Origin of the sequence: Vibrio sp. dhg (assembly GCF_003443775.1) — a bacterium.
Taxonomy (GTDB): domain Bacteria; phylum Pseudomonadota; class Gammaproteobacteria; order Enterobacterales; family Vibrionaceae; genus Vibrio; species Vibrio natriegens.
Genome location: NZ_CP028943.1, coordinates 1,960,578 through 2,018,248 on the forward strand (window position 1 = coordinate 1,960,578; position 57,671 = coordinate 2,018,248).

Consider the following 57,671-nt stretch of genomic DNA (forward strand, 5'->3'; position numbering starts at 1 on the left):
ACGACCAATCTATACACCTTTGAAGCTCAAAACCGCAGTCTGGCTTTTGAACAGGATAATGATGATTCTTTAAATCTTGACGCTGGTCTTCAACCCAAACATCTTATCGTTCCTCAAGATAAAGACTGGGATTACCTCATGGGCCAAACGTACACCATTCTTGGCTTGAGTGTTGCGACTGTCGGTTTGATGACCTTCCTTCCAGAAAGTATCACTAAGTGGGATGAAGAAGACCGTGATATGAGTAAGCTGGGTCAGAAATGGAAAGACAATGTCTCTGATGGTCCGGTTTGGGACCGAGATGAGCATGTTCTCAACTATATTATGCACCCTTATTTTGGTGGTGTTTACTATACTGCGGCCCGCCACTCTGGTTATAACGAATTTGAGTCGTTCTTGTACTCCGCTACAATGTCAGCGTTCTTCTGGGAGTATGGTGTGGAAGCTTTTGCTGAAGTGCCTTCTTGGCAAGATCTTTTCATTACGCCGTTTTTTGGTGCTGTCGTTGGCGAGATGATGGTAACCGCTGAGCAAGATATCCTGGCAAATGGTGGTGAAGTATTGGGTTCGGAAACGGTGGGTGATATATCACTATTCTTCCTAAACCCAGTCGGTCATGTCCACTACTGGGTCACCGACGCATGGGGTGGCAGTGCCGAACTTCAATTTAGTTCATCCCCTTGGTTTGGTAATCAGGATGTAGCCAAGTTTGCGATGAACGCAGGTGCCAGTTACGACAGCCAGTTCTATGGCATGGAATTAAAAGTCACGTTCTAATCTGACGTAAACCGATAAAGCAGCCGACTGGCTGCTTTTTTGTGGTTCAAACACAGTTTTAAATATTCGCTTCAAGAATTAGCCCAAAAAATTGACCTTCATCAAACATATCCCTCACCTAACACCTACACTGAATAAAAGGATTTATTCCAATAACTTAAGCGCTACGTAATCCCGTGCCGCGTCCAAACCTTTTTCCAGGAGGGGACCATATGAACACTGTGTTTATCGTTAATTTTGCTGGTCAGGCATCACCTGCGACCATCAAGGAACTTGCTGCCATCACCCATGAAAATGGAGGTAAATGGTTAATCAGTAAAGTTAACTTTATTGAAGACCAAGTGGCGGGGGTGATTAAAATTGAATTACCAAAAGAAAAAGCCGATATCGTTAAAGACGCATTTTCCGCATGTCAGACATTAGTGGTTAAATTCGTCGATTCCGAACCTTACTCGCATAGTGCCGACACGATCTTCCAGCTCAGACTCGACGCCAACGACAGAGCTGGCATCGTAAACGAGATAACCCATATTCTTGATGATCAAGGCATCTCGATTTTAGATATGGACTGTCAACGTGTCTTTATTGCTGGAGGTGGCGGCGTCAGCTCAAGCCTGTTCAGTGCAAAAATCGCGATTAAACTGCCAAGCGAAATGGAAATTGAAGATGTAGCGAATGAGCTAGAAGCGCTGAGTGAGGATACTCGGGTTATCATAGAAGACTAGGGTCTGTTGACCTGCCCCGCCTCCTATAAAAAAGAGCAGCCTCAGCTGCTCTTTTGCATTGATATAGTACAGAAAGCCAGAACGCTTATTTCACTGACCATTGAGATAGTGAACGTTTAAAATCTGAATAATCAAACTCGTTCAGCTTTTGAATCTCGCCGTTTGAACGCTCACAGTAAACAGAAGGCATACGCAAACCGTTAAACCAGTTTAGTTTCACCATGGTGTAGCCTGCACTATCTAAAATGTGTAGACGTTGGCCAATTTCTAGCGGCTGTTCAAAGTTCGCCACACAGAATTGGTCACCCGCAAGGCATGAGCATGAACCGATCACGTATTCGTGCTCGCCATTCTCAGACGCTTCTAGAATTGAAGCCGGCTCGTTGTAAATCAGCGTATCTAAACGGTGTGCTTCAGTTGCAGAGTCAACAATCGCAGTTTTCTTAACGTTCTCTACGATATCAACCACAGTCACAACCAGATCCGTGGTCTTAGTAATGATCGCTTCACCAGGCTCTAAGTACATTTGTACGCCGTGTTTCTCAGAGAAGGCTTTCAGAGCAAGACCTAGCTTTTCAATATCGTAACCAGGCCACGTAAAGAACACGCCGCCGCCCATGCTTACCCAATCAAGCTTGTTTAGGTACTCACCAAACTGTTCTGAAATCGCATCCAGTAATCCAATAAACGCATCTACGTCTTTGTTCTCACAGTTCATGTGGAACATCACGCCATCAATACCGTCAAATACTTCTGAATTGATGTGATCCGCTTGTACACCAAGGCGAGAGAATTGACGTGCAGGGTTCGCTAAGTCTTGACCTGCATAGCTCACGCCTGGATTCAAGCGCAGACCAATTGACGCTTTACCTTCAACGATATGACGGTAAGCAGCAAGCTGAGATTGCGAGTTAAAGATCATCTTGTCACAGATGTCAGCAACCTCACGTACGTCGTCTTCACTGTAACCCACACTGTATGCGTGCGTTTCACCGCCAAACGTTTCATGACCAAGCTTCACTTCAAACGGGCCAGAACTTGTTGTTCCGTCTAAGTAAGGCTTGATGATGTCGAAAACACCCCAAGTTGAGAAACACTTCAGTGCAAGAACCAGCTTCACACCTGAGATTTCTTTCAGCTGTTTAGCTTTCTCTAGGTTTTCTACCAGCTTGTCTTCATTGATCATGAAGTACGGGGTTTTTAGTTCGTTGTGTTGCATTGTAATACCTTGAGTCCCCTCGCCTAAACGAAGGCACTATAAAATCGAACAAAGCCGACGCATTCGCATCGGCTTAGATTTAAGTTAATTCCAGGTTTGCTACGAGCTTAAATAGTTACTTTTTAAGTTCGTGGATAACTGGAAGTCCCTGACCTGCTTCAAGCTCTTGAACATGCCAATCCAGACCGATAGAAGGCATGGTTTCCAGGAACGGATCTGGGTTTAGCTGTTCCATATTGAACACACCTTTATCCGCCCACTCGCCACGGAAGAATTGCAGTGCCGCAGTGATCGCTGGTACACCTGTGGTGTAAGAGATCGCCTGGTGCTCTACGTCTTCGTATGCCACTTCGTGGTCAGCATTGTTGTAGATGAAGACGCTGCGCTCTTTACCGTCTTTCTTACCTTGAACCCAAGTACCGATACACGTTAGACCGGTGTAGCCTGGTGCAAGAGAAGTTGGATCTGGTAGTAGCGCTTTCAATACGTGCAGAGGCTGTACTACTGTACCATCGTGCAGCGTTAGTGGGTCTGGGCTCAATAGGCCGATATCACGCATTACATTGAAGTAGTTTAGGTAACGGTCACCGAAACCCATCCAGAATTCAATGCGTTTTGCAGGGATGAATTCCTTCATTGAACGAACTTCATCGTGCGCCATTGAGTACACTTTGTGTGAGCCACAGTTAGGGAATTCAAACTCAAGCATACGAGAGTGACAAGGTACTTGTTTCCACTCGCCATTTTCCCAGTAGAAAGAGTCGCCTTGGATCTCTAGCATGTTGGTTTCTGGGTCGAAGTTTGTCGCAAACTTCTTACCGTGGTCACCAGCGTTTACGTCCATTACGTCGATAGTATCGATTTCATCGAACAGATGCTTAACTGCGTACGCTGCAAATACCGATACTACGCCTGGATCGAAACCAGCACCTAGGATACCAGTGATGCCCGCTTCTTCGAACTTCTCACGGTAACCCCACTGCCAATCATAAGCCTGAGGTACTTGCTGACCTTCAGAACACAGGTCAACTGCTACTGATGTATCCAGGTATGACACTTTCGCTTGGTAACATGCTTCCATGATTGGCATGTTTACCCATGGAGGACCAGCGTTGATCACAAGATCAGGCTTAACTTCTTTAATAAGAGCAACAAGAGAATCTACGTCGTCAGCATTAACTGCTCTAGCTTCTAATTTCTTAGTTGAATCTTTCAGGTTATTTTTCTTCTGAATAGATTCGATGATTTTCTCACACTTACCTACGGTACGTGATGCGATTGTGATATCACCCAGAACGTCGTTGTTTTGTGCTGCTTTGTGTGCAACTACCCAGCCAACGCCGCCTGCACCAATCTGTAGAATTGCCATAGTTTTCCGTTACCTTTGTTAAACTAGCTCAACTGCTAGCATATGGATTTTTGAGAGCAAAGATTCAAAGTCCGCCGTCGTTAGACACGGGTTCAAAATCGTAAATTTAAGAGCGGTTTTACCGTCAACAATGGTTTCACCCAGTACTGCGGTTCCGCGAGTCAGCGCCTCTAAACGCAACGCTTTATTTAGTTCATCAAGATCTGCGGATTCATGTGTCGCACGGAACAGAACCGTAGATAGTGATGGTTCCGCCAACAACTCAAAGTTGTCGTTATCGCGGATCATATCTGCTACTTCTAGCGTTTGATCAAGCAGATGGTCGTACATGTCGCCCAGAGCTTTTGGCCCCACGCTTTGCATTGTCATAAATACTTTTAAAGCATCAAAACGCTTAGTTGTTGCGATAGACTTATCTACCAAGTTTGGTAGTTCGTCGTGTTCGCGGTTCAAGTAATCTGCATGATGAAGCAGGAACTTGAAGTTTGACTTGTCATTAACAAGAAGCGCACCACAACTGATTGTTTGGTAGAACAACTTGTGGAAGTCAACGCTGATAGACTGCGCACGCTCAACACCTTTTAGGCGAGCTTTTTGGCTGCTAAGAATCAAAGCACCACCATATGCGCCGTCGACATGCATCCACAGTTCATGTTTTTCAGCCATGTCTGCAATGAAGTCTAGATCATCAATCGCGCCGTGATCGGTTGTACCAGCTGTACCCACGATCGCAAATGGGATTAAACCTTCCGCTTTTGCCTGAGTCAGCACGTCATCCAGTTTGTTCACATCCATCGTACCGTCTGGATTGGCATCAACAGTCATGACTGCTTTTTCGCCAAGTCCCATCCAAGACGCTGATTTTTGAACCGTGAAGTGTGATTTCTTCGAACACACAATTCTCAGTTTGTCGGCGTACTCTGGAAGACCTAGCTTCTGAATAGAGTGACCACTTAGTTTGTCTGCGATCCAGTCTCGCGCCAGCATCAAGCCCATTTGGTTACTTTGAGTGCCGCCGCTAGTGAAAATACCGTCAGCTTGCTCGCCTAGCTCGTATTTGTCGCAAAGCCAGTTCACCACTTTTTGCTCAACGTAAGTCGCAGAAGATGCTTGATCCCAAGAGTCCATAGACTGGTTCAGAGCTGCAATCATCGCTTCAGCCGCAATCGCAGGCATGAGCGGTGGCGTGTGTAAATGCGCAATACAATCAGGGTGCTGTGTAAAGATCGCATTCTTGGCAACAAGCTCTGCAGCGTCGTCAATCACTGATTTAAGAGGCGCATTTTTGTTGTCTAGGTCGACAGCATTGATCGCTTCTTCTAACGCTTTAGGGTCCATACCTGAATATGGCGCACTCACTTGTTCGAATACAGACTTCATAGCTGCAGTCGTGTGGTTCATCACTGATGCAAACTCAGTACTACCTAATTCACCAGTGTGAACGAAGTGCTTTTTCCACTCTTCCTGTGGTGAAGCTTCAACATGGCTACCGCCAGCAGCAATGATGGCTTCTTCAAGCACACGCAGAGCAAAGTCGATTTGCTCAAATGAAATAATCAGTGGTGGAAGGAAACGAATTACAGAGCCTTCACGGCCACCCTTCTCTACCATCAAGCCACGCTCTAGTGCCGCACGTTGAATCGCAAGCGTCAGCTGACCATCAGCCACAGGCTCACCGAACTTGTTCAATTCGCCATTAGGGTTCTTAATTTCAACGCCCAGCATCAAACCTTTGCCGCGAACTTCTGCGATACAGTTAACGCGCTTCTGAATGCCTTCCAGACCAAAACGAAGGTATTGGCCAGCAATGTTTGCATGCTCGACAAGGTTGTCACGTTGAATAATCTCTAGCGCTTTCGCACCACTAACCATTGCAAGCTGGTTACCGCGGAACGTACCCGTGTGCTCGCCCGGATTCCAGGTATCGTGCTGCTTGTTGATAACAAGAAGCGACATCGGCATACCACCACCGATCGCTTTCGACAAACACAACACGTCTGGAACGATGCCGGCTTCTTCGAAAGCAAAGTTGTAGCCAGATTTACCAACACCACATTGAATTTCGTCGAAGATCAACAGAATGCCGTGTTCATCACAGATACGGCGAAGCTCACGCAGCCAGAATGCTGGCGCAGGGATAACACCACCCTCACCTTGTACTGGTTCAACGATGATTGCCGCCGGCTTCATAATGCCTGCTTCGTCATCATTTAGAAGACGCTCGATGTAACGAATACTCGCTTTCGCACCTTCATCGCCACCAAGTCCAAACGGGCAACGTAAGTTGTATGGGAAAGGCATAAAATGTACGTCTGACATCAGACCTGTACGACGAGCCTTAGTACCTAAGTTACCCATCATGCCCATCGTACCGTTAGTCATACCATGGTAAGCACCACGGAATGCGAACATAGTGTTACGGCCAGTCGTCTGTTTCGCCAGTTTGATCGCCGCTTCAACTGCATCGGCACCAGATGGTCCACAGAACTGAATCACACAGTTATCACCCAGTTCTTGAGGAAGAAAAGACTTCACAGACTGAATGAAATGCGTTTTCGCCGAGGTAGCAATATCAAGCGTCTGATAAGGTAGGCCAGAATCTAGCTGATCTTTCAATGCTTGATTGATTTCTGGGTGGTTATAACCCAGTGCCAAAGTACCAGCACCCGCAAGGCAATCCAAAAAGATTTGACCTCGAGTATCTTCTACTAAACAGCCATAAGCCTGTTTAATAGCAATCGGCAAGCGACGAGGATAAGAGCGAACCGCTGATTCGTGCTCAGCCTGATCAAGTAATACTTGGTCTGGAGTTAAGTCGTACGTTCCCTCAACAACTGGAACCTGTGATGAAAAAATGTTTGCGATATTGTTATCGACTTCAAAGGCAGTGGTCATACTAGGTAATCCCTTGAATTATATTAGTTCTTCATCCTGTTTTAATTATCATTAGAAAAAAGTTACAGGAGAAATAAGTAAACCTCCGCATTTGTCATGGCTGAGATGACAAACACAGATAATCCTGTCACGACATTCGTGACTTCTATATGCGCTGGGACGTAATCAAGGTTCCGTAATGCACCCGTTTTGTAAAACAGGACATTTCGGCAGTATGAAGCTGATTAGTGTGTGTTTATTCAAAGGTTGCAATGTTGGGTTTCCCATTAATATGCTGCACTTACAGCATTAGTATCCCGTCTATCAACAAAAGGCTTTGCCGATACCTACCCTACGTAGTGTCACAATCAGCTTGAATGTTCACTACGCGTATCCCCCAGAGAACCAAAGGCGTAAATTACGCTCCGAGATTGCGCGCGAATTTATCACAAAATAAAATCTCATGGCAATGATTTTTCATCATTGATTTATTGATCTCGGACGCAATTGTATTTTGCCAATGGCGGCAGAACTTGTAACCTTAGCCTATATAAGGTAATCGCGACGCACAACAGAGACACATAACAAGCTGAAAATACGAACAAATTAGACCGCGAATAACACTGAACGATGTGATCAGAAAATACGGTTGAGACGTGAAATATGAGAGAGTTCCTAGAAACTGCTATTTTTCTAGGGAGAAAAACGAAAAAAACCCAGCATAAGAATGCTGGGTTTTCGTATTTTGGAGCGACACACGAGGTTCGAACTCGTGACCTCAACCTTGGCAAGGTTGCGCTCTACCAACTGAGCTAGTGTCGCATGAGATGGTGCCCCGGGCCGGACTTGAACCGGCACAGCGCGAACGCCGAGGGATTTTAAATCCCTTGTGTCTACCAATTCCACCACCAGGGCACACAAATATACTTTGTGATGCCTTTACAGAAAAGTAAAACACCATCTGATACCGCTTAACGCCATATCTTTAAATTTTTGGAGCGACACACGAGGTTCGAACTCGTGACCTCAACCTTGGCAAGGTTGCGCTCTACCAACTGAGCTAGTGTCGCATTTATTCTCGAAAGCCATTTGCTCTCAACAGAATAATGGAGGCGCCTCCCGGAGTCGAACCGAGGTCCACGGATTTGCAATCCGCTGCATAGCCACTCTGCCAAGGCGCCTCATTGCAAGAAAAGATAACCTTTTCTAACCACCCTTTTGAGCCTTGCTCTCTTGGGTACGGGATGCATTCTACGGATTCGAGCGATCGAGTCAACACTATTTTTATTTTTTTAAATCGTTTGACTAGAATTTGTGCGAAAGACGGTAGATTGCTTAGTTTTAATACAAAAACTTGCTCAAATACACTTGTTTATCGTGAAACTTTGGCTACTCCCCTACCAGAGATACCAGAGAATCAGCTCACATCAACCGTTCATAATCAGGTTATTCGTTGTATCGGATAAGCAACACTAAGAAAAACAGGATCTAAATCACATTTATTTTTTGTACGCCAATAGCTACTAATTTCTAACGGGCACAAAAAAGCAGGCATTGGGTGCCTGCTTAGTATAAATACTTTTTTATTAATGATGCTTCTCATCGAGCAAATCGTCTTTTGCTGCTGCGAGATATTGGATCATAGACCAATACGTCAGGACGGTAGCGATGTAAAGCGCCGCAAAGCCAACCCAAACCATCCATTCATCATAACGCCAAATCAACACCCACAACGCAAACATCTGTGCGAGAGTTTTAACTTTACCGACCCAAGAAACCGCGACACTGGCACGTTTACCAATTTCAGCCATCCACTCTCGTAGGGCAGAAATGATGATCTCACGAGCAATCATGGTAACAGCGGGAATTGTCACCCATATGGTGTGGTAGTGTTCTGTAATCAAAATCAACGCCGTCGCAACCAGCACTTTATCAGCTACCGGATCGATAAACGCGCCAAAACGAGATGTTTGGCCAAGCTTACGAGCCAACATACCATCTAGCCAATCGGTAAAGCCTGCTACCCAAAACACCATTGCCGAAGCAAAAGGCGCCCATGAATAAGGCAGATAAAAAACAACCACAAAAACTGGAATTAAGAACAGTCTAAGAAGAGACAGAATGTTCGGGATATTCAATCGCATTTTATTATTCTCTTACACATTGCGTGCTAATGTTGCGGGATTTTCCTTATTGTTTCAATGCTTGGAAAATAATTTCTGCTAAAGAGTGACTAATCCCCGGTACTTTGGCGATTTCTTCGACACTTGCACGTTTAAGTTCCTGTAATCCGCCCATGTATTTCAGCAAAGCCTGGCGTCGCTTCGGTCCAACACCTTCAATCCCTTCTAGCGCACTCGTGCGTCGTGTTTTGCCACGTTTAGCCCGATGTCCTGCAATTGCATGATTATGGCTTTCGTCTCGAATATGCTGAATAAGGTGAAGCGCCGGGGCGTCACTTGGCAGATTAAACTCATGGCCATCTACCGTGATTAACGTTTCCAGCCCGGGCTTACGCGTTACCCCTTTCGCAATACCGATTAAAATTGGTCGTTTTGGCCAATCTCCCCAGTGTTGTGAAATGATTTCATGGGCACGGTTTAGCTGACCTTTACCACCATCGATGAAAATGATGTCTGGGATCTTCTCCACATCCAGTTGCTTTGAATATCGGCGATCCAATACCTGCCCCATCGCGGCATAATCATCACCACCAGTAATACCCGTAATGTTGTAACGGCGATATTCTTGTTTAACCGGACCTTCATTGTTGAAAACCACACACGACGCGATTGTGCTCTCTCCCATCGTATGAGAGATATCAAAACATTCCATGCGCGTTATCGACTCCATATCCAGCACTTCACGTAGGGCGTGAAAGCGCTGATTGATGGTCATCTTATGATTAATTTTAGTGGTAATTGCCGTTAGTGCATTGGTATTCGACAGTTTGAGGTAGCGCCCTCTGACACCAGTGGGTGATGTATGAAAGCGAACCTTACGTCCTGCAACTTCGGAGAGTGCTTTTTGAATCGGCTCAATATCCTCTGCCAGCTCCTGATTGAGAATAATCCGGGCGGGAATAGTACGCGCTTCGTTGTGACTCAAATAATACTGAGTTAAGAAGCTATCAAACACTTCTTGCTGACTGGTATTTTGCGGAATTTTAGGGAAGTGACTTCGACTACCCAAAACCTTCCCCTGACGAATCATCAGAATATGGATACACGCAATTCCGCTTTCCTGTGCAAAGCCAAGTACATCCATATCGTCCATACTGTCTTCGGAAACGTACTGTTGTTCCTGAACACGGCGGATTGCCTGAATCTGATCACGAAACTTTGCCGCATCTTCAAAGCGTAGCTGCTGGCTAGCATGCTCCATTTTCTCAATTAGCATCTTAAGTACTTGCTGGTCTTTGCCTTGCAGGAATAGGCGAACAAAACCCACCAGCTCCGCATATTCGTCGTCTGATATGATTGAGCTGACACACGGCCCTGCGCAGCGCCCAATTTGATACATCAGACATGGACGGGTACGGTTTGAATAGACAGTATCTTCGCACTGGCGAACGGGAAATATCTTTTGCAGTAGATGTAACGTTTCGCGCACTGCACCGGAATCCGGATACGGGCCAAAGTACTCGCCTTTGCGCTTTTTAGCACCTCGATGCATCGATAAGCGCGGATGTTTATGCCCGCTGATAAAGATGTAAGGATAGGATTTATCATCACGCAACAGTACATTGTATTTAGGTAAATACTGCTTGATGTAATTGTGTTCAAGGATCAGCGCTTCGGTCTCGGTATGAGTGACCGTAACGTCGATTTTGGCAATATTGCGAACGAGTGCGCGTGTCTTTTCACTGTCGACTTTTTTACGAAAGTAACTCGAAAGGCGCTTTTGGAGGTCTTTGGCTTTTCCGACGTAAATAACAACAGCCTCGGCGTTGTACATTCTGTACACGCCGGGCTGATGAGTTACTGTCTTGAGAAAGGAAGCCGAATCAAAAGGAGGATTCACACTAAAGCGTCTCAGTGTCCAGCATTCCGTGACGAATCGCTAAGTGTGTTAACTCAACGTCGCCATTAATGTCCAATTTGCTAAACAGTCTATAGCGGTAACTGTTAACTGTTTTTGGACTCAAGTTAAGTTGTTCAGAAATATCCGTGACTTTCTGACCCTTGGTAATCATCAACATGATTTGCAATTCACGTTCAGATAAATCTTTAAACGGGTTTTCAGAGGCAGGTGAGAATTGACTCAATGCCATCTGCTGCGCGATCTCTGGAGAGATGTAACGCTGCCCACTATTTACCACACGAATCGCGTTAACCATCTCGTCTGGGCCTGCACCTTTGGTTAAATAACCAGAAGCACCCGCCTGCATTACTTTGGTTGGAAACGGATTTTCTGTATGAACGGTAAGTACGATGATTTTTACATCAGGATTCACGCGAAGAATCTTTTTAGTCGCTTCTAAGCCACCGATTCCTGGCATGTTCATGTCCATTAAAACGACGTCAGCATGATTACTGCGACACCATTTTACTGCCTCTTCACCGCTGTCAGCTTCTCCTGCTACGTTCATTCCACGGACGTCTTCAATAATACGTCGTATCCCTGTGCGAACCAGCTCGTGATCATCTACAAGGAAAACATTTATCAAACTTGTATCTCCACACTTTCTATTGGTTCTGCACCCACATGATGTTCTATGTGGATATCAGTATGACGCCTAATACTAACGTATTTGACGAAAAATTGCTTTCTATGAATATGTGCTCAAACGCAAACTTTAGCAAGAACTTATTCATAAACCACTCTGTTATTTCAGAGCGTACTGCGCAGAACCGAAATATAATTGAAGATAATTAACAACATTAATCGTAATAAATCAAGCAACTAGATTTTATATTGCCCAACGCAACTCAATATCAGGGCCAAATGGTCAATCTATAAACGAGATACCATGCTCTCAGGTCAGAGCTCAAGTGCCATCATACAGGAATGTCATCGTTTGAATTCACCGCTATTCTTAGCAACAGAACATTTTTAGCATACAGGCTCGATGCCTGAACTGATTCGGCGACAAAACCAGCAACGGCCATCACTACGCGTTTCCTTCTTATCTCTTAGTGCTAGAATATCCGGCTTAAATTATCGATAAGGTTTTTCTCACTTGAACATCCAGCAAGGCTTCCTACTCACTCGTCAGGCGCGAGATATCCAAGGTCAGACTCAGATAGAGCTATGGGTATCAACCGAAGCTGGACCAACTCAGTTGCTGATTCATGGCGAAAAGCCAGTGTTCTTTATTGCTCAATCAGACCTAGAGCAAGCCAGAGAGCTCACCCAATCAAACAAAATTCACGTCGAATTTCGTTTGTTAGAGATTAAAACGTTCGAGCTTACCCCTCTTGTGGCTTGTTATACACGACTTACCCGAGACGCCATGTCGTTACAAGGTCACTTTTCACATCACGACATTATCACGTACGAAGGCGACATTCGGCTTGCTGACCGCTATTTGATGGAGCGCTTCATCAGAGGTGGCATCGAATTTACAGGTAACCAGCAAACTTACAACGGATACCAACGCATTCAACATGCAAAATGCCGTTCTGGCGACTATGAGCCGAAGCTGCAAGTTGTCTCTTTAGATATCGAGTGTTCGGAAAAAGGCATTCTCTACTCTATTGGTCTGGACAGTCCAATGGACTCGCGCGTCATTATGATAGGCGATCCTGAACCTGCAGATACCCCAATCGAGTGGGTACAAAACGAGAAAGCCTTACTGGATGCTTTAGTCGCTTGGTTTAAGCAGTTTGACCCTGATGTGGTGGTCGGCTGGAATGTCATTGACTTCGATTTCCGCTTACTACACAAAAGAGCGGAATGGCACAACATGAAGCTCAAGTTAGGCAGAGCGGATCAAGCGAGTTTCTTCCGCAGTTCCTCACAAAGCCAACAGGGGTTCATTTCTATTCCCGGCCGCGTGGTGATGGACGGTATCGACACGCTAAAAACCGCGACATACCACTTTCGCTCCTGGTCTCTGGAATCCGTTTCTCAGGAATTACTCGGTGAAGGCAAAGAGATTCACAACGTGCATGATCGTATGGATGAGATCAATCGCATGTATCGCTCTGATAAGCCTTCGTTAGCAAAGTATAATCTTCAGGATTGTGTTCTGGTAAATAAGATCTTCGATCACACTCACCTGCTCGCTTTCGCGATTGAACGATCACGATTAACAGGCGTAGAGCTGGATCGAGTCGGTGGCTCGGTCGCTGCATTTACTAATCTCTATCTGCCGCAAATTCACCGCGCGGGTTATGTAGCGCCAAATTTACACCCAGAAAACTGGATAGCCAGCCCTGGCGGGTACGTAATGGATTCAATTCCGAACCTTTACGACTCCGTTTTAGTGCTGGATTTTAAAAGCCTGTACCCGTCCATCATTCGTTCCTTCTTGATAGATCCTATGGGGCTTGTTGAAGGGCTACAACTTGAGATCGGCAAACAAGACAATCAAGCGGTACCCGGATTTCGTGGTGGCCAATTCCATCGCACAAAACACTTTTTGCCCGAGATGATTGAAAAGCTCTGGGCAGCACGTGATGTTGCTAAGAAGAACAACGAAAAAGCCTTTTCTCAGGCGATTAAGATCATCATGAACTCGTTTTATGGCGTATTAGGCTCCTCCGGTTGCCGATTTTTTGATACCCGACTGGCATCCAGTATCACCATGCGCGGGCACGAGATCATGAAGCAGACCAAAGTGCTGATTGAAGAACAAGGTTATCAGGTCATTTATGGGGATACGGACTCCACCTTTGTGTCGTTAAACCGCACCTACAGCCAGACAGAGGCTGATAAAGTCGGCAATCAATTAGTCGACCACATTAACAACTGGTGGCAGGATCATCTTCGTTCAGAATACAACCTCACTTCAATGTTAGAAATCGAATACGAGACCCACTATCGTAAATTTTTGATGCCTACCATCCGCGGGGCGGAAACTGGCTCGAAGAAGCGATACGCAGGATTAATTGGTGAAGGTGCAAATGAGCGGATTATTTTCAAAGGACTAGAAAGCGCACGCACAGACTGGACACCGCTGGCGCAAAGATTCCAAAACACACTTTATGGCATGATCTTCCATGGTGAAGATCCAAGTGACTATGTGCGCGAAGTGGTTGAGAAAACCAATAACGGCGAATTCGATGACCAATTGATTTATCAGAAGCGACTGCGCCGTAAACTGCACGAATACCAAAAGAACATTCCGCCCCAAGTGCGTGCCGCTCGAATGGCAGACGAAATCAATGCCAAACTTGGTCGACCATTACAGTACCAAAACCGAGGTCGAATTGAGTATGTGATTACCGTTAATGGGCCAGAGCCACATGAATACCGCAGTAGCTTAATTGACTATCAACACTATATCGATAAGCAGTTGAAGCCCGTCGCTGATGCCATTCTACCTTTTATCGGCACTGATTTTGAGACGCTGTCCGCGCCGCAGATGGGCTTATTTTAACAATCGGCTTTAGCTAACCGATGCGAAACTCTGTTTTTTGATACTGCTTGACCAGCCAGTCTCCAAAACTATCCAAAAGGCCTATCACCGAGCGTTTAGGGATAGCCCGCCCTGCAAGCAATATGCCCAGACGTTCGATCTCCAAGTGCATTTCTGGATGGTAGGTCAAAAATACCTGACCACACTCCACAGGGTCGTCAAACCAGCGTTTATCGCGATACATAATCAGAGAATACGACGCCCGCAACAACTTTTTGGCTATTACCGTTTGAGCTTGAGTTTGCTCTTCGACACTTTTTGCCTGCGCAATTTTCGCACGATACACGGAGAGCCACTCTTCCACATCCATGTTCCAATGTTTAGCAATCTCCCAGCTTGGAACATAATCGCCAAAGCAGTCCGCTAAATCATCACCATAAATACAGACACAGCAATGTTTAAGCATAAAGCCCCAGGTGAAAATACTGTCGAGGTTCACCACATCACTAACCAGTGCGGTTCGGACTGAAACGCCGTTTACTTGCGGGTAGCCTTGCTGTGCACGCCACTTGATCGTGTTCAATAACGTGGCTCGGTTAGACTCAAATGCCGCTTTAGTTACAACCACTAAATCGAGGTTCGACTTACCAGCCACCGCCGTTTTACGCGCAACACTGCCATAGACATACACACTATGTAAGTTTTGCCCTAGCCCACTTTTAAGGCACGTAAGAACTTCTCTGATCAGAGGTTCGAATTCGGTTTGAAAAGGTTGTTTTGAGTCGATAACAGGAAGAGACATTGAAAGTAACGCGATCTAAAGCTTAAGATTCAAGAACATTATGATCTACCAGCACTGAATTTGGATCAAGCTTAATAACGCGTTTATTCATGAGAGATGAAGCCAATTTCAGCGATGAATTTTGATGCCAGCAAGACAACTTAACGCTATAATCATCAAGTTTTGCGTAATAAGTATCAATAGGAAAATACAATGCCAAAGGCAAGTGAAATCAAGAAAGGCTTCGCAATCGAGTCTAATGGTAAAACTCTTCTAGTTAAAGACATCGAAGTGACGACTCCAGGCGGTCGTGGCGGCGCGAAAATCTACAAGATGCGTTGTACAGATCTAACAACAGGTGCACGTGTAGACGAGCGTTACAAGTCTGATGATGTTGTTGAAACGGTAGAAATGAACAAGCGTGCCGTTGTGTACTCATACGCAGATGGCGATGAACACATCTTTATGGATAACGAAGACTACTCACAATACACATTTAAAGAAAGTGACGTAGCTGATGAGATGCTATTCATTAACGAAGACACACAAGGTATTCACGTTATCTTGGTAGACGGTTCAGCGGTTGGCCTTGAACTGCCATCTTCTGTTGAGCTAGTAATTGAAGAAACTGACCCTTCAATCAAAGGTGCGTCAGCTTCTGCACGTACTAAACCTGCCCGCTTTGCCTCTGGCCTTACTGTTCAAGTTCCAGAATACATCGCAACGGGTGACCGAGTAGTGATTAACACTGCAGAACGCAAATACATGAGCCGAGCATAAGCATGTCTGATTTGATTTCTTACGACGACGTTATCGACGCTGCGTACGACATTTTTCTTGAAATGGCTCCAGATAACCTTGAGCCAGCTGATGTCATTCTGTTTACTGCACAGTTTGAAGATCGTGGTGCCGCAGAACTTGTCGAAACCGGTGAAGACTGGGTTGAACATGTAGGCTTCGAGATCGACAAAGAAGTGTATGCAGAAGTGCGTATCGGCCTAGTAAACGAGGAAAATGACGTACTTGATGACGTATTTGCTCGTATGCTAATCAGCCGAGACCCAGACCATAAGTTCTGTCATATGCTTTGGAAGCGCGACTAACGCTTCCCCTATCATGAATAAAAACACCAGCTTTATGCTGGTGTTTTTTTATCTAACTTCTTATCTACCAGAGAAGCTTCCATCTCTCGATGTTCAGATAAGAAAAAGGCTTGCCAATGGGCAAGCCTTTCTGATTTTTTAATAATGCTTAACGGTGTTTGTTACGTACGCCTTGCTCACCCGCACTTTTCTTTGTCTTACGACGAGCAGGATTATTGCTGCGGCCTTTCGGCGTATTTACACGTTCTTCGTGGCGCTTAACTGCACGACGAATTTTTTGGCTACGTGCACGTTCACGCTTACGTGAAGTGTTATCTTTGTTCAGATCAAGCATGGTTTCTTTCTCTGGACGAAGTTCTACTAGCTCACGCAGGTAGTTTACTTCTTTCAGATCCAGTTCCATCCAACCGCCGCGTGGCAGTTTCTTGTCCAGGAAGATATCACCGTAACGAACACGTTTCAGGCGGCTTACCGTACAATCTTGAGATTCCCATAGACGACGGACTTCTCGGTTACGACCTTCGTTGATTACTACATAGAAGGTATGGTTCATGCCTTCACCACCAGCGTAAACAACGTCTTCAAAGCGAGCCATACCATCTTCCAGCTCTACGCCTTTTACTAGATTACGAACTTTTTGTTCAGTTACTTCACCGAACACACGTACTAGATATTCACGCTCAACCTGGCGACTTGGGTGCATTAGGCGGTTTGCCAATTCACCATCCGTAGTGAAAAGCAACAGACCTGATGTGTTCGCGTCCAGACGACCTACCGAAATCCAACGCGAGCCACGAATCTTTGGCAGGCGATCAAAAACAGTACGGCGACCTTCCGGATCATGACGAGTACACAGTTCACCTTCAGGCTTGTAGTACGCTAGTACACGACAGATCACTTCTTCTTGTATCTTCGCAGATACAATGTGACCATCGATACGAACCACGCTGTTCTCATCTTCAAGTCTTTCACCAAGCTTAGCAACATTACCGTTCACGCTTACGCGACCAGATTTAATTAACGATTCAATCTCACGACGAGAACCGTGACCAGCACGTGCTAATACTTTTTGTAACTTTTCGCTCATTTATCTACCTATGTGTCGTCTTCACAGACGTCTAGACCAGGATTGGTCTGTATTATGCAATTACCCATCTTCACGGGATTTTTTCAGTCGGCCATTATACGTAACTTTCTGGTTTAATGTAAGAGAAATCCTCTCTATTCTCCGCCTTCTGCTTGTAACCTGATTGAACTCCGATATACAACTTTTTTCCTACTGGCCATCAATATTCTGGCGAAGAACCGTACTAATTTAGAACTCTCTCGCCCGCTGCGTTCCAACTTCAGCTGATAAAATTATCACGGTTGTTACCACAACAACTTACTGACTTGCCCGCTAAGATAATCAGATAAAAAGGACAATGAAATGTCAAACACAGCGCTTACTCTCAATTGGATATTTGGCACCAGCGACGATGACAATATGACTGGCACCAAAGGCACCGACACAACCGATATATTCTTCGGTTTTGGCGGTAAAGATAATTTCGTCGGATTCGACGGGAACGATTATGTTTTCGGTGGCTGGGGTGAAGACAGCTTGTTCGGCGGGCGGGGAAATGACTCGCTGTATGGCGGATTCGGAGACGACATCATTTTCGATTATTCAGGTAATAATTTCATTAGTGGCGGTTGGGGCAATGACACCATTGTTATCGGTGATGGTGAGTCCGTATTAAGTGGTGGCTTTGGCGCAGATTCATTCGTGTTCACCAACAGAATGGCGATTGGTGTTCCTGATCAACCCGTTTCTTCTAATGACATCGAAGTGAAAGCAGAAGTACTGGATTTCAGTATTTTCTCGGATAAGTTAGTTTTCGATTTTGGACGAGATACCAACGGGGATGGGATTCGCGATACGTTTCTTGACTCAGCAGAAGATCTTGACCTTTCATACAATGAGTGTGGCTGGGCGGTATTCTCCAGTGATGAGTACAATGTTGAAGTGACACTTAATGGCGTCACATCGAGTTACATCGATTATGCGGATCACAAAGGCATCGATCTTTTCGAGTTCGCTTAAAGAATTTACTTCGTTTTCGAATCGATACGTCAGATACAAAAAAGGAGGCATCTCAGCCTCCTTTTTTGTATCAAGCTAACACCACACTTATTCAAATGGCGCAGGGTCACCCGAACCAAGACGAACCACGACAGGGTCACCTTCACTAAAGTCGATAACCGTTGACGGTTGTTCACCCAAATAACCGCCGTTAAGTATTACGTCAACCGCATGTTCTAACTTGTCACGGATATCTTCTGGATCAGATTCAGCTACGTCACTGTTAGGTAAAATCAACGACGTAGACATCAATGGCTCACCCAATGCTTCCAAAAGATCAAGCGCGATTTGGTTATCAGGAACACGGATACCTATAGTTTTACGCTTTGCATTCATTAAACGACGAGGCACTTCTTTTGTACCTTTGAAGATGAATGTGTAAGGCCCCGGTGTATTGTTTTTCAGTAATCGAAATGCGCCGTTGTCTACGCGTGCGTACAGCGAAATCTCGGATAAATCTCTACATAACAACGTGAAGTTGTGCTTATCGTCCAAGCGACGAATTTGACAGATACGTTCTAACGCCTGTTTGTTTTCCAGTTGACAGCCAAGTGCGTAACCCGAATCGGTTGGGTAAACCACGACACCGCCGTTACGAATGATTGCTACTGCTTGATTAATCAAGCGAGCCTGTGGGTTTTCTGGATGAACGTAAAAAAACTGGCTCATTGTAATTCCTCATTATCGAGCCTCTCGGCTCTATATCCTTATGGAGCGTGGACTTCGTTGCGATCCAACGAAGGGTCAATGCCCCAATCTTTCCAAACTGGTTCTACGCCTGACGGCAACCAGAGGTTTCGACCCAACTCCATCCAAGGAGACGGATAGTGAAAGTCGCTACCTTGGGACGCTAATAGTTTGTATTGTATAGCATAATCCGCCAGATTGCGTCTTTCTTGTTGTGCTTGTTGTGGCTGAGCGACTTCCATCGCGTCACCATTTGCTTCCGCGAATGCCGCAAGAAGACGCTTAATCCACTTTGCTGTCAACTGATATCGACCCGGATGGGCTAACACCGCGTGGCCACCAGCAGCGTGAATGGCATCTATCGCATCTTTCATCGAACACCAATTCGGTGGCACATAACCAGGGTTGTTACGCGTAAGGAACTTTTTGAACACCATTTGCATATTTTTAGCGAAGCCATTGTCCACCAACCATTTCGCGAAATGGGCACGTGTAATTGGCGCGTCACCAGCAATCTGCTGTACCTCTTCCAGAACGCCTTCACGAGTTGCTTTTTGCAGACGCGATGCAATCAACTCTGAACGAGTGATTCGATGCTGTTTTTGTTGTTCAATAAGCGTCTTCAACGCTGGATTATCAGGGTCAATATTCAAACCCACGATATGGATATCTTTATTTTGCCAAACGGTTGAGATTTCGATGCCGTTAATAATTTTGATCGGCAACTGATTCTCTTCTACATACTGTTTCGCTGGCACTAAACCGTCAACGGTATCATGGTCTGTAATCGCCAAAACTTCGATATCAAAACTCAGTGCCCTATCCACTAAATCTTTCGGTTCCAGTCGGCCATCAGAGGCTGTGGTATGGCTATGTAAATCAATTCTCATATTTTTTATCGTTTTAATGCTGTTTTGGGGTTGACTTTTTATCTCCGCACTAGTTAACTAGTACACAAATACAGAACACATTATTCAAGGCTCACTATGTTACAAGAATTGAAGCAAAACCAAAAAGCGAAAGTTACACTTTGTCTAAATAAGACAAGCTCGGCAGACGTTGCTTGGTGGCGCACTTGGACAAGTTCTTGGTGGGCAAACGTGTACTTCTAGTTTAGAAATTCAAACGTTAAAAAGCCCGCTGCCAAAGCGGGCTTTTTGTTTTTTCGCCCTTTTTACGTTTAACTGCTTAAACATTGACCGGATCTCGTAAACTCTTAATTGGGCCAACGCCTAGTTTATGCCACTATGTTCGGCAGGAAGATTAAAATAGCTATAAGGAGGTCTTGTGAACAAGGCCATTGAAATCAAGAATCTTGGACAACTGGAAGTGCTAACGGCTTCTGTTCCTTACACTCAAGACCCAACCCGCTTGTTTCACACCCTGTGTGAAAATAAGACGGATAGCTTACTTCTGGAATCTGCGGAAATTGATTCGAAACAGGACCTGAAGTCACTTTTGATCGTTGACTCTGCGGTTCGCATTGTTTGTTTTGACCATACCGTTACCATGCAGGCATTAACGGACAATGGTAAAAACTTGCTTGCTCATATCAATAAGAACGTACGTAGTGACGTCACTTCTCAATTTGATGGTGAGACTCTCACACTTGAATTTTCCCAGCCATGCGACACTCTGGATGAAGACTCTCGCTTACGTGAAGCTTCTTCATTCGATGCACTGCGCTTAGTTCAACACAGTTTTGATCTAGAAGATAAAGATAAGCACGCGATTTTCCTCGGTGGTTTATTCGCTTACGACTTAGTGGCAAGTTTCGAACCTTTGGGTCATGCAGATGCGACCAATCAATGCCCTGATTACGTTTTTTACGTTGCCGAGACACTACTCGTCGTTGACCATCAAACTGAGTCTTGCCATTTGCAAGCAACGCTATTTGTCGATAACTCGCAACAAGCGACTTTAGAAGCTCGCATTGCAGAGATCGGCGAACAGTGTAGCGCGCCTAAGCATCTACCTAGTGCGGCTAAACTTACTGATGTGACAGCTCAACCAAGCATCTCAGATGAAGACTTCTGCCAGATTGTCAGTGATTTAAAAGAGTACGTAGTGAAAGGGGATATTTTCCAGGTTGTTCCTTCACGCCGTTTCACGCTTCCTTGCCCTTCCCCACTAGCGGCATACAAAGAGCTGAAGAAGAGTAACCCGAGCCCATACATGTTCTACATGCAAGATGAGTTATTCACTCTATTTGGCGCTTCGCCAGAAAGTGCTTTGAAGTACGAAACCGACACCAATCAGGTTGAGATATACCCAATCGCAGGCACTCGCCGCCGTGGTAAGCGCCCGAATGGAGAAATCGATTTCGATCTCGACAGCCGTATCGAACTTGAACTGCGTACCGACATGAAAGAAAACGCAGAGCACATGATGCTAGTTGATCTGGCACGTAACGACGTCGCACGTATCTCTGAGGCAGGTACTCGCTATGTAGCTGACTTACTCAAGGTAGACCGTTACAGCCATGTGATGCATTTAGTTTCACGCGTCGTCGGTCAATTACGCGAAGATTTAGACGCCCTGCATGCTTATCAGGCAAGCATGAATATGGGCACACTGACAGGCGCGCCAAAAATTCGTGCTATGCAGTTAATTCGTGACGTGGAAGGTGTTCGTCGCGGAAGCTATGGCGGTGCAGTTGGTTACCTAACCGGAGAAGGCACGCTAGATACTTGTATCGTGATTCGCTCTGCCTATGTTGAAAACGGTATTGCCCAAGTACAAGCAGGCGCAGGGGTAGTTTTCGATTCAGATCCACAAGCGGAAGCGGACGAAACCCGCGGTAAGGCACAAGCCGTTATTTCTGCTATTCAAGCAGCACATGAGGAGTAGCAGAGCATGGCTAACATAGTATTTATCGATAACTTTGACTCTTTTACCTATAACTTGGTTGATCAATTTCGTTCGCTTGGTCATTCCGTCACCATTTACCGTAATAACATTGCTGCCGAGACCATAGAACACGCGGTCAATGAGCTAGAAAACCCAGTTGTTCTGCTCTCTCCAGGTCCGGGCGCTCCTTCTGAAGCGGGCTCAATGCCAGACTTAATTCAACGCATGAAAGGCAAAGTGCCAATGATAGGCATCTGTCTTGGCCATCAGGCCATCGTTGAAGCCTATGGCGGCACGGTTGCGGGCGCAGGTGAGATCATTCACGGCAAAGTGTCGATGATGGAGCATGACAATCACGCCACTTACGCCAATTTGCCATCACCACTGGCCATTGCCCGTTATCACTCATTGGTCGCAACCTCTGTTCCAGAAACGCTGACCATTACCGCTGAAGTGGATGGATTAACCATGTCAGTAGTACACGAGCAAGATAAAGTTTGCGGATTCCAGTTCCACCCGGAATCAATCATGACCACGTATGGAGCAACCCTATTAGCCAATGCTATCGAATGGGCGCTTGAGAAAAACAACGCATAAAGAAATAGGGAGAGGAATTATGGAAGCGATTATCAACAAACTTTATGACCAACAGGCTTTGACTCAAGAAGAAAGTCAGCAACTGTTCGACACCATTATTCGTGGTGAACTCGACCCAATTTTGATGGCATCAGCGCTAACGGCACTCAAGATTAAAGGCGAAACTCCAGACGAGATTTCCGGCGCAGCAAAAGCCCTGCTCGCCAACGCAAAGCCGTTCCCGCGTCCTGAGTATGACTTTGCCGATATTGTCGGTACTGGTGGCGATGGTCACGATACCATCAACATTTCCACCACGGCAGCATTTGTCGCAGCGGCTTGCGGCTTGAAAGTCGCCAAACACGGCAACCGCAGTGTATCCAGTAAGTCTGGCTCTTCTGATCTACTGGACTCTTTTGGCATCAACCTTGCCATGAGCCCAGAAGACACGCGTAAAGCGATGGACGAAATTGGTGTTGCATTTCTGTTTGCCCCCCAATACCACGGTGGCGTACGCCATGCGATGCCAGTGCGCCAAACGATGAAAACACGCACTATCTTCAATATTCTTGGTCCACTGATTAACCCTGCTCACCCTAACATTGAATTAATGGGTGTTTACAGCGAAGAACTAGTTCGTCCTATTGCAGAAACCATGCTACAAATGGGTATGAAGCGCGCCGCAGTCGTGCATGGCAGCGGGCTCGATGAAGTGGCCATTCATGGACCAACCACGGTGGCAGAGATCAAAGACGGTCAAATTGTTGAATACACACTGACTCCGCAAGACTTCGGTTTAGAAACACACCCGCTAGAAGCGATTAAAGGTGGCGCTCCAGAAGAGAATAAAGCAATCATCACCAATATTCTCACAGGAAAAGGAACCGACGCTCAGCTCGGTGCTGTCGCGGCGAACGTTGCATTGCTCATGCGTCTGTTCGGTCACGAAGATTTAAAAGCCAATGCGCAGCAAGCCATTGAGGCAATGAATTCAGGCAAAGCTTATCAGTTAGTTCAGCAACTTGCCGCACACGCTTAAGGAAATAATCAAGATGACGGATTTCAACACTCAAAAAGCTGACAACCTTTCTGAGCACGTGTCAAAAAAAGAAGCGGAAATGGCGGAAGTTCTCGCTAAGATCGTTCGCGACAAATATCAGTGGGTCGCAGAGCGCAAAGCTTCTCAGCATTTGAGTACATTTCAATCCGATTTAGAACTTTCAGATCGTAGCTTCTACGATGCGCTCAGCGGCGATAAGACGGTTTTTATTACTGAGTGTAAAAAAGCGTCTCCGTCTAAAGGGCTCATCAGAGACGACTTCGACCTGGATTACATCGCATCAGTTTACAACAATCATGCAGATGCCATTTCTGTCTTAACCGACGAGAAGTACTTTCAGGGCAACTTCGACTTTATTCCACAAGTCCGCAGTCAGGTCACTCAGCCCGTACTTTGTAAAGATTTCATGGTAGACGCTTACCAAGTTTACCTAGCGCGTCACTACGGGGCTGACGCCATCTTATTGATGCTGTCTGTTCTTAACGATGAAGAATACAAAGCATTAGCTGAAGTCGCACACAGCCTAAATATGGGTATTCTCACAGAAGTCAGCAACGAAGAAGAGCTGCATCGTGCGGTTGATTTGGGTGCGCTTGTTATCGGTATCAACAACCGTAACCTACGCGACTTAAGTACTGACCTTAACCGTACTAAAGAGTTAGCACCGTTGATTCGAAAACTCGCGCCAAAAGCAACCGTGATTTCAGAGTCAGGCATTTACACACACCAACAGGTTCGAGATTTAGCGGCTTACGCAGACGGGTTCCTGATTGGCAGTTCGCTTATGTCCGAAGACAATCTGGAGCTCGCAGTTCGTAAAGTCACATTGGGTGAAAATAAGGTTTGTGGTTTGACCCACCCTGACGATGCAGCAAAAGCTTATAAAGCGGGAGCGGTATTTGGCGGACTGATTTTTGTTGAACAGTCTAAACGAGCGGTGGATTTAGAAACGGCTCGACTCACCATGAGTGGCGCGCCACTTAAATATGTAGGCGTGTTCCAAAATCATGAGATTGATTTTGTAGCCGCAATTGTGACATCGCTTGGTTTAAAAGCGGTTCAGCTGCACGGCGCTGAAGATCAAACCTACGTCAACCAGTTAAAAGCTGAACTTCCTGCTGGCGTTGAAATTTGGAAAGCGTATGGCGTCAAAGAGAGCGCGCCAACTTTGCTTGCGGAAAACGTTGATCGCCATTTATTGGATGCGCAGGTCGGGAATCAATCTGGTGGTACCGGACAAGTTTTCGACTGGTCTCTTATCGGCGACCCAAGTCAAATCATGTTAGCAGGTGGACTGTCGCCTGAGAATGCTCAACAAGCGGCGTCATTAGGTTGCTTGGGATTAGATTTAAACTCTGGCGTAGAAAGCGCGCCAGGTAAAAAAGATGCACAGAAGTTGCAGGCCGCGTTTAACGCAATTCGCAACTACTAAAATTATTCGTAGCAAAAAAATTACGAGAAGGACTATCACGATGGCAAAACTGAATGCCTACTTTGGCGAATATGGCGGTCAGTACGTTCCGCAAATCCTCGTTCCTGCATTGGAGCAACTTGAGCAAGCGTTTATTGACGCACAGGAAGATCCAGAGTTCCGTAGCGAATTTATGACACTTCTTCAGGAATATGCAGGTCGCCCTACGGCGCTAACGCTTACTCGCAACTTAACTAAAGGTACAAAAACCAAATTGTACCTAAAGCGTGAAGACTTACTCCACGGCGGCGCACACAAAACTAACCAGGTGCTAGGTCAGGCTCTACTGGCTAAGCGCATGGGCAAAACAGAAATCATCGCTGAAACTGGTGCGGGTCAACACGGTGTCGCAACAGCACTAGCATGTGCGCTACTTGGTCTGAAATGTCGCGTTTATATGGGTGCTAAAGACGTTGAGCGTCAAAGCCCGAACGTGTTCCGCATGAAACTCATGGGCGCTGAAGTCATTCCGGTACATTCTGGTTCGGCAACACTTAAAGATGCGTGTAATGAAGCACTGCGTGACTGGTCAGCAACGTACGAAGACGCGCACTACTTACTAGGTACGGCAGCGGGCCCTCACCCGTTCCCAACTATCGTTCGCGAGTTCCAGCGTATGATTGGTGAAGAAACCAAGAACCAGATTCTGGCTCGTGAAGGACGTCTTCCAGATGCAGTGATCGCTTGTGTTGGTGGTGGCTCTAACGCCATTGGTATGTTTGCTGATTTCATCGAAGAAGAAAGTGTTCGCCTTATTGGTGTAGAACCTGCAGGTAAAGGTATCGATACCGACCAACACGGTGCGCCGCTGAAACACGGTAAGACAGGCATTTATTTCGGTATGAAAGCGCCAATCATGCAAGATGAAAACGGACAGATCGAAGAGTCCTACTCCGTTTCTGCTGGTCTTGATTTTCCATCTGTCGGGCCTCAGCACGCTTACTTGAATTCCATTGGCCGCGCGGAATACGCCAATGTAACCGATGATGAAGCCTTGGATGCTTTCCAGGAAATTGCGCGTAGTGAAGGTATCATTGCGGCACTCGAATCGTCTCACGCACTTGCACACGCGTTGCGTATGGCTCGCGAAAATCCAGAAAAAGAGCAGCTTTTAGTCGTCAACTTATCCGGTCGTGGTGACAAAGACATCTTCACCGTAAACGCCATCCTAGAAGAAAAAGGAGTGATCTAATGAGTCGTTATGAGAAGATGTTTGCTCGCCTGAATGAAAAGAACCAAGGCGCGTTTGTACCGTTCGTAACGGTAGGTGATCCAAATGCAGAACAATCATACAAAATTATGGAAACCCTTGTTGAATCGGGTGCTGACGCACTTGAGCTGGGCATTCCGTTTTCTGACCCACTAGCAGATGGCCCGACAATTCAGGGAGCAAATAAACGTGCTCTGGAGTCTGGCGCAACACCAAGTATCTGCTTTGAGCAAATCGGCAAGATTCGCGCCCAATACCCAGATCTACCAATCGGGCTATTGATGTATGCGAACTTGGTTTACTCTCGCGGTATTGAAAACTTTTACGAACACTGTGCCAAAGCCGGTATCGACTCTGTTCTGATTGCCGACGTACCAACCAATGAAAGCGCAGAGTTCGTCGCAGCAGCTGAGAAGTTCGGCATTCATCCGATTTTTATTGCGCCACCAACGGCCAGCGATGAAACCCTCGAACAAGTGGCAGAGCTAAGTGGCGGTTATACCTACCTGCTTTCTCGAGCGGGTGTGACAGGGACAGAAACGAAGGCAAATATGCCTGTTGGACAGTTGTTAGAGAGACTGAACCAATTCGATGCTCCTCCAGCGTTACTTGGCTTCGGTATTTCTGAGCCAGAACAAGTGAAACAGGCAATAGAGGCCGGTGCCGCTGGCGCCATCTCTGGTTCAGCCGTGGTTAAAATCATTGAGACGCACGCAGAGCAGCCACAGATTATGCTGGACAAGCTTGGTGAGTTTGTTTCGGCCATGAAGGCCGCTACTCAAAAATAAGCCCTCTTCTTGATGTAAATAAACGCCCGCTAACAACTATAAGTGGGCGTTTTTTGTTTGGCGGATAAACGAATCGATTCTCTATTTAAGCCACTTACTTTTCATATCAACCGTTTCTCAAACCAACCACTTCCTAAACAAATGATGTCCACTCAAATAGAGACCCATCACAAATTCAGATTATTACCCTCTCCCGAGACAAGCGCCCTAAGTGCATCGAATTATAAAATGTTAAAATAGCTCAGTTAACAGTGCTGCATTAAGGTACCGACATGGAAGAGTTAAAAAAGTTGTTGCTTCAATGCCCCGTACTATCTGGATTACCTGAAGAGGGCATCAATGACGCGGTACAAATTGCAAGAACCCGGCATTTCGACGAAAAAGCGCTTATCTGTAACAAAGGAGACAAGCATTCATCTCTGATGGTGATTGCTAAAGGAGCAGTAAGAGTCAACTCGATAAGTACAAAAGGCAAAGAAGTCACGTTAATGATTTTTGATGCGGGCGGCTGGTTCGGAGACAATGTTTTCTCACCCGGTATGCCGCGCATATTCGGAGCTACGGCTCATTCAGACGTGACACTCCTGGAGCTACAAGGGGATAAATTCCGTCAATTGCTGGCTAAGTACCCGCAAAGTTACCCAGTCATTCTGGACCTGATGAGTCGAAGGCTGTGGTCGGCAATATCCGTTATAGAAGACGATGCAATACGAGGCATTGAAGAGCGTATTGGTCGCCGGCTGCTCTTACTCGCGACTTATCAAACCAATCGGGCAATCAGTGCAGAGCCATGTATGGTTCGTGTCACAAGAGAACACATCGCAAATATGATGGGGCTGACAAGACAAAGCGTACACAAAGTCTTAAAAAAAATGGAAAGCGAGGGAATCCTCTCTCTGAGTTACGGTAGCATCACTATTCCCAATCCTCTGGAGATGGAAGAATATCTGAAACAACTTGAATAACACATGCCGCTGCATCATCCCCTGTATCAGAAAATAAAAAAGTATCAGAAAACAAAAAAGCCAGCTAATCATTAGCTGGCTTTGCATTTCATCATTTGTCTAAGCGACTTTAAGTTCAGATTTCAATTCGCGTTTCAAAATCTTACCCGTTGCACTCATCGGAAGCTGGTCTCGAATCTCGACAAAGCGAGGGTATTTAAATGCCGCTAAATGTTCACGTCCCCAAGCCTGAAGATCTGCCGCTTCAATGTCCTGATCAGGCTTAAGAACTACGTAAGCTTTGATTTCCTCTCCGTACTCTTGATGAGGAATACCAATCACCGCGACCATCGCAACAGCAGGGTGCGTCATGAACACTTCTTCAATTTCACGTGGGTAAACGTTAAAGCCACCACGAATAATCAGATCTTTGATTCGATCCACGATGTACAAGTTACCTGCTTCATCAAAACGGCCAACGTCACCCGTGTGGAACCAACCGTTTTTCAGTACTGACTCTGTTACTTCTGGGCGGCCCAAGTAGCCTTTCATCACATTGTGACCGCGTACGATGATTTCACCCTCTTCACCCACAGGGACTTGATTACCCTCTAGGTCAACAAGCTTAACCTCCACACCTTGGATAGGTTGACCAACCGAACCAGGAATTCGCTCTTGATCTAAATGGTTAAAGCAGGCGATAGGACTCGTTTCAGATAAACCGTAGCCTTCCAGAATAGGCACATTGAACTTCTCTTCAAACGCACGGAACACTTCCGTTGGTAACGATGAACCACCACTTGCCGCCACGCGCAGCGACGAAATATCGTAATCAGCATCCGCATGAAGCATACCGATGTACATTGTTGGTACACCCGCAAAAATGGTCACTTTATGTTTTTCGATCAATTCAAGAACATGAGAAGGTTCAAATCGAGGAACAAGAACCAAAGTTGCACCACTCAAGACACTGGCGTTCAAGTGCACGGTTTGGCCAAATGTGTGGAATAGAGGCAAGGTCACTAAGTGTACATCATCACCTTGAGCAGCCATGATGTTCTGCCCAACAATCGCGTTCATCACGATGTTTTGTTGCGTTAGTTCCGCACCTTTCGGCATTCCCGTCGTACCTGAGGTATACAATACAACACAAGTGTCATCCGCATTACGAGGCACGTAATCAGCCAGCGGTTCAACATCACGAATGAAAGCGTTAAGAGTTGGTACACCACCCCACTCTAAATCAGCCTGCGACTGGGTCATGACAATCATGTTTTCGCAGGTTTCAACTTCCTTGAAGGCTTTCACACCTTCTCTGGCCATTGGTAACTCTGGTGTACCTTCAAAACAGAAGAAAAACTTAGCGTTTGAGTCTTCCAGGTGATATTTGATTTCTCTCGCTTTCAACAACACGTTGAGTGGTACGGCAACGGCGCCCGCTTTCTGAACAGCGAAATAAATAAACGCAAAGAAAGGCAGATTAGGACACGACAACGCGACTCGGTCACCCGGTTTGACACCACTATTGATCAAAGACGTCGCAATTTTGCCCGCGATCGCATCAAATTGAGAATAAGAAATTTCCAAGTCACCGCATATCAACGCTGTCTTATCAGGCTTACTGGCAGCATTTCGCTGCAGCGCAGCAGCAAGATTCATCATAATGACTCCACCTCTAGATTATTGGCATTCACGTTGTTCTTAAGGATTCAACAACAAAAAGTTAACGATAGAGTGGCTTTTTACGGTTATTGCATCTTCAACCCACCACTTGTTAACATTATATTTACAAGACTTAACATCCCAAGAATGTAAAATATTTAACATTTATAACCGTGAAATCACTAAAGTGTGAGCTTGCGTCCTAATTATTGTCATAAATATCAGGCAATAAATACGCCCTCCCTCAACCCAAAAACAGCAAACAAGTTGTTAACAAATATTTCATCCTCAATCGCTAACCTCATTAACCAAATTAATGTAACAACCAGCAATGCATTTGATAAACAAATAGCAAACGTTTGCTTTTGAGCAAAAAGTTAGCATTCGTCAATGAAATATCGATTTTTTCATCAATAACCCTGTTTAGCATATTGCCAATTGTGAATGATAAGTGTAAAAAGCGAGGGCGAAATTATTCTCCGTTTATTTATATGTGAACAGTGTGTAATTTTAGGATTTTACATTTTATTAGCACAGAGGTTATGGAAGTGTTAAAAGAAAAGAGTTTGCTAAACAACATTGGCGTGCAAGTCGTCATTGCAATGATCGTGGGTACAGCCGCTGGTGCTCTAATGGGTCACGACGCTACGGTCTTCGCGCCACTTGGTGCTATCTTTATCAACCTAATCAAAATGCTAGTAATCCCATTGGTTGCTGTCGCTTTGATTTCTGGTGCTGCTGGTCTTGGTAATAGCCAGTCTGCAGGTAAAGTTGGCTTAGTAACACTAGGTTACTTTGGTCTAACATCTGCTCTTGCAGTAGCACTTGCTCTATTTATGGGTGAAGTATTCCAACCGGGCATCGGCATCGACGTTTCTGGCGTTGAAGGCATGTTCTCAGCTGAATACGCTTCTAAAGGTGAGCTGCCAACTTTCTGGGCTACCATCACTGGTATGATCCCAACCAACGTTTTCCAGTCCCTGAATGATGCGAACATCCTACAGATCCTAGTTTTCTGTATGTTCTTTGGTATTGCGATTTCTCAACAAACTAAAGAACGCCGTGATCCTATCATCAACGGTGTTAACTGCATTGTTGACGCGATGGTTTGGATGATCAACAAGGTGATGATCATTGCTCCTATCGGTGTATTCGGCCTGATGGCTGAAGCTGTGGGTACGTTTGGTTTCGGCGCACTGATGGTTGTATTCAAACTGTTCGTTGTGTACACGGCCGCTATCCTAATTTTTGGCTTCGTAGTCTACCCTGCAATGGTTCATATCTTCACTAAGACCTCTGCGAAGAAATTCATCTCTTCAATGAAGAAACCACAAGCAGTTGCACTATCAACAGCATCTTCAATGGCGACACTGCCAGTAACGATGGATACTTGTGAAAAAGACCTAGGCGTTAGAAACTCTACCGCTTCGTTCGTTCTGCCTCTTGGCGCAACGATCAACATGTCTGGTAACGCGATTTACTACGGCTTGGTAGCAATCTTCTTTGCTCAGCTATTTAACATCGACCTAGGCATGGGCGCTTACATCGCGATCATCGTAACGTCTACTCTTGGTGCAGTTGGTCAGGCTGGTGTACCGGGTCCATCATTCTTGGTTGTTGCGGTTCTACTAGCGGCTGGTATTCCAATTGAAGGTCTGCCACTACTATTCGCTCTTGACCGTATCTTCGATATGATTCGTACTGCTCTGAACATCACGGGCGATGCAGCATGTGCTGTTATTGTTGATGCACTTGTAGAAGAAGAAGTACAAGCAAATAAAGAAGTTGAGCTGAGTAAGCAAGAAGCTTAATTTTCCGTAATTCAACTTTTAAGAAGCCGCTCAAATTGAGCGGCTTTTTTTATCCAACTTTTGCATTAGGTAACCATACAAACAGAAACTGGTAGCATAAATTATTTATCATGATATAACGCACCTATAAAACAAAAAATATCAGTGCTAGGTTGTCTCATGAGTCTAAAGTTGTCTTTAGACCTGATCTCCAATACAGATTGGTCTATTCAAAAAAATCAAATAGTTGTACATGAAATCATTCATCGTACGGCGTTCTGCCACCTGCTACTAAGCTTATGTTTTCCTAGCCGTGGCTTCACAGGCTATGCCCGTATTTTCATCAAAGCGTGGCGTGAGAAATCTCAAACTTTCTTGTTAGAATTCAGTGGCAAGTATTGCGAACCACAAAACAAACATCTTCCACAGGTGAACCAGAATGTTTGATTTTGGTTTGGCAGGTCTGCTCTACCCAAAAGCCATTACATTATATGTCACCATAGCCGCTGTTCTCTTGTGGCAGCTGTACTATTGCTATCGCCTGAAAAGTCGCAGCGAGCGCGTTTTAGGCACCCATCATGCGCCCTACATCGCATACTCTGCCTGCATCATTATCTGGATTGGCAGCAATGCCTATTTTCATACTGACCTATTGGTAAACTTTGGCTCAGAAGGCGGCGTTTTCATGGCGAAACTGGCTAATCTCGCGTCCTTCTTCTCTTTTGCCTTTGCTTATTACTTTTCCTGTCAGCTAATCGCCGAACAAAAAAACAGGGGTACAAAAAGATGGCAGCAACTGATATTTGTAGTGCTGTCAGGGTATTCACTTTTTATAAATTTACGTCCGGATTTAACGGTAGAGAATGTCTCTATACAGGGACCCAGTGAGTTCGTAATTGAATTTGGCTCTCAGACCGCCTACTTCTTTAATTCCATCCTGATACTGATTACGCTTACACTCATCAACCTTGCTCGTATGCGAGTCAACAGTAGCAAACTGACACTGGCTAAAAGCAACTACATGATCGCAGGAATCTTGGTATTCATGCTGTCAACTACGGCCATCCATCTCGGCATGACCTATTTTCTTGGCGACTTTTCACTGACATGGTTGCCACCAGCACTCTCCATCAGTGAAATGCTATTTTTTGGCTACGCTTTACTCACCTCTCGCTTCTATAGTGCGAAATATCTCGCCTACATCGCCGTCAGCACGTTGTTGGTGTGCGGTATTTTTGTATTGCCGTTAGGCGCGGTATTGATGCCAATAACCGAAGGCAACCAATGGCTTATTTCCATTCCGATCTGTGCACTGATTGGTGTTACCTGGCATTGGCTCTATCGTCGAGTGAGCCGTTTGGTCTCCTATTTTGTCTATTTTAAAAAGCAAACTCCGGTGCAACAAATTTTGGCTCTAGAAGAGGACTTTAAGCGCTCCATTGATGATGCGATGGAAAAGCTTGGGGTGCTGCTCGATATCCCCAAAGACAAACTGCAATTGGTCAACAGCCACTGCTCTGAGACGTTCTATGAAGACTATCTGCATTCTGATAAATCGGTTCTGCTTCTTGATGAACTGTCTGAAGAGATAAAGTACACCTCAGCCAACAGCAGTACATTGAGAAAGCTCTACAATAAAATGCGTTCCAGTGATACGGCACTGGTCATGCCGATTTATGGCCATAGCCGCTCGGTCTCTCACCTGTTGATTTCTTCCCATAAGCGAAATCAGAAGCTGTTTTCTAACGAAGAGATTTCCGCCTTACAAACGCTGCTGACTCGTGTGCAAAGCACGATTGAGGCAGATAGAAAAGTTCGTCAAAGCCGAGCACTCGCCCACTCCATTGCTCATGAAATGCGTAACCCTCTTACGCAAGTACAATTGCAATTTGAGGTTTTGACTCAACATATTGAATCCCAGTTTCCACCAGAAACACTAAAAGGCGACATCAATAAGGGGCAAGCGGCAATTCAGCGTGGTCGGCAACTGATTGATATCATATTAAGAGAGGTCAGCGACACATCGCCCGAACAAGAGCCACAAGTAGCAACTTCTATTCACAACGCGGTGAATCAGGCGATCACTCGCTATGGTTTTGAGAACGAAAAGAGTCTCGATCGAGTAAAACTGCCTCAACAAGATGATTTTGTGGTGATGTTAAATGAAACCCTGTTTAACTTCGTTATTTTTAACTTGATCCGCAATGCGGTTTATTACTTTGACTCTTATCCTGCAAGTCAAATTGAAATGAGTACTCAAACTGGACCGTATGAGAACGTATTAATCTTTCGTGATACCGGGCCTGGCATCGATAACACCATTGTGCATAAGATCTTTGACGACTTCTTTTCCTACCAAAAAAGCGGTGGGAGTGGTCTGGGGCTAAGTTATTGTCAGCGAGTAATGCGTTCATTTGGCGGGCGAATAGAATGCCACTCTGTAAAGGGAGAGTTCACAGAGTTCTATCTTTACTTTCCTGTCGTACCGAACTCACCAAAAGCAGAGACGTTTAGAGTTAACTCCGAACACGGAAGCACTACAAAAGACGAAGCTAAGTCTAATGTAATGAAAGAGTTAAAAGTCGGCGAACATGCACCAACAGTGCTCATTGTTGATGATAAAGAGGTGCAACGCACATTAGTTCAGCTGTACTTGAAACAATTAGGTGTCCAATGTTTGCAGGCAAATAACGGCGCGACTGCAATAGAGATGATTCAATCCCACAAAGTCGATTTGGTTCTGATGGATGTGCAAATGCCGGTTATGAATGGTTTTGATGCCAGCCAACGTATTAAAGCAATCTCTCCTTCCGTCAAGGTTATCGCGTTATCAGGGGAATCTGGAGATTTAGAGCTCGCACAGATTTCTAAACTCATGGATGGCCGCTTGAACAAGCCAACAACCTTAAATGCGTTGCGAGAGGTAATACAGACGTGGCTCATTCAAAACCAACCCACTGAGTCAAACTCACTTTAAATTACTTGGCATAGCTTATGCTTATACAAGTAGAGCTACCTAAATCATAGCATTAGGCACGGGTAGAAAAATGTTAAAGGGAGATGACAATGTTACCCAGCAGAGACACATATCGCAGCTTGATTCATCATGGTATTAAAGCACTATTGTTAGATCGTATCGGTCACTATTCCGAAAATGAATATCACCAATACCTCAATCTAATGACGGGTAAGTCATCATGCGGCATCATGACCAATGACGAACTCGCTGCCACAGTAGATAACCTTTTGTGTGAAGGCTATTTAGAAGATGTCAAAACGCGTATCCCCCAATACCAGAATGTCGCCTAAACTATAAATTAGAGACAAGGATTGCCGCCATTGTCGCGGCAATTTTTGTATCCAATTGTCTCGAGCTATTCACATTGCGTCAGATTCCGCTAGACTGTGAACAACTCAATAACCAGGTAGTTTTCTGCAACATGAAGCAAATTCTTGATTTTATTCCACTCATTGTCTTCTTTGCCTTGTATAAGATGTACGACATTTACGTTGCGACCGGAGCACTCATCGTCGCGACCGCTATTCAAATCGTCCTGACGTTTGCGCTTTACAAAAAAGTGGAAAAAATGCAGTTAATCACTTTCGTGATGGTGGCTGTATTTGGTGGCATGACCATATTTCTCCACGATGACAACTTCATTAAATGGAAAGTGACCATTGTTTACATGGTATTTGCTATTGGTCTTGCGGTCAGTCACGCGATGGGCAAATCAGCAATAAAAGGGATGCTAGGAAAAGAGATCTCTCTTCCTGAAAACATTTGGACACGCATCAACTGGGCTTGGGTCGGCTTCTTCTCTTTCTGCGCAGGCTTAAACATTTATGTTGCCTACGAACTGCCACTCGATGTCTGGGTTAACTTTAAAGTGTTTGGTCTGCTGATAGCGACATTCAGTTATATGATCGCTACAGGTTTTTACATCTACAAACATATGCCAAAAGAGCAGAAAAATAGCTCCTCCGATGTTTCGGTTGATGAATAACGGCTCAGCTTTGCTATAATCCGCGCAAATTATTTTTAACAGCGACCTTCGGGTCGCTGTTTTGTTACTGTTCCAATTAATATTTGCGCTTGTTATCCATCGTAGTAACTAACAGAACATCCTGGCAGATTAAAATGCTTGGGAACTTTTACTTACTGAGATTGGTCCCATTTAAGCGCTGACGATGATTTAGGATGTCACAATGAGCCAAGAATTTAACTCTCCGAAAGGCCAACTACTGCTTCGTACCCTCGCAATGCCTGCTGATACAAATGCGAACGGCGATATCTTTGGTGGCTGGATTATGTCTCAGCTTGATTTAGCTGGTGCTATTTTGGCGAAAGAAATTTCTTCCGGACGCGTCGTCACCGTTTCTGTTTCGAGCATTACGTTTAGAAAACCAGTGAGCGTCGGTGATGTCGTCTGTTGTTACGGTGTATGTAAAAACATCGGCCGCACTTCAATGAGTGTCGACCTTGAAGTGTGGGTAAAACCGGTGAAAGTAGACGGCATTGAAGATCGCTTTATGGTGTGTGATGCAACCTTTAATTACGTCGCGATCGACAGTGAAGGTAAACCTCGCCCTATCGCAAAATAGGTTTGAAACGGTTCTAATAGAAGGAAAATTCTCACATTTTCTATTGTTAACTTGTGAGAGCCACCAAAAAGTCGTTAAATTAGGACTTCAACCTACCAATTAAGGAACTATGCTATGTGGTATGTCATCTTTTCTCAGGACATCGAGAATTCATTAGAAAAGCGTATGAGTGTTCGCCCTCAACACCTGGAACGTTTGCAACAACTTCAGGACGAAGGACGACTTCTTACCGCAGGCCCAATGCCAGCGATTGATTCTGACAACCCAGGAGAAGCGGGATTTACCGGTTCCACCGTCATAGCAGAGTTTGATTCTTTGGAAGACGCAAAAGCCTGGGCAGATAAAGACCCTTACGTGGCGGCGGGCGTTTACGAAAACGTGATCGTCAAACCGTTCAAAAAAGTGTTTTAATTTATGAAAAAATTACTGTGTTTGTTTCTGGCGCTTGGTGCGTTAGCAGGCTGTACGTCTACCGCGGATAAAGAGCGTCAGCTGGAACTGATGGCATCTAATCGTGCCGGTGTTCTCTCTGCTGGTCTACCTATGGAATATGGACCTCTGCAAATTATGCGGGTTTCTTCTAACAAGAATGTCGTTGAAATGATGATGATTTATAACGACGGCGCGATGGGAGCGAAACCATTAGCACAAATGCTTAACTCGAGTATCTACACATTCTGCCACAAACCAGAAATCCGAGATCATATCAATATGGGTTTAATGTATAGAGTGAAAGTGCGTAACACGCGCGGTCAATTGATGGCGGATGAACTGATTTCAGAGCAACGCTGTAGCAATTAATCACAGTAATTTGCCGAGCGAGCTCAGTATTGGATACCGTCCAAGCATCGCATTTGAATGGCTGGTTAAAAGATACAAAAAAGCAGGGTCTCACCCCTGCTTTTTCTTTAACTGCTGTTTATGCTAGCTCAGTACGTAGCTTTTTCGCTGCTGAGACTAAGTTCGCCAACGCTGCCTCTGTCTCTGCCCAGTTTCGTGTTTTTAGACCACAATCTGGATTCACCCATAAACGTTGTACCGGAATTTTTTCTGCCGCTTTCTTGATCAGACCTTCAATCCACTCTTCACTTGGAATGTTTGGTGAGTGAATATCATAAACACCAGGGCCGATTTCATTTGGATAATTAAACTCTTCAAACGCTTTTAGCAATTCCATGTTTGAACGTGACGTCTCAATGGTAATCACATCTGCATCCAGTGCCGCAACTGAATCAATGATTTCATTGAACTCGCTGTAACACATATGAGTATGAATCTGTGTCTCCGGCTTCGCACTACCTGCAGAAATCTTAAACGCATCCACAGCCCATTCCAGGTAAGCTTTATGATCACGCTTCTTAAGCGGTAACCCTTCACGAATCGCAGGCTCGTCAATCTGGATGATATTAATGCCTGCATTTTGTAAGTCAGAAACTTCATCTCGCAGCGCCAGCGCCAACTGTTGGGTAATTTCCTTACGCGTAATATCTTCACGTGGGAATGTCCAACACAGAATCGTAACAGGGCCGGTCAGCATTCCTTTCATTTGTTTGCTGGTCAAAGATTGTGCATACGTTGACCACTCAACCGTGATTGGTTTTTCACGCTCGATATCCGCAACGACAATAGCAGGCTTCACGCAGCGAGAACCGTAACTCTGAACCCAACCGAATTTGGTTGTTTGGAAACCAGCCAGATTTTCTGCGAAGTATTCAACCATATCGTTACGCTCAGCTTCGCCGTGCACCAACACGTCCAGATCCAGCGCTTCCTGACGTTTCACCGCATCAGCAATATGCCCTTTAAGTGCGGAAATATAATCTGATTCAGAAAGTTGACCAGAGCGATACGCGCTGCGCTGAACACGAATTTCACCGGTTTGAGGGAAAGAACCGATAGTCGTGGTTGGCAACAGTGGTAAACCCAGTACTTCGGCCTGATGCGCCGCACGTTCAGGATAAGGAGCACTGCGTTGTGTTAGCTCCGCGGTGATGCGATTGATACGAGCCTGCACCTGAGGTTTATTCACGTGTGTCGCCGTTTTACGCGCTTTGATTGGCTGGCTGTAAGTATCACATGCCAGAATCGCATTTTGATCGCCGTCCAGTGCTTTACCTAGCAGGGCTACCTCGGTAACTTTCTGTTTCGCAAAGGCGAACCAGCTTTTTACTTCTTCACTCAGCGCTGTTTCAAGCTCTAGATCTACCGGGCTGTGCAGTAATGAGCATGAGCTTGCAACCCACAACTTATCGCCTAGCTTCTCTTTTACCGGTTGTAATCTCGCCAGTTGCGCACTTAGATCCGCTCGCCAAACATTGCGTCCATTGATAACGCCAGCCGATAAAACCCAACCTTGTGGTAGTTTTTCCACAACTTCATCAAGCTGGTCTGGCGCTGCCGACAAGTCAATGTGCAAACCATCAACAGGTAACTCGACAATTTTGTCCAGTGTATCTGTAACAGCGTCAAAGTAAGTCGTTAGCAGCACTTTTACGTCACTGCGGATGATTTGATACGCCAGTTTGAATGAATCCGCCCATTGACTTTCCAGCTCAAGAGACAGAATAGGCTCATCAATTTGTACCCATTCCACACCCAAAGCAGCCAATTTAGCCAAAATTGCTTGATACGCGGTGAGCAATCTTGGTAACAGTGACAGGCGGTCAAAGCCTTCTTCAACTTCTTTACCCAAGTACAAGTAACTTAATGGACCAAGTAGAACAGGCTTAACCTTGTGTCCCGCGTTAACGGCTTCACTCACCTCTTCAAATAGCTGCGGCCAGCTCACCTCAAAAGTATCGTCTTTGCTAAATTCAGGCACAATGTAGTGGTAGTTGGTATTGAACCACTTAGTCATGTCAGAGGCAGCTGCACCTGCACAGCCACAACCGGCCTGTGACTGGCCTCGACCAACCTTGAACAAAGTATCAAGGTTAGGTGTGCCCTCGGCATGACGCTTTGGTACGTGGCCCAGTAACAATGTTGTTGTCAGTACGTGATCATACCAGGCAAAGTCGCCGGCAGTGGCGAAACTCAAACCCGCATCACTTTGTACTTGCCAGTTGTTTGCTCTTAGCTGTGCGCCAACCTGCTGGAGTTGTGCTTGATCGATTTCTCCGCGCCAGTATTTCTCCTGCGCAAATTTCAGTTCACGTTTTTCACCAATGCGTGGGTAGCCAAGTATGTGTGTGATTGTCGCCATTTCCCTAGTCCTTATTATTCAGTTTATTTTGGTCAGAACATCTCTGGCTTAACCGTTAGGATGTCTGGATGGCTAAACTATCTCTCTCAGACTAAAATTGGACAAGGTCTAAATATTCAACTTGTTTATTAAAAAAATTCATAATGCGATCGTAAAACGCACCAATACCTTTAATTAATAGACGTCTAGACGTTTACATTTCTATGTTTTGCAGTTAAGTTAATTAAGTTCATGGTGAGCATTAAAGGATGAAAGAGATTCATGATAGAGCTAAAACACTTGCGTACTATTACCTCGCTTCGAGATACGGGCTCGCTGACGGCCACGGCAACTGCGTTGCATTTGACTCAATCAGCTCTTTCGCACCAAATTAAGGATCTGGAGTCTCGCATTGGTGGCCAGTTATTTCTTAGGAAAACCCGCCCGGTGAAATTCACTTCAGAAGGTGAAATTCTATTGCGCCTTGCAGAAGATATTTTACCGAAACTCGCTAGAGCAGAGAATGAACTGGCAAGTTTGAAAGAAGACGTTAATGGCCGATTGCACATGGCTATCGAATGTCATTCTTGTTTTCAATGGCTGATGCCTGCCCTTAAGGAATACCAGTTGGCGTGGCCTAGTGTGACGCTGGATTTTTCTTCAGGCTTTGGATTCGAGCCTTTACCTGCCTTACTCGCCGGAGAGCTGGATCTGGTTATTACTTCGGATATTCAGCCGCGTTCAGAGGTGCACTACGAGCCTTTGTTTGACTTTGAAATGCGCCTAATCACGTCCACCAGCCACCCACTGGCTGATAAAGCGATTATTGAACCTCAAGATCTTGCCGATCAAACCATGCTCTCTTATCCGGTTCAAAAACAGCGACTTGATGTGGTTAAACACTTCTTACAACCTGCCGGTGTGGAGCCAGCTAAGTGGAAGCAAGCAGACAACACATTGATGTTAGTGCAAATGGTTTCGGCTGGATTAGGGGTTGCCGCGCTGCCTAACTGGGCAATTTCAGAATTTTCTCGACAAGGATTAATTACCAGTAAGCCATTTGGCAATGGGCTGTGGCGTCGTCTGTTTGCTGCTGTTCGAAACTCAGAGAAAGACAAACGCTATTTACAGGCGTTTTTCGCAACCGCAAGACAACAATGTAAAAGCCACCTCGATGGCATCAAGATGGCTTAAGAATGGGAGATGTTGAACGTTGTTAGCGTTCGTACGATTTGAATTGGTTTGTGAGAGGGTCGTACTGGTAGCCAAGCATATCCAGCTTGCCTACTACCGACTCTGTATCCATTTCATAAGTCGATACTAATTCGTCAAAACTGTCACACTCTAAGCGTAGTTTTTCGTTGACGATACCTAACAGAATAATGCTATCCAGATTACCTACATTGCTTAAATCCATCGCGACACTCCTCTTCGACAAGGTTTATACCCCAAATAACCTCAAGTGATCGGGTATATATACAGCGTAGACATAATCTGGCGAATTTAAAGTGAGCCCACTCTAGATCGTGAGCTCACAAACGGGATATTAAGCGATCATTGAAAACAAGCTTTGCAGGCTTGTCATAGAAACAAGAGCAAATAAGAAAGCGATACTAAGCTGCACTTTCTCAGGTTTTTTATGGGTGAAAATGTGCCAACACCAAACCACGATAGAAGAGATCAACATCGCCAAGGCAATGAGTATTGGTTGAGTTGCGGCACTCAATGCTGCCTCATCCAACTGGTAAGAGGAAAACAGCGTCGCAATCACCAATAACATGCCAGATACAATACCGGTTACTGGTAAAATTCGATGAAACGCTTGTAAACGGCTTCGCGCAATCGTAAGTAGCAGTTGAGAGAATGAAGCCCCAAGAAAGAAGATCATGAGCGCCATTGCAAACGCCGCTGGCCAGTTAGCCTGTTCAAATACTTGAATGCTGACATAGGCAAACGCCAAACCATTCGCCAGGTGCAATGCCCAAATTGGCCCTTTCTCACGCGTTTTTTTGGTCTGAACCTGAGAATAGAAATAGAAGATCGCAAACACCACCATAAACGCCTCAATGCGCAATGATGCGACTGCCAGCCACATGACTCCTATTGCAGGTAACATTTTGTGTAGACGACCTCGCTGACCCGGACAAATATCGCCCTTGATTAAAAGCAAAGTCAGTAGCGCTTGTGCGCCAAATAACATAGGAGGAAAAGTAACCAGCAATTGTTGAATCATGATGTAGCAAGCTCAAAAGTCGTTTGGGGTGGCGATAATAACAAATCACCTATCGCCAAACCACCTAAACCCTATACGGCCATTCATCGGCTCTGCTCACCTTTCGAACTCACTTCTACAGCATTTTCTGATTACGTATTGAAGGCAGAGGCTTTCATTACCCCGAACCCAAGCTAAATAAACTCTGGCAATATTTAGTTTGCTTCAGATCCGTGGCTGGCACCGCCGGGGAAAACAAATACCCTTGAAGGTAATCGACCCCAAGGTCGGCCAGAATACGCCGCTCTTGTACTTGCTCGACGCCTTCTGCAATCACTTTTACTCCCAATTGGTGAGCCAGCTCTGTGATCATTTTAACAATGTAATAATTACTGCTGCCCTCATGAATATCCGCCACGAACTTACGGTCAATTTTGAGTAGATCAAACTGTCCTTTTCCGAGATAAGAAAAAGAAGCGTAGCCGGTACCAAAATCATCAATGGCGATTTTTATCCCTTCTTGCCTGATCTGCTTCAAGGCTTGAGTATGCGCTTCATCTTGCTCAAAGTAAGCCGATTCGGTTAATTCTAATGTCACCAGTTCAGGATTGACGCTGCTGGATTTAATCAAATCTAATGAACGTTGCAACACCTGTAATACATCTAACTTAGTGTTGAGAGAGCGGTTAATAGACAGTCCTACATTATCGTCATAGAAGCCTTGTAATTCAGACCAGCGCTCCAGCGCGATTCGACAAACCATATCGTCTAACTCGGCGATTAATTCCAGATCTTCGATAACCGAAATCATCTCTTGCGTAGTGTAACTACTATTTTCATGGTGAAACCGCGCTAACGCTTCAAATTTAATGACTTTACCCGAGTAGGTGTCCACAATCGGCTGAAAATAGACATCTACAAGTTCACCATCGATTTTCTTTTGAAGGAAGGCTTCTAAGTGCTGGCGTTTTAGCAGCTCGGTATGCAGCGTGCTGTTATAGAAATTGAAGTATCCACCTTCACCTACTTTAGACGACACCATCGTTTGAACCGCCAAAGCTAACGCCTTTTTTGGACTGCTCGTATCGTAGCCAAGTACGGACACGCCAGTTTGTCCTTCAACAATCGTGTCATGAACCATTGTGCCCATCTCACTTTTTAATTCCGTGAAGAATCCCTTCATAGCCACTTCGATTAGCTTGATGGTGCTTAGCCACTGGCAACGCGGTGTTTGCAAGCACACGACAAATACGTTCCGAGTTAACTGACCGGCTAGCTTTGTGTAGCGGCTGCGCGTGATAAAGTCAGCAAACCCTAGCTGCTGCTCCACTAAGCGCTTCTGACTAAAGTTCGGCCTCAGCGTCATGATGATATTGAGATCTTGATGGCCGCTCTCTCTGGCGAAGTGCTCTAGTTTGTTTTCAAATTGGTCTTTTGTGGGCAAAAACGAGAACCAGTCTCGAGCCTGCTCACTGCGATTTTTCATCCATACCAAGGACGCAGAGATATCCGTAGAGAACCCGAGGAACAATACTCGCCCAGATTGAAAATTCAGCCGATAAGCGTAGAGATGGTGAGCTTGATGACCACCGCTCGCGGTTCGGGAAAAAAGGTTGCCACTCCAGTAACCATCTTTCTCGATACGGTTCCAGATCTCAGCATAAAAGGATTGACTATGATGTGAGGAACGAAAAACTTCTGTTTTGAGGCCGATGAGATCGCTATTTCTATAGCCCATTTGCAGTTCGAAAGCTCGGTTACACCCAAGTATATTGGCGTTAGCGTCCGCGATTAAAACACCAACATTTGGTAGGTCGAACAGAGTCTCCAATATTTTAGCCTGCTCCCCTCCACCGACAATGCTCATCAAAGGCGTGACGGTACCTTTCACCACGCAGCCATTTACCTTCTCGAAGTTCATCGTGGCACAAACAAGATCGATTTCGTTTGATGCTAAACAACACGAAAAATGGCCCTCGCCGCCGAGTAGATCCACTTCGCTGATTTGCTGCTGGAAGTTTTCCCTTTGCTCCGAAGACATTTGATCAAGCATGTCCTCAAAGCTTTGAAAACCAAAAACCTCGTCCATGCTCCGCTGGTCGCACTCATACTCGCGAGTACAATGATTGTAAGACCACTCAATAACTGTTGTATGATTGAGTTCGGGTTGTACTCGACCTAGTGCTATCTTTGCTGAATTCCTCATTACCTAGCCTTTCCTTCTTAAACCCTAACTTCGACTGCTCTGGCTTAGCGTGACAAACATAACCGCCTGAATCGCGTTATATTGCTGTGCACAATCTGATTATATACAGGAATAAAGATAAGAACACGGTTGCTTATCTCTTGTATTAAGATTGGGACACTATTAGTCGCAACCCTAATAACCACAAGGGATTCAAGGTGATATTAGATAAAAATCCATCGTTAACTCCGTCCAATTTTTACAATCTAAATAAAACTCGATGAACTAAGCTTGAATAAACAAGTTTGGTATAGATACCTGATCATCAAATCGCTATAATTCGCGCTCCCTGGAACAGAGAGCAAAATATGACCAATAACATCACTCCTATTCATGAGTACAAAAAATACTGGGCCGAGTGTTTTGGTTCGGCACCTTTCTTGCCGACCAGCCGCAAAGAAATGGATGCCCTAGGATGGGATAGCTGTGACATTATCATTGTGACAGGGGATGCCTACGTGGATCACCCAAGCTTTGGTATGGCGATCATTGGCCGTCTACTAGAAGCGCAAGGCTTCAGAGTTGGTATCATTGCTCAACCTGAATGGCAGAACAAAGACGCATTCATGCAGCTTGGTCAGCCAAATCTGTTCTTTGGGATCACAGCGGGTAACATGGACTCCATGATCAACCGCTACACCGCAGATAAAAAACTTCGTCACGATGATGCGTACACACCGAATAACGAAGGTGGTAAACGTCCTGACCGCGCGACCTTAGTTTATTCACAGCGTTGTCGTGAAGCCTATAAAGAAGTGCCTATCGTACTAGGTGGTATTGAAGCCAGCCTACGACGCGTTGCGCACTATGACTACTGGTCAGATAAAGTTCGTCGCTCGATTTTGCTTGATGCGAAAGCCGACATTTTGTTATTTGGTAATGCTGAGCGTGCACTGGTGGAAGTGGCACACCGCATCGCAAACGGCGAAAATATTTCTGACATGACGAACATTCGTGGTACAGCGGTTAACCTGCCTGCAGCACCAGACAGCTATACCATCATCGACTCGTCTCGTATTGAAAAACCACGTAAAGAAGCGTTCGTACCTAAGAACCCATACGAGGTAGAAACGCAGTGCGACACCAAGAAAGACGAACCAGCTGCGGCGCAGCCAATCACTATCCGTCCGTCACGTCATGATGCTAAAACCACAGCGGTACGTTTACCTAACTTCGAAAAACTTAACAACGACCGTATTCTGTACGCGCACGCAAGCCGTGTGATGCACCTGGAAACTAACCCATACTCTGGACGAGCGTTGATTCAACGCCACGGCGACCGTGAACTTTGGGTTAACCAAGCCCCGATTCCGTTGACCACAGAAGAGATGGACTTTGTGTTTGGTTTACCATACGCACGTGTCCCTCACCCTATGTATGGTAAGGCGAAAATCCCTGCGTATGACATGATCAAAACATCGGTGAATATCATGCGCGGCTGTTTTGGTGGTTGTTCATTCTGTTCGATTACCGAGCACGAAGGACGAATCATCCAGAACCGTTCTAAAGAATCGATCATTAACGAGATAGAAGAAATTCGCGACAAAGTTCCAGGCTTTACTGGCACGATTTCCGATCTTGGTGGCCCTACCGCGAACATGTACCGTCTGGGTTGTAAAGATCCGAAAGCGGAAGCGAACTGTCGTCGCCCTTCTTGCGTGTTCCCAGGTATCTGTAACAAGCTAAACACAGACCACAAACACACCATCGACCTTTACCGCGAAGCGCGCAAGGTTGAAGGCGTTAAGAAGGTAATGGTAGCGTCGGGCGTACGTTACGATCTTGCGATTGAGTCACCAGAATACGTGAAAGAGTTGGTCACTCACCACGTTGGCGGCTACTTGAAGATCGCACCTGAGCATACTGAAAAAGGCCCTCTGGATCTGATGATGAAACCAGGCATGGGTACGTATGACCGCTTCAAAGAAATGTTCGAGAAGTACAGTGCTGAAGCAGGTAAGAAACAGTATCTGATCCCTTACTTTATCTCTGCGCACCCGGGCACTGAAGATGAAGATATGCTGAACCTTGCGCTTTGGTTGAAGAAGAACAACTTTGAGTGTGACCAGGTACAAAACTTCTACCCATCGCCAATGTGTAACGCAACATCAATGTACTACTCAGAGACTAACCCTCTGAAACGCGTGAAGTACAAACAGCGTGAAGACATTCCTGTCGCTAAAGGTGAGCGTCAGCGTCGTCTGCATAAAGCTCTGCTGCGTTACCACGATCCGGCAAACTGGCCAATGATTCGTGAAGCATTGGTTAGCATGGGCAAAAAACATCTGATTGGTGACAAAGCCACTTGTTTGGTTCCGGCTGAAGACATTGATGCGCAAACACCTGCACAGCGTCGTAAATCCGGCCGCCACGGTGCAAACCGCTTTGCGACTAAGCACACCAAGAACCAGCCTGGTTTTGGTGGTCACCTAGAGAAACGCTCTGAGGGTGGTTCTCGTGACGGCAAGCCTTCTGGCAACCGCAATGGCTCTGGTAAAGCGCAAGGTGGCCAAGGTCGTGGTAATAACAACGGCCAGCGAGCAGGCTCTAACTCAAACCGCCCGAATGGCGGTAAGCCACAAGGTCAGGGTCACCCTCAAGCTCAGGGTAAACCAGCCGGTCAGCGCAAACCTAAGCGTCGATAACCATCGAAACAACGGAATCTAATAAAGGGCTCCAGAAGCAATTCTGGAGCCCTTTTGTTTTGCGTGTTACGCTTTCAATCAGTCACTTATACTGGTGAATCGTTTATAACATTGACAACTTTTTCACGCTTATAGAGAATAATGTTCGTCAAGGGCAAACCGACATTGCCGAGATTGGATAAGAATGAATGAAACGTGTACTTTTAGTAGAAGATAATCGAGAAATCGCTGGAATGCTGTTCGATTATTTCGAGTGTGCTGGCATGCAGCTTGATTACGCTGACAACGGAGAGCTTGGTCTTAAGCTTGCCCTAAGTAACTCTTTCGACATTATTTTGCTCGATTTAATGTTACCGCGTATGGATGGTTTAACGCTGTGTAACAAGTTAAGAGACGCAGGAAATAATACCCCTGTACTCATGCTGACCGCTCTAGATAGTCACGACGATATGCTGAAAGGCTTTGCCCATGGAGCGGATGACTACCTGACTAAGCCTTTTGACCTCGATATTCTCGAAGCTCGCATGACTGCGCTAATAAAACGCTATCGTGGTACCGTTGCCTCAAGCCAACTCCAGTACGGTGAAGTAACGATTGACCAAAAAACGCACCAGGCGTATCGCCAAGGCAAGCAGTTGGCACTAAACCCAACCACTTACACCATTCTAGAAATGCTGGTACAAAGCGCACCAGAAATCGTAACCCGAGAAGACATAGCCTTTCGTTTATGGCAAGAAAACGAGCCAAATAACGATGTGCTTCGCAGCCACATTTATCAGCTGCGCGGACAACTCGATAAACCCTTCGAGGAGCACTTGCTCAAAACCATTCCTAAAGTCGGCTTTCGTTTGGAGCCGGGAGCATGATTCGTCGCTTACTCGGTAATACGAAAAGTATGACCGGTCGACTCGAACTGTTTTTCTTGCTGGTTTCCGTCGTGATCGGATTGCTCTGCTTTGCGTTAGTAAGTGGATCACTGCTTTGGTCAGAAGATCGCGTCGGTGAACGCCGAATTATGATCGACAAAAAAGAAGCCATTGAGCATTTTAAACAGACGCCTTCCGAGGGAGTCATAAAGCTTGATCTTCTAACAACGGCATACAATGACATCAACCTGGTTCCCGATTTTTACCGCCCTTTCTTGCAAGATAAACACTATTTTTTAGGTGAAGCCGGCGAAGAACCCTATACACGCATGATTTACATGAGCACCTACATGCAGGATGGTGAGGAGCATCCCATCATCTTGATTTCGTTAATTGATGAAATCGAGATTACATGGAGCGAGTTCTCTTATGTTATCGGGTTGGTGCTGGCGGTGGTACTCGCACTGATTTTTGTCTTCGGCAGTTTGTTACTCCGCTTGTCTCAGCGATTAATTGAGCCGATTAACACTCTGAAAACGCAATTGGATGAGCACCAAGGCGATACAACGAAGAAGTTTGTTGTGCCGCCAGGTTCAGCGAAAGAGTTCGAAGCCCTTGCTACTCAACTTAACGAGTATCGCAACGAGGTAAATCAGGTCATTAAGCGAGAACAAGCCTTTGCACGCTACGCCAGCCATGAGCTCAGAACGCCACTGACAGTAATGAAAGGCTCCAGTAGCTTATTAGCCAGAAATTCCAGCACACCATTTCAGGAACGACAGGTTAATCGTATTCAGGACGCAACGCAGCAGATGTCTACCATGGTCGACGCATTGCTGGGATTAGTTCGGTATGAGCGAAATTCGGATGATAGCCCTGTGCGGAGAATTTCTGAGCAGGAGCTACACCACATTGTTTCACTTAGTCAGGCACAGGCTGATGAAAAGTCTCTTGAGTTTGAAGTGACGGTAACAGGCAGCCCACATACAAGAGCAACAACCGCTGTGCTTAATATCGTTCTGAGTAACCTGATTCGAAATAGTATTGCCGCAACCTCTAAAGGCAAAATCTACGTTGAAATGAGCGACGATACTTTGTCTGTCCGAGATGAAGGAGAAGGCTTTTCTTCCGTTCCAGACTCTGACGGACACGGTTTAGGGCTCATGATCGTTGATGACTTGTGCCGCCGCTATGGCTGGCAGTTTGTGATCAATACGCACTCATCAGGCGGGTGTGAAGCGTTGATCAATTTGGCATCTGAACATACCGACGAATAACCTTGAAAAATCAATGGTATTTTTAAGCCTCGCCGCTTTTGTTCTCTTAGCGATAACGGTAAACTGTGCCACCTTTTAAAATGATCAGGTGACACGGTTTATTCCGTCAGGCATCACATGAAACTCTCTGAAAGCCCAATCACTCAACACAGCTTTAACGGTCAGACATTCTTTCTAAAGCGCGATGATTTACTGCATTCCCACTTTTCCGGGAACAAAGCACGTAAATTCATGATGTTATTAGAAGAGCAGGATCCAAATGTTACGACTCTGATTAGCTATGGCTCCGCCCAGTCTAATGCGATGTATTCTCTGGCTGCACTCGCAAAAGTTAAAGGGTGGGCATTCGAGTTTTATGTCAGTCATATCCCGGAGTGGTTAAAAAGCACGCCTATTGGTAATTATAGAGGCGCACTCGATTTAGGGATGCAGATAACAGCGATGAAAGACGTTGGCAGCGAGCTTCACCCTAGCCAGTACATCTCGGATATACGTGGATTGGATGAAACCACGCTGTTTATGCCTGAAGGCGGACGCTCTCAAATTGCCGAAGGTGGCGTAAAACAACTTGCGCGCGAGATTCTCGACTGGACTCGCTTCAGAGCAAAAGAACAGTTTGCGGTTGCGCTTCCTTCCGGTACTGGCACCACCGCATTATATCTACACAAGTATCTCAACCCTCATGGAATAGAAATCTTAACCTGCCCGTGTGTAGGGGATGAAAACTATCTAACTGAGCAGTTCAATATGCTGGGTGAAACCAGTCATCCGCAGGTTTTATCGGTACGGAAAAAACACCATTTCGGACGCCTGTATAAAGAAGATTACGAGACATGGAAAAGCTTGTACGAACAAACGAATCTGGAGTTTGATCTCCTTTACGACCCCTATATGTGGCAATGTCTGGCTTCGTGGCGAAAAAAGAACCCAGACAAGACACTGATCTATGTTCATCAAGGAGGGATACTTGGCAACGAGTCAATGCTGCCAAGATATCAACGAGAATTTGACTAAACGCGCAGCCCTAGACCGCGACTCGAAGATCTATTTGATCAAAGCCAGAATCTCTTTAAACTCTGGCGCTCGACAATCTTCCACCATTTCGTAAAGACACATTTCCAGGCCCGTTAATACGATACCATTGGCGGTTAACTTCGCCAGAGCAAGCGCCTTGTTCGCAGCCGTACGCGACGACACACAATCGGTCACAAGTTCAACACGGTAGCCCGATTGACGCAAAGAAAGCGCAGTTTGATACACACAAATGTGGGACTCAATGCCACAAACCAACCATGTATCCACTTTGGCATTTTCTACCGCTAGCTTAAAACGTTCTTCTTTGCAGCCATCAAATGTGTACTTGGTAATCGGCAAATGTGCTGTCTCTAACTCCACTCGAATAAGCTCAGAGGTTGGCCCTAGCCTTTCAGGGTTCTGCTCCAGCCAGAGAATTGGCAAGTTCAGCGCCTTAGCTCCTTTGACCAACTTGGTGACATTTTCAATCAGCTGGTCACTTTCATGCACTAATGTCGCGAGCTTGCCTTGTACATCCACGACAATCAACCCAGTGTTGTCTTTCGATAACATACTTACCTCCTTTATGTGGTGCTTGACACCCAATAAAACCAGTTGAATATCGATAATGACCTAATATCCACTTGGGTTGGAGAACCTGCGACGGAAAGAGAAGGCTCGCTCACACTATTTTGAGTGCGCCATACCTCTTGCTATTTAAACTTTTCTCGAAACAGTTCAATTAACGCAACCACTTTGTTTGGCAGAAACAAAGCAGACGGATAAATAAGGGTCAAATGTTGCTTTGGGTGAGCGATTTCGGGCAACACTTCGACAAGTAGGCCATCTTGCAACGAGGGCTTTGAATGTGTCTGAGGAATAAAAGCAATACCATTGCCTGCTATCGCCATTGAACGTAACAGGTTGAGGTCATCAGACTTTAATGCAACATCCAGAGCAGGATCTAACAGGTTCGCGTTATAGCGATTAGTCAGCAAGCGATGATGCTTAAGATCGTCCAAAGACTCTAATGGAGGATGAGCCTCAAGGTACGCTTTTGATGCCACAAAATGACTGGTATACGGCAACAGACTAAATTGAATATAGCTGTCATCGGTCACTTTAACGACGCTGGGCAAAAGCTGAAGATCAAACGACTGCCGTTTAAGATCGACACTCTCTTGATGGTTTTCGATCTCCACAGAGATATCTGGGTAACGCTGAGTATATTCTGAAATAATCGCACTAAACGCAGCCGAGCTCATTAACGCGGATGGTATTGCCAATCGCACCTTCCCTGAAAGCTCTTGCTGGTACTCATGCATTGCACTCAAACCCTGCTGGATATGATCGACCGACTGTCCGACCAACTCAAATAAGCGTTTACCGTGCGCAGTTAGTTCAATACTTCTGGTAGTACGGATGAGCAATTGCACACCCAACGCTTTTTCAAGTTCCTGTAATCTGCGGCTCACTTTGGAGCGTTGTAATTGGTTCGCCTCAGCCGCCACACTGATCCCACCATGAACAACAGTCTGGGTGAACAGATAAATATCATCTAAGCTTACGTTCATTGTCCTATTTTTAGGTCACTTATGTTGGTGTTATCATTCTACTGAATTGTTAGTGAGTTATCTATAATCGCTTTCTTTAATCTATCTCCGGAACTTTCAATGACTGCTGACCAACAATTCAGACACTGGATGCGCACATTAATTGTCCTGTTTATCGTTCTATTCTTATACATCGTCATTGCTGACCGTCACGCTCCATTAACCACCGAAGGTCGGGTTCAGGGGTATGTTGTTCAATTAGCTCCAGAGGTGTCTGGCAAAGTCACCGACGTTCTGATTTCCAATAACCAGGAAGTCCGCAAGGACGAAGTGTTATTTAAGATTGACGATCGCAAATACAGAATCGCGCTTGAGCAAGCGAAGTTGTCGCTGCAAGCCGCATATGAAAAAGAGGCGACCCTATATTCTCAGCGAGAGGCAGCGATTGCCAATATCGCCAGAGCGCAAGCGACGTTTGATAATGCACATCGGGAATACGTGCGCTTGCAGAAGCTATCGAGTAAGAAAGTCATTTCCCAATCAGCACTCGATGATGCTTTCGCACAAAATCAGGTATCTAATGCTGCATTAAAAGCGGAAAAACAAAACTTAAAAGTCATTGAAGCCCAGCTTGGTGATCACAAAGGTCAAAGTTCCGCCGTGCGTATCGCTCAAAATGGTATCGACAAAGCGATGTTAGACTTAGCCAATACCGAAATACTCGCGCCAAGTGATGGTGTGGTAACTAACCTGCAACTGGAAACCGGAACCATGGCGAATAGTAACTTGCCGCTTTTAACGTTCGTACCAACGGGTTCTATGTGGGTTGCTGCTGACTTTCGTGAAAAATCGGTCGCTGGCGTCGACAAAACCTATCATGCCTTAGTCACATTCGATGCAAATCCCGGGGTGGTTTACGACTTTGATCTATCCAGCAGAGATTACGGTGTCGCCGCAGCGCAACAAACACCAAATGGTGCGTTGACAAAAGTGGAAGTGAATAACCGTTGGGTACGTGATGCTCAGCGCACACGGGTTAATCTCACCAGTGACGAAGCATTACCAAACGCCCTATTCGTCGGCTCTCGTGCAACCATCGTTTTGTATCCGGACAATAGTGTTTTCTGGCAGATGATGGCTAACGCTCAGATTTACCTCGCGAGTTGGTTCCACTTTATCTACTAGGCGGCAACATGAAAACCTTACGAATTTGGTTCGGCTGCTCTTTAGGTCTCGCACTGAGCATGCTGTTTAACTGGTCATACGGATTCTTTGCCATCATGGTACCGCTGTTTATTCTGGGAAGAATTGACCGTTTTGATCTCCCGTCGTTACTGATGGTGTTTTTCTCTGCCGTTTGGACGACGCTGCAGGCTACTTTCCTGTTGGAGTACTTACAATTCCATCCGGTGCTGATGACTGTAGCGGTCGGCATCATGATGCTGTTTAAGTGTATCGCGATGATGAATCCAAAAACGTTCTTGTTCGGCTACATGGGGCTGCTAGTTGGCTCCATTGTGTTGAACTTCGCCAGCTACGATTTTATGGATATCGAAGAGTTCAACGTCAACATGTGGGTCATCACCTTGTGTAATATTTTTGTTTGTGCACTCGCCTACTGGCTGTTTCCAGAGCCTGATTCACCAACCGAAAACATCGCAATCTCTACCCCCGTGAAAAGAGATATCGACTACATCAGTCAGGTCGCAATGGGTTGGGTAGTCGCGATGGCTGCATTTATCGTTTTCCAGGTTGCTGATTTGTATGATTCGTTGTCTGCACAGGCGTCCATATTGATCATCCTGACGCCAATGACTTTAGCCGGTTCAATGGGCATGGCGAAAATCCGCATAATAGGAACAGCGTTAGGCTGCATCGCAGGGATGGCTGTGCAATTAATCTTGGGCAGTTGGTATGGCCATGGCTTACTTTTCTGGCTGGCATTTACCATTGCGATGGGGCCTTTCTGCCTCTGGCTGACCAAGGGGCAAATAAAAGCTGCGATTGCGTTTTCCGCCATGTCGGCGCTATCAGTGCCCTTAACAACTTCATTGGTTCCAGAGCAAAAGGATGCCTTTTTCTCAATCCTGTACCGTTTCAGCTCCATTTTTGTGGCAGTGCTACTTACCGCAATGGTGATCTGGGTCGTCCATCACTGGATTCGAGTCATGTTATTGAAACACCCCGAAATGCTCCAAAACAACGTCACCCAGCATTAGAAAGCACCATTTGCTGACTGGTTTTCTATACATCGCCGCAATCATGCGGCTTTTTTCTATATTAATTCGTTGTTATATAAATACATTACGAGCATAAAATAATAGTGCTCTCTAAATGAAAATTTAGATATAAAGATAGATATATAAAAACGTTTACCAACATTAATATTTAATTGGCTTTAACAAGCGTAAAAACATTATTAGTGAAAGCTATGTTTCATATGTATATAGAAACAATATTCAAATTAACATAATAAACTTATTGCTTATGAGCATTCCGTAAAAATAAATTACCCATTGCTAATATTAATCTATAATTAAGTCACTCTCATTCTCATGTTGTATTAACTTGAGGCCATATTTATGAAGTCAGCTCTTTATATTTCAACTCTTATTTCGGTAAGTTGCGCTTTTAGTGTGTACGCAGCAGATGATTCACAAGCTTTATTGGATGACGCATTGAGTGCAGCCCCTCCAACCATTCGTGACAAAGTAACGGTGATGGACTGGAACAATAACGTCCTTCAAGAAGGGTCAAGTCAATATACCTGTTTCCCGACTCCCCCTCAGCTAGAGGGCACCGCACCAATGTGTATGGACGGAGCGTGGATGGAATGGGCAGATGCCTGGATGAATAAAAAGCCATTCCAAGCAAAAGCATTGGGTATTTCTTATATGTTGGCCGGTGATGGTGGCGCCAGTAATACCGACCCTTATGCAGAAGGAAAAACCGACGACAATCAATGGATAGTCGAAGGCCCTCACTTGATGATTATTACTCCGGACCAGGCACTACTCGATTCACTACCAACCGATCCCTATTATGGTGGCCCCTATGTCATGTGGAAAGGAACCCCATATGCTCATATTATGATTCCTGTTGGTGCTAGAAAATAGCGCCGTATTAAAAAATCCGATATTCCAGTGTTGGAATATCGGATTTATTTTAGGAAATTAACTAGCTAACCAAATTCTTGCTAATATTCCCATCGGCGTGGAAATACCCGTTGTAATAGAGGTTATCTCACCATTTCTTAAAACATAAATGGTGGGGGTAACAACGACTTTCCAATCTTGCATAATTTTACTTTTAGGATCATTGATATTATTGAATCGATAATCTTTAGACATCATAAACTGTTTCACCCGATCCTCATTGCCTGAAGAACCAGAAACCCCAATTACCGAGTAGTGATCACTTATCCAGTTCACACTTGGGCTAACAAATTTACATGCCGGACACCATGTCGCCCAAAAATAAACAACCACAGGTTCTTCGTGACTTTTCTCGATGACATCAACATATTGACCACTGCTCATGAACGCGCTCAACGCTGGCGCGTTTTGTTTGGGTATATCTTTGGTGCGGTACCAATCAATGCCAACTGAAACAACGGTAACAATGATCACAATTTGTAGGAGTTGGATTAGCCAATGTTGCCATGATTTACGACGACTTTTAGAGCTCATTAACTGTTTTCTCCACTCGCTTGTTTGATCGCACTGACGACAACATCCTCGGTAAGAATGACGGGCAAGGGGATGCCTTGGGGTGCTGCTGGCCCATAGACGATATTAAAAGGGACGCCGTAACGTCCATATAGACGTAGGAAATCCGTTACGGAACTTTCAGGGTGAGTCCAGTCCCCCTTCAATGTCGCGACACTTGGACTTTGTAATAACGAATACACCGGATCTTGCCAGATCACCCCGATCTTGTTCGCTTTACAAGTGATACACCAATCTGCAGTAACGTCCACAAATACGACTCTTCCATTTGCAACATGAGAGTCAATCGCTGTGTTTGACAGCCTCTGCCATGCAAGGTCTTGTGGAAGTGGTGTCGCCCACTTGCTGGCAGTGAAGCTAGCAAGAAGCAACCCACCAGCAATCAAAAATACTGAGGCGGAACCCGTTATCGCCAGCATTTTTTCGCCGTAAACGGTTTTGACCCTCGCCATGATAAAAATAAACCCGGTCAAGCCAGCCAGAATGACCCAGAACAACGGTAAGTGATTAGCAATCAAGGTCAGCAACCAAATACTGGTTGCCAGCATCATCACACCAAAACCAACTTTAACCACATTCATCCACTTACCTGGTTTTGGCAATTTAAGCGCAATACTCGGAAAGACAGCGACCAGAATCCACGGCAACGCCATACCGATTGCCAACGCAGTAAAGACGGCAAACAACGTAAACACATCAGCCCCAAGTGCGAAGGCCACCGCCGTACCCAGAAATGGCGCAGAACATGGTGTCGCAAGTAAAGTCGCAAACATACCCTGAACATAGTGGCCAATAAGAGTGTTATTGCCTTTGGAAGCCAGCCACGTATTCGTGCCAGATGAAAGGCGAATTTGAAATAGCCCAAGCATATTGGCGCCAAAAAGCCCAGTAACCAGCACCATCAAGCCAAGAAACCAAACACTCTGGAACTGTACACCCCACCCGATCGCACTGCCTGTCATTTTAAGCACGGTGATAAAACCCGCCAGAATCCAGAACGACGTCAAAATTCCCAATGAAGAAGCGACGAACTGTGCGCGAATCTGACGACGTTCGACCCCGTGAGCAGTAACGATACTACTCAGCTTCATCCCAAGCACAGGAAGAACACAAGGCATGATATTAAGAATCAGACCACCAAGCAGAGCAAAAACAAATACGCTTGTTAAAGACGTATCTGGTAACGCATCTACGATCGCTGCAGCTTGCGCTTGGCTAACCTCTTCCGCTAATAAGTTATCGTCCTTGATTGAAACAAACAGCGGCTGGTTATTAAGGTCAACCTCTCCCAGCCAGGTATTCACTTTATAACTAGCCGTCAGGACATTGCCTTCCAAATAAGTTCCTTTTAACTTGAAGCTGTAATCTCGCGTGGAGTCATCAACACCATCTACCAATACCTGCGGATGATTCCAACCTTGGGTATTTGTCAGCTTTACCTGCAGTGTCGATTGATTGGCATCCCAATCTGCCTGCGTGACTTCAATAAATGGCGAAAGTTGCGGAACATTACTCAGTGCTTGTGCATAACGAAACATCACCTCTTCATCAACCTGTAAATCTGAAGGCAGAAACGTCAGTTGAATTGGATAGTCCGTCAAAACACAAATCGTGGTGCAGGAAGACAACGTTAATACCGCATCAATAGTAACGGGTTTGCTCATGTCTTCGATGTGCAGTGTGATCGGGAATAAAGTGTCGCCCTTGTAGCCCTGCGTCTCTATGCCCAGTAGTTCGAACTTTTGTGGGTAGGGCCAAAGCCAATCGACTTTGGTCAAATTTTCCGACGCTTGCCAGTCAATAGAGGGAGCAACCCCACCTTCACCCGGTGAACGCCAATAGGTTTTCCAATCTCCCGATAGCTTTACATCCAGATAGCCAGTGACCGTTTTGGCTTGAGGATCTTGCAAGCCGGTCAGTACAAAGCGTGTTTGTACCGGTGGATGTTGAGGGTTGCTCATCCAAAGCGTGTCGGGTGTCTGAGCGGGAAGTTGGAGAGAAAACAAACTTAACAGTAACGTTGTCATGAATATCAACGCGACTCGAGTCATTTTAGTCATATGGTTCATAGTGATTCCTGATAAAAAACAAGTGTAGAAGTTCGCTGGCTACATAAGCCAGAAGTCACTTGTCATTCACGGAAAACACAAAATGTAAGATGAACCCGATGTTTATAAGGTATTGGTTCGGTCCATTGCCTTAACTGTGCAAATACACCACGTCGACAGACCGCCACCAATGTAATGCCCACAAACAAAATAACAATGAACAGCCCGAGATGGTGTTTAGCAAACTGAATGAGCTTATCAGACAATTCACACTTGTTGGCACTTTTTGACTTAGTATCATGAACCTTTTCTTCGGCGACCGAAGCGCTCGCAACCGTCTCTCCGTTCATGGAACACGACGATACAAAGCCGGAGTTATGCATCAGGCACACGACAATGACCCAGCCAATGATAGCCAGGAGCCACTTCGCCTGCTTCTGCGGCGCGCGATGTCGTGAACCCAATAAGATCATAAAAAATCGAATAAAGAAGAAACGCTGAGAATAATACGCGAGTCGGGTGAAAGCTCAAGTCAAACCGAATCAGCTCTATATACGATGAGATAAATCTCAACTTTGCATCGGCTGCATCGACCACAGTGTGATCCGGTTTGACTACAGAACGCCGACATCCGTATCACTTAGTGAAGTGAGTCAGATATGTACTTTTAGTATCAACCTTTACCTAACGTTCTCGTTCTGTAAGGTTTCGCGTTCTTTTCGATAAACTGAAAAATTAAATCTGCGACATCTTTTTTTGTTGCC

General features: G+C 45.5%; 49 protein-coding genes, 4 tRNA genes and 1 other annotated feature (2 of these 54 cut by a window edge). Of the genes, 29 read left to right on the plus strand and 24 right to left on the minus strand.

Going from position 1 to position 57,671, the window contains the following annotated elements; translation table 11 throughout:
* Positions 1–777: the 3' portion of a DUF3943 domain-containing protein gene (locus DBX26_RS09040; RefSeq protein ID WP_024372913.1), read on the plus strand. The gene continues 126 nt to the left of window position 1, outside the view; the window shows 777 of its 903 coding nt (coding positions 127–903); its start codon lies off the left edge, out of view; the stop codon is at positions 775–777.
* A gap of 212 nt (positions 778–989) precedes the next feature.
* Positions 990–1,502: a glycine cleavage system protein R gene (locus DBX26_RS09045; RefSeq protein WP_020335558.1), complete on the plus strand. Its 513-nt coding sequence runs from the start codon at positions 990–992 to the stop codon at positions 1,500–1,502.
* Between the two features lie 85 nt (positions 1,503–1,587).
* Here the strand turns inward: DBX26_RS09045 and nspC are convergent, their stop codons facing one another.
* The 10 genes from nspC to uvrY form a co-directional block, all read right to left on the minus strand.
* Positions 1,588–2,721 (minus strand): carboxynorspermidine decarboxylase, encoded by a 1,134-nt coding sequence (gene nspC, locus DBX26_RS09050; protein WP_014232391.1) that lies wholly within the window; start codon positions 2,719–2,721, stop codon positions 1,588–1,590.
* Between the two features lie 115 nt (positions 2,722–2,836).
* A complete protein-coding gene (locus DBX26_RS09055) occupies positions 2,837–4,090 on the minus strand; it encodes a carboxynorspermidine synthase (RefSeq protein ID WP_014232392.1) in 1,254 nt (417 codons plus the stop codon).
* Positions 4,091–4,108: 18 nt separating this feature from the next.
* A complete protein-coding gene (locus DBX26_RS09060; protein WP_118118854.1) occupies positions 4,109–6,985 on the minus strand; it encodes a pyridoxal phosphate-dependent class III aminotransferase in 2,877 nt (958 codons plus the stop codon).
* Positions 6,986–7,710: 725 nt separating this feature from the next.
* Positions 7,711–7,786 (minus strand) — tRNA-Gly (locus DBX26_RS09070).
* Between the two features lie 6 nt (positions 7,787–7,792).
* Positions 7,793–7,879 (minus strand) — tRNA-Leu (locus tag DBX26_RS09075).
* A gap of 79 nt (positions 7,880–7,958) precedes the next feature.
* Positions 7,959–8,034, minus strand: a tRNA-Gly gene (locus DBX26_RS09080).
* Positions 8,035–8,071: 37 nt separating this feature from the next.
* Positions 8,072–8,145: transfer RNA gene (locus tag DBX26_RS09085), tRNA-Cys, on the minus strand.
* A gap of 405 nt (positions 8,146–8,550) precedes the next feature.
* Positions 8,551–9,108 carry a CDP-diacylglycerol--glycerol-3-phosphate 3-phosphatidyltransferase gene (gene pgsA, locus DBX26_RS09090; protein ID WP_014232394.1) on the minus strand — a complete coding sequence of 186 codons (558 nt, stop codon included), beginning with the start codon at positions 9,106–9,108 and terminating at the stop codon, positions 8,551–8,553.
* Between the two features lie 46 nt (positions 9,109–9,154).
* Positions 9,155–10,987, minus strand: a complete 1,833-nt coding sequence (gene uvrC, locus DBX26_RS09095; protein ID WP_014232395.1) for an excinuclease ABC subunit UvrC — start codon at positions 10,985–10,987, stop codon at positions 9,155–9,157.
* Position 10,988: 1 nt separating this feature from the next.
* On the minus strand, positions 10,989–11,633 hold the full coding sequence (gene uvrY, locus DBX26_RS09100) for a UvrY/SirA/GacA family response regulator transcription factor (RefSeq protein WP_014232396.1): 645 nt from the start codon (positions 11,631–11,633) through the stop codon (positions 10,989–10,991).
* A 513-nt stretch (positions 11,634–12,146) separates the two neighbouring features.
* On the opposite strand from uvrY, the gene DBX26_RS09105 reads away from it, so the two are divergent.
* On the plus strand, positions 12,147–14,510 hold the full coding sequence (locus tag DBX26_RS09105) for a DNA polymerase II (RefSeq protein WP_118118856.1): 2,364 nt from the start codon (positions 12,147–12,149) through the stop codon (positions 14,508–14,510).
* 13 nt (positions 14,511–14,523) lie between these two features.
* Here DBX26_RS09105 and DBX26_RS09110 read toward each other — a convergent pair whose 3' ends face one another.
* Positions 14,524–15,291 (minus strand): nucleotidyltransferase domain-containing protein, encoded by a 768-nt coding sequence (locus tag DBX26_RS09110; RefSeq protein WP_118118858.1) that lies wholly within the window; start codon positions 15,289–15,291, stop codon positions 14,524–14,526.
* A gap of 192 nt (positions 15,292–15,483) precedes the next feature.
* Between DBX26_RS09110 and yeiP the strand changes: the two genes are divergently transcribed.
* Both yeiP and DBX26_RS09120 read left to right on the plus strand, forming a co-directional pair.
* Positions 15,484–16,050, plus strand: a complete 567-nt coding sequence (yeiP, locus tag DBX26_RS09115) for an elongation factor P-like protein YeiP (RefSeq protein ID WP_014232399.1) — start codon at positions 15,484–15,486, stop codon at positions 16,048–16,050.
* A 2-nt stretch (positions 16,051–16,052) separates the two neighbouring features.
* Entirely contained in the window at positions 16,053–16,373 is a 321-nt protein-coding gene (locus tag DBX26_RS09120) for an HI1450 family dsDNA-mimic protein (RefSeq protein ID WP_014232400.1), read from the plus strand.
* Between the two features lie 148 nt (positions 16,374–16,521).
* On the opposite strand, the gene rluB is transcribed toward DBX26_RS09120, so the two are convergent.
* The gene (gene rluB, locus DBX26_RS09125; RefSeq protein WP_014232401.1) at positions 16,522–17,460 is read right to left on the minus strand and encodes a 23S rRNA pseudouridine(2605) synthase RluB; all 939 of its coding nucleotides are present in this window, start codon (positions 17,458–17,460) and stop codon (positions 16,522–16,524) included.
* A gap of 342 nt (positions 17,461–17,802) precedes the next feature.
* Here rluB and DBX26_RS09130 point away from each other — a divergent pair, with 342 nt between their 5' ends.
* A complete protein-coding gene (locus tag DBX26_RS09130) occupies positions 17,803–18,459 on the plus strand; it encodes a calcium-binding protein (RefSeq protein WP_118118860.1) in 657 nt (218 codons plus the stop codon).
* Between the two features lie 87 nt (positions 18,460–18,546).
* On the opposite strand, the gene DBX26_RS09135 is transcribed toward DBX26_RS09130, so the two are convergent.
* Together DBX26_RS09135 and DBX26_RS09140 are read right to left on the minus strand one after the other, a co-directional pair.
* The gene (locus DBX26_RS09135) at positions 18,547–19,167 is read right to left on the minus strand and encodes an L-threonylcarbamoyladenylate synthase (protein ID WP_014232403.1); all 621 of its coding nucleotides are present in this window, start codon (positions 19,165–19,167) and stop codon (positions 18,547–18,549) included.
* Between the two features lie 38 nt (positions 19,168–19,205).
* Complete coding sequence (locus DBX26_RS09140) at positions 19,206–20,075, minus strand: PHP domain-containing protein (protein WP_014232404.1); 870 nt, start codon at positions 20,073–20,075, stop codon at positions 19,206–19,208.
* A 96-nt stretch (positions 20,076–20,171) separates the two neighbouring features.
* Here DBX26_RS09140 and DBX26_RS09145 point away from each other — a divergent pair, with 96 nt between their 5' ends.
* From DBX26_RS09145 to DBX26_RS09180, 8 genes are all read left to right on the plus strand, one after another.
* Complete coding sequence (locus DBX26_RS09145) at positions 20,172–20,297, plus strand: Trp operon leader peptide (protein WP_118118862.1); 126 nt, start codon at positions 20,172–20,174, stop codon at positions 20,295–20,297.
* Positions 20,244–20,347 (plus strand) — a sequence feature (Trp leader region). It overlaps the preceding gene by 54 nt.
* A gap of 125 nt (positions 20,348–20,472) precedes the next feature.
* Positions 20,473–22,035 (plus strand): anthranilate synthase component 1, encoded by a 1,563-nt coding sequence (locus DBX26_RS09150; RefSeq protein ID WP_118118864.1) that lies wholly within the window; start codon positions 20,473–20,475, stop codon positions 22,033–22,035.
* A 6-nt stretch (positions 22,036–22,041) separates the two neighbouring features.
* The gene (locus tag DBX26_RS09155; RefSeq protein WP_014232407.1) at positions 22,042–22,632 is read left to right on the plus strand and encodes an aminodeoxychorismate/anthranilate synthase component II; all 591 of its coding nucleotides are present in this window, start codon (positions 22,042–22,044) and stop codon (positions 22,630–22,632) included.
* Between the two features lie 19 nt (positions 22,633–22,651).
* Complete coding sequence (gene trpD, locus DBX26_RS09160; RefSeq protein ID WP_020335571.1) at positions 22,652–23,650, plus strand: anthranilate phosphoribosyltransferase; 999 nt, start codon at positions 22,652–22,654, stop codon at positions 23,648–23,650.
* 13 nt (positions 23,651–23,663) lie between these two features.
* The gene (trpCF, locus tag DBX26_RS09165; protein ID WP_162889690.1) at positions 23,664–25,103 is read left to right on the plus strand and encodes a bifunctional indole-3-glycerol-phosphate synthase TrpC/phosphoribosylanthranilate isomerase TrpF; all 1,440 of its coding nucleotides are present in this window, start codon (positions 23,664–23,666) and stop codon (positions 25,101–25,103) included.
* Between the two features lie 40 nt (positions 25,104–25,143).
* Positions 25,144–26,334: a tryptophan synthase subunit beta gene (trpB, locus tag DBX26_RS09170; protein WP_020335573.1), complete on the plus strand. Its 1,191-nt coding sequence runs from the start codon at positions 25,144–25,146 to the stop codon at positions 26,332–26,334.
* The gene (gene trpA, locus DBX26_RS09175) at positions 26,334–27,140 is read left to right on the plus strand and encodes a tryptophan synthase subunit alpha (protein WP_014232411.1); all 807 of its coding nucleotides are present in this window, start codon (positions 26,334–26,336) and stop codon (positions 27,138–27,140) included. The genes trpB and trpA overlap by 1 nt, the downstream gene beginning before the upstream one ends.
* A gap of 272 nt (positions 27,141–27,412) precedes the next feature.
* Positions 27,413–28,105, plus strand: a complete 693-nt coding sequence (locus DBX26_RS09180) for a Crp/Fnr family transcriptional regulator (RefSeq protein WP_014232412.1) — start codon at positions 27,413–27,415, stop codon at positions 28,103–28,105.
* Between the two features lie 99 nt (positions 28,106–28,204).
* Here DBX26_RS09180 and DBX26_RS09185 read toward each other — a convergent pair whose 3' ends face one another.
* Positions 28,205–29,746, minus strand: coding sequence for a long-chain fatty acid--CoA ligase (locus DBX26_RS09185; RefSeq protein WP_020335574.1), 1,542 nt, complete (start codon positions 29,744–29,746; stop codon positions 28,205–28,207).
* Positions 29,747–30,288: 542 nt separating this feature from the next.
* Here DBX26_RS09185 and DBX26_RS09190 point away from each other — a divergent pair.
* The 7 genes from DBX26_RS09190 (at position 30,289) to DBX26_RS09225 (ending at position 36,939) form a co-directional block, all read left to right on the plus strand.
* Positions 30,289–31,557: a dicarboxylate/amino acid:cation symporter gene (locus tag DBX26_RS09190; protein WP_014232414.1), complete on the plus strand. Its 1,269-nt coding sequence runs from the start codon at positions 30,289–30,291 to the stop codon at positions 31,555–31,557.
* 418 nt (positions 31,558–31,975) lie between these two features.
* Positions 31,976–34,513, plus strand: a complete 2,538-nt coding sequence (locus DBX26_RS09200; protein ID WP_118118868.1) for a hybrid sensor histidine kinase/response regulator — start codon at positions 31,976–31,978, stop codon at positions 34,511–34,513.
* Between the two features lie 89 nt (positions 34,514–34,602).
* Positions 34,603–34,845 (plus strand): hypothetical protein, encoded by a 243-nt coding sequence (locus DBX26_RS09205; RefSeq protein ID WP_014232417.1) that lies wholly within the window; start codon positions 34,603–34,605, stop codon positions 34,843–34,845.
* Between the two features lie 131 nt (positions 34,846–34,976).
* Positions 34,977–35,540: a septation protein A gene (locus tag DBX26_RS09210; RefSeq protein ID WP_014232418.1), complete on the plus strand. Its 564-nt coding sequence runs from the start codon at positions 34,977–34,979 to the stop codon at positions 35,538–35,540.
* 202 nt (positions 35,541–35,742) lie between these two features.
* Positions 35,743–36,138: an acyl-CoA thioester hydrolase YciA gene (yciA, locus tag DBX26_RS09215; RefSeq protein ID WP_014232419.1), complete on the plus strand. Its 396-nt coding sequence runs from the start codon at positions 35,743–35,745 to the stop codon at positions 36,136–36,138.
* Between the two features lie 114 nt (positions 36,139–36,252).
* Positions 36,253–36,549: a YciI family protein gene (locus DBX26_RS09220; RefSeq protein WP_014232420.1), complete on the plus strand. Its 297-nt coding sequence runs from the start codon at positions 36,253–36,255 to the stop codon at positions 36,547–36,549.
* Positions 36,550–36,552: 3 nt separating this feature from the next.
* A complete protein-coding gene (locus DBX26_RS09225; protein WP_014232421.1) occupies positions 36,553–36,939 on the plus strand; it encodes a GspS/AspS pilotin family protein in 387 nt (128 codons plus the stop codon).
* A 118-nt stretch (positions 36,940–37,057) separates the two neighbouring features.
* On the opposite strand, the gene metE is transcribed toward DBX26_RS09225, so the two are convergent.
* On the minus strand, positions 37,058–39,340 hold the full coding sequence (metE, locus tag DBX26_RS09230; RefSeq protein WP_118118870.1) for a 5-methyltetrahydropteroyltriglutamate--homocysteine S-methyltransferase: 2,283 nt from the start codon (positions 39,338–39,340) through the stop codon (positions 37,058–37,060).
* Positions 39,341–39,601: 261 nt separating this feature from the next.
* On the opposite strand from metE, the gene metR reads away from it, so the two are divergent.
* A complete protein-coding gene (gene metR / locus DBX26_RS09235) occupies positions 39,602–40,513 on the plus strand; it encodes an HTH-type transcriptional regulator MetR (RefSeq protein WP_118118872.1) in 912 nt (303 codons plus the stop codon).
* A gap of 22 nt (positions 40,514–40,535) precedes the next feature.
* Here the strand turns inward: metR and DBX26_RS09240 are convergent, their stop codons facing one another.
* The 3 genes from DBX26_RS09240 to DBX26_RS09250 all read right to left on the minus strand — a co-directional run bounded on the left by DBX26_RS09240 (position 40,536) and on the right by DBX26_RS09250 (position 43,737).
* Positions 40,536–40,736, minus strand: coding sequence for a DUF4250 domain-containing protein (locus DBX26_RS09240; RefSeq protein WP_014232424.1), 201 nt, complete (start codon positions 40,734–40,736; stop codon positions 40,536–40,538).
* 129 nt (positions 40,737–40,865) lie between these two features.
* Positions 40,866–41,552: a hypothetical protein gene (locus DBX26_RS09245; RefSeq protein ID WP_118118874.1), complete on the minus strand. Its 687-nt coding sequence runs from the start codon at positions 41,550–41,552 to the stop codon at positions 40,866–40,868.
* Positions 41,553–41,709: 157 nt separating this feature from the next.
* Positions 41,710–43,737 carry an EAL domain-containing protein gene (locus DBX26_RS09250; RefSeq protein WP_254063472.1) on the minus strand — a complete coding sequence of 676 codons (2,028 nt, stop codon included), beginning with the start codon at positions 43,735–43,737 and terminating at the stop codon, positions 41,710–41,712.
* A gap of 347 nt (positions 43,738–44,084) precedes the next feature.
* Between DBX26_RS09250 and DBX26_RS09255 the strand changes: the two genes are divergently transcribed.
* The 4 genes from DBX26_RS09255 to DBX26_RS09270 all read left to right on the plus strand — a co-directional run bounded on the left by DBX26_RS09255 (position 44,085) and on the right by DBX26_RS09270 (position 49,578).
* Positions 44,085–46,421, plus strand: a complete 2,337-nt coding sequence (locus tag DBX26_RS09255) for a YgiQ family radical SAM protein (RefSeq protein WP_118118878.1) — start codon at positions 44,085–44,087, stop codon at positions 46,419–46,421.
* Positions 46,422–46,609: 188 nt separating this feature from the next.
* Positions 46,610–47,287, plus strand: coding sequence for a response regulator transcription factor (locus DBX26_RS09260; RefSeq protein ID WP_118118880.1), 678 nt, complete (start codon positions 46,610–46,612; stop codon positions 47,285–47,287).
* A complete protein-coding gene (locus DBX26_RS09265; protein WP_118118882.1) occupies positions 47,284–48,564 on the plus strand; it encodes a HAMP domain-containing sensor histidine kinase in 1,281 nt (426 codons plus the stop codon). Before DBX26_RS09260 ends, DBX26_RS09265 begins: the two co-directional genes overlap by 4 nt.
* Before the next feature lie 117 nt (positions 48,565–48,681).
* Positions 48,682–49,578: a 1-aminocyclopropane-1-carboxylate deaminase/D-cysteine desulfhydrase gene (locus DBX26_RS09270; protein WP_118118884.1), complete on the plus strand. Its 897-nt coding sequence runs from the start codon at positions 48,682–48,684 to the stop codon at positions 49,576–49,578.
* Between the two features lie 30 nt (positions 49,579–49,608).
* Here DBX26_RS09270 and DBX26_RS09275 read toward each other — a convergent pair whose 3' ends face one another.
* Both DBX26_RS09275 and DBX26_RS09280 read right to left on the minus strand, forming a co-directional pair.
* Complete coding sequence (locus DBX26_RS09275) at positions 49,609–50,151, minus strand: isochorismatase family protein (RefSeq protein ID WP_118118886.1); 543 nt, start codon at positions 50,149–50,151, stop codon at positions 49,609–49,611.
* A 140-nt stretch (positions 50,152–50,291) separates the two neighbouring features.
* A complete protein-coding gene (locus DBX26_RS09280) occupies positions 50,292–51,152 on the minus strand; it encodes a LysR family transcriptional regulator (RefSeq protein WP_118118888.1) in 861 nt (286 codons plus the stop codon).
* A gap of 99 nt (positions 51,153–51,251) precedes the next feature.
* On the opposite strand from DBX26_RS09280, the gene DBX26_RS09285 reads away from it, so the two are divergent.
* From DBX26_RS09285 to DBX26_RS09295, 3 genes are all read left to right on the plus strand, one after another.
* Positions 51,252–52,316, plus strand: coding sequence for an HlyD family secretion protein (locus tag DBX26_RS09285; protein ID WP_118118890.1), 1,065 nt, complete (start codon positions 51,252–51,254; stop codon positions 52,314–52,316).
* Between the two features lie 8 nt (positions 52,317–52,324).
* Positions 52,325–53,350 carry a DUF2955 domain-containing protein gene (locus tag DBX26_RS09290; protein ID WP_014232434.1) on the plus strand — a complete coding sequence of 342 codons (1,026 nt, stop codon included), beginning with the start codon at positions 52,325–52,327 and terminating at the stop codon, positions 53,348–53,350.
* A 363-nt stretch (positions 53,351–53,713) separates the two neighbouring features.
* The gene (locus tag DBX26_RS09295; protein WP_014232435.1) at positions 53,714–54,247 is read left to right on the plus strand and encodes a hypothetical protein; all 534 of its coding nucleotides are present in this window, start codon (positions 53,714–53,716) and stop codon (positions 54,245–54,247) included.
* Positions 54,248–54,304: 57 nt separating this feature from the next.
* Here the strand turns inward: DBX26_RS09295 and DBX26_RS09300 are convergent, their stop codons facing one another.
* From DBX26_RS09300 to rimK, 3 genes are all read right to left on the minus strand, one after another.
* Positions 54,305–54,820, minus strand: coding sequence for a protein disulfide oxidoreductase (locus DBX26_RS09300; protein WP_118118892.1), 516 nt, complete (start codon positions 54,818–54,820; stop codon positions 54,305–54,307).
* Positions 54,820–56,928 carry a protein-disulfide reductase DsbD gene (locus DBX26_RS09305; RefSeq protein ID WP_118118894.1) on the minus strand — a complete coding sequence of 703 codons (2,109 nt, stop codon included), beginning with the start codon at positions 56,926–56,928 and terminating at the stop codon, positions 54,820–54,822. The genes DBX26_RS09300 and DBX26_RS09305 overlap by 1 nt, the downstream gene beginning before the upstream one ends.
* A gap of 652 nt (positions 56,929–57,580) precedes the next feature.
* On the minus strand, positions 57,581–57,671 hold the 3' portion of the coding sequence (rimK, locus tag DBX26_RS09315; protein ID WP_020335591.1) for a 30S ribosomal protein S6--L-glutamate ligase. The gene runs 815 nt beyond the window's last position; only the last 91 of its 906 coding nucleotides appear in the window; its start codon lies beyond the right edge, outside the window; the stop codon is at positions 57,581–57,583.

Bases quoted from the DNA above. Each gene is read 5' to 3' on its own strand.
- DBX26_RS09045 (WP_020335558.1), top strand. From the start codon at position 990: ATGAACACTGTGTTTATCGTTAATTTTGCTGGTCAGGCATCACCTGCG.
- nspC (WP_014232391.1), bottom strand. From the start codon at position 2,721: ATGCAACACAACGAACTAAAAACCCCGTACTTCATGATCAATGAAGAC.
- DBX26_RS09055 (WP_014232392.1), bottom strand. From the start codon at position 4,090: ATGGCAATTCTACAGATTGGTGCAGGCGGCGTTGGCTGGGTAGTTGCA.
- DBX26_RS09060 (WP_118118854.1), bottom strand. From the start codon at position 6,985: ATGACCACTGCCTTTGAAGTCGATAACAATATCGCAAACATTTTTTCA.
- pgsA (WP_014232394.1), bottom strand. From the start codon at position 9,108: ATGCGATTGAATATCCCGAACATTCTGTCTCTTCTTAGACTGTTCTTA.
- DBX26_RS09110 (WP_118118858.1), bottom strand. From the start codon at position 15,291: ATGTCTCTTCCTGTTATCGACTCAAAACAACCTTTTCAAACCGAATTC.
- yeiP (WP_014232399.1), top strand. From the start codon at position 15,484: ATGCCAAAGGCAAGTGAAATCAAGAAAGGCTTCGCAATCGAGTCTAAT.
- DBX26_RS09120 (WP_014232400.1), top strand. From the start codon at position 16,053: ATGTCTGATTTGATTTCTTACGACGACGTTATCGACGCTGCGTACGAC.
- rluB (WP_014232401.1), bottom strand. From the start codon at position 17,460: ATGAGCGAAAAGTTACAAAAAGTATTAGCACGTGCTGGTCACGGTTCT.
- DBX26_RS09130 (WP_118118860.1), top strand. From the start codon at position 17,803: ATGTCAAACACAGCGCTTACTCTCAATTGGATATTTGGCACCAGCGAC.
- DBX26_RS09135 (WP_014232403.1), bottom strand. From the start codon at position 19,167: ATGAGCCAGTTTTTTTACGTTCATCCAGAAAACCCACAGGCTCGCTTG.
- DBX26_RS09140 (WP_014232404.1), bottom strand. From the start codon at position 20,075: ATGAGAATTGATTTACATAGCCATACCACAGCCTCTGATGGCCGACTG.
- DBX26_RS09145 (WP_118118862.1), top strand. From the start codon at position 20,172: ATGTTACAAGAATTGAAGCAAAACCAAAAAGCGAAAGTTACACTTTGT.
- DBX26_RS09155 (WP_014232407.1), top strand. From the start codon at position 22,042: ATGGCTAACATAGTATTTATCGATAACTTTGACTCTTTTACCTATAAC.
- trpD (WP_020335571.1), top strand. From the start codon at position 22,652: ATGGAAGCGATTATCAACAAACTTTATGACCAACAGGCTTTGACTCAA.
- trpCF (WP_162889690.1), top strand. From the start codon at position 23,664: ATGACGGATTTCAACACTCAAAAAGCTGACAACCTTTCTGAGCACGTG.
- trpB (WP_020335573.1), top strand. From the start codon at position 25,144: ATGGCAAAACTGAATGCCTACTTTGGCGAATATGGCGGTCAGTACGTT.
- trpA (WP_014232411.1), top strand. From the start codon at position 26,334: ATGAGTCGTTATGAGAAGATGTTTGCTCGCCTGAATGAAAAGAACCAA.
- DBX26_RS09180 (WP_014232412.1), top strand. From the start codon at position 27,413: ATGGAAGAGTTAAAAAAGTTGTTGCTTCAATGCCCCGTACTATCTGGA.
- DBX26_RS09185 (WP_020335574.1), bottom strand. From the start codon at position 29,746: ATGATGAATCTTGCTGCTGCGCTGCAGCGAAATGCTGCCAGTAAGCCT.
- DBX26_RS09190 (WP_014232414.1), top strand. From the start codon at position 30,289: ATGGAAGTGTTAAAAGAAAAGAGTTTGCTAAACAACATTGGCGTGCAA.
- DBX26_RS09200 (WP_118118868.1), top strand. From the start codon at position 31,976: ATGTTTGATTTTGGTTTGGCAGGTCTGCTCTACCCAAAAGCCATTACA.
- DBX26_RS09205 (WP_014232417.1), top strand. From the start codon at position 34,603: ATGTTACCCAGCAGAGACACATATCGCAGCTTGATTCATCATGGTATT.
- DBX26_RS09210 (WP_014232418.1), top strand. From the start codon at position 34,977: ATGAAGCAAATTCTTGATTTTATTCCACTCATTGTCTTCTTTGCCTTG.
- yciA (WP_014232419.1), top strand. From the start codon at position 35,743: ATGAGCCAAGAATTTAACTCTCCGAAAGGCCAACTACTGCTTCGTACC.
- DBX26_RS09220 (WP_014232420.1), top strand. From the start codon at position 36,253: ATGTGGTATGTCATCTTTTCTCAGGACATCGAGAATTCATTAGAAAAG.
- DBX26_RS09225 (WP_014232421.1), top strand. From the start codon at position 36,553: ATGAAAAAATTACTGTGTTTGTTTCTGGCGCTTGGTGCGTTAGCAGGC.
- metE (WP_118118870.1), bottom strand. From the start codon at position 39,340: ATGGCGACAATCACACACATACTTGGCTACCCACGCATTGGTGAAAAA.
- metR (WP_118118872.1), top strand. From the start codon at position 39,602: ATGATAGAGCTAAAACACTTGCGTACTATTACCTCGCTTCGAGATACG.
- DBX26_RS09240 (WP_014232424.1), bottom strand. From the start codon at position 40,736: ATGGATTTAAGCAATGTAGGTAATCTGGATAGCATTATTCTGTTAGGT.
- DBX26_RS09245 (WP_118118874.1), bottom strand. From the start codon at position 41,552: ATGATTCAACAATTGCTGGTTACTTTTCCTCCTATGTTATTTGGCGCA.
- DBX26_RS09250 (WP_254063472.1), bottom strand. From the start codon at position 43,737: ATGAGGAATTCAGCAAAGATAGCACTAGGTCGAGTACAACCCGAACTC.
- DBX26_RS09255 (WP_118118878.1), top strand. From the start codon at position 44,085: ATGACCAATAACATCACTCCTATTCATGAGTACAAAAAATACTGGGCC.
- DBX26_RS09260 (WP_118118880.1), top strand. From the start codon at position 46,610: ATGAAACGTGTACTTTTAGTAGAAGATAATCGAGAAATCGCTGGAATG.
- DBX26_RS09265 (WP_118118882.1), top strand. From the start codon at position 47,284: ATGATTCGTCGCTTACTCGGTAATACGAAAAGTATGACCGGTCGACTC.
- DBX26_RS09270 (WP_118118884.1), top strand. From the start codon at position 48,682: ATGAAACTCTCTGAAAGCCCAATCACTCAACACAGCTTTAACGGTCAG.
- DBX26_RS09275 (WP_118118886.1), bottom strand. From the start codon at position 50,151: ATGTTATCGAAAGACAACACTGGGTTGATTGTCGTGGATGTACAAGGC.
- DBX26_RS09280 (WP_118118888.1), bottom strand. From the start codon at position 51,152: ATGAACGTAAGCTTAGATGATATTTATCTGTTCACCCAGACTGTTGTT.
- DBX26_RS09285 (WP_118118890.1), top strand. From the start codon at position 51,252: ATGACTGCTGACCAACAATTCAGACACTGGATGCGCACATTAATTGTC.
- DBX26_RS09290 (WP_014232434.1), top strand. From the start codon at position 52,325: ATGAAAACCTTACGAATTTGGTTCGGCTGCTCTTTAGGTCTCGCACTG.
- DBX26_RS09295 (WP_014232435.1), top strand. From the start codon at position 53,714: ATGAAGTCAGCTCTTTATATTTCAACTCTTATTTCGGTAAGTTGCGCT.
- DBX26_RS09300 (WP_118118892.1), bottom strand. From the start codon at position 54,820: ATGAGCTCTAAAAGTCGTCGTAAATCATGGCAACATTGGCTAATCCAA.
- DBX26_RS09305 (WP_118118894.1), bottom strand. From the start codon at position 56,928: ATGAACCATATGACTAAAATGACTCGAGTCGCGTTGATATTCATGACA.